General features: G+C 59.9%; 51 protein-coding genes, 1 tRNA gene and 1 rRNA gene (2 of these 53 only partly in view). 27 read left to right on the forward strand and 26 right to left on the reverse strand.

Annotated features, from left to right (window positions below):
• Together NVV94_RS24020 and tyrS are read right to left on the reverse strand one after the other, a co-directional pair.
• Positions 1-1,030: ribosomal RNA gene (locus tag NVV94_RS24020) — 16S ribosomal RNA — on the reverse strand; it reaches 509 nt to the left of the window's first position.
• 494 nt (positions 1,031-1,524) lie between these two features.
• On the reverse strand, positions 1,525-2,724 hold the full coding sequence (tyrS, locus tag NVV94_RS24025; RefSeq protein ID WP_258444784.1) for a tyrosine--tRNA ligase: 1,200 nt from the start codon (positions 2,722-2,724) through the stop codon (positions 1,525-1,527).
• A 210-nt stretch (positions 2,725-2,934) separates the two neighbouring features.
• On the opposite strand from tyrS, the gene NVV94_RS24030 reads away from it, so the two are divergent.
• Together NVV94_RS24030 and NVV94_RS24035 are read left to right on the forward strand one after the other, a co-directional pair.
• Complete coding sequence (locus tag NVV94_RS24030; protein ID WP_258444785.1) at positions 2,935-4,380, forward strand: peptidoglycan DD-metalloendopeptidase family protein; 1,446 nt, start codon at positions 2,935-2,937, stop codon at positions 4,378-4,380.
• 3 nt (positions 4,381-4,383) lie between these two features.
• Entirely contained in the window at positions 4,384-5,475 is a 1,092-nt protein-coding gene (locus NVV94_RS24035) for an anhydro-N-acetylmuramic acid kinase (protein ID WP_258444786.1), read from the forward strand.
• A gap of 56 nt (positions 5,476-5,531) precedes the next feature.
• Here NVV94_RS24035 and erpA read toward each other — a convergent pair whose 3' ends face one another.
• Together erpA and argC are read right to left on the reverse strand one after the other, a co-directional pair.
• Positions 5,532-5,882: an iron-sulfur cluster insertion protein ErpA gene (gene erpA / locus NVV94_RS24040; protein ID WP_166365937.1), complete on the reverse strand. Its 351-nt coding sequence runs from the start codon at positions 5,880-5,882 to the stop codon at positions 5,532-5,534.
• A 172-nt stretch (positions 5,883-6,054) separates the two neighbouring features.
• Positions 6,055-7,089, reverse strand: a complete 1,035-nt coding sequence (argC, locus tag NVV94_RS24045) for an N-acetyl-gamma-glutamyl-phosphate reductase (protein ID WP_258444787.1) — start codon at positions 7,087-7,089, stop codon at positions 6,055-6,057.
• Between the two features lie 139 nt (positions 7,090-7,228).
• On the opposite strand from argC, the gene hemJ reads away from it, so the two are divergent.
• The 6 genes from hemJ to coq7 all read left to right on the forward strand — a co-directional run bounded on the left by hemJ (position 7,229) and on the right by coq7 (position 11,589).
• On the forward strand, positions 7,229-7,657 hold the full coding sequence (gene hemJ, locus NVV94_RS24050; RefSeq protein ID WP_258444788.1) for a protoporphyrinogen oxidase HemJ: 429 nt from the start codon (positions 7,229-7,231) through the stop codon (positions 7,655-7,657).
• 34 nt (positions 7,658-7,691) lie between these two features.
• Positions 7,692-8,660: a nitronate monooxygenase family protein gene (locus NVV94_RS24055; RefSeq protein WP_258444789.1), complete on the forward strand. Its 969-nt coding sequence runs from the start codon at positions 7,692-7,694 to the stop codon at positions 8,658-8,660.
• 41 nt (positions 8,661-8,701) lie between these two features.
• Positions 8,702-9,514: a DUF805 domain-containing protein gene (locus tag NVV94_RS24060; protein WP_258444790.1), complete on the forward strand. Its 813-nt coding sequence runs from the start codon at positions 8,702-8,704 to the stop codon at positions 9,512-9,514.
• Between the two features lie 122 nt (positions 9,515-9,636).
• Positions 9,637-10,410: an SDR family oxidoreductase gene (locus NVV94_RS24065; protein WP_258444791.1), complete on the forward strand. Its 774-nt coding sequence runs from the start codon at positions 9,637-9,639 to the stop codon at positions 10,408-10,410.
• A gap of 69 nt (positions 10,411-10,479) precedes the next feature.
• Entirely contained in the window at positions 10,480-10,818 is a 339-nt protein-coding gene (locus NVV94_RS24070) for a histidine triad nucleotide-binding protein (RefSeq protein ID WP_258444792.1), read from the forward strand.
• A gap of 123 nt (positions 10,819-10,941) precedes the next feature.
• On the forward strand, positions 10,942-11,589 hold the full coding sequence (coq7, locus tag NVV94_RS24075; protein ID WP_258444793.1) for a 2-polyprenyl-3-methyl-6-methoxy-1,4-benzoquinone monooxygenase: 648 nt from the start codon (positions 10,942-10,944) through the stop codon (positions 11,587-11,589).
• 50 nt (positions 11,590-11,639) lie between these two features.
• Here the strand turns inward: coq7 and speD are convergent, their stop codons facing one another.
• Together speD and NVV94_RS24085 are read right to left on the reverse strand one after the other, a co-directional pair.
• Entirely contained in the window at positions 11,640-12,434 is a 795-nt protein-coding gene (speD, locus tag NVV94_RS24080) for an adenosylmethionine decarboxylase (protein ID WP_258444794.1), read from the reverse strand.
• 232 nt (positions 12,435-12,666) lie between these two features.
• On the reverse strand, positions 12,667-13,089 hold the full coding sequence (locus NVV94_RS24085) for an OsmC family protein (RefSeq protein ID WP_258444795.1): 423 nt from the start codon (positions 13,087-13,089) through the stop codon (positions 12,667-12,669).
• Between the two features lie 220 nt (positions 13,090-13,309).
• Between NVV94_RS24085 and crp the strand changes: the two genes are divergently transcribed.
• Positions 13,310-13,954: a cAMP-activated global transcriptional regulator CRP gene (gene crp / locus NVV94_RS24090; protein ID WP_258444796.1), complete on the forward strand. Its 645-nt coding sequence runs from the start codon at positions 13,310-13,312 to the stop codon at positions 13,952-13,954.
• Here the strand turns inward: crp and NVV94_RS24095 are convergent.
• The 13 genes from NVV94_RS24095 to NVV94_RS24155 all read right to left on the reverse strand — a co-directional run bounded on the left by NVV94_RS24095 (position 13,951) and on the right by NVV94_RS24155 (position 28,071).
• On the reverse strand, positions 13,951-14,658 hold the full coding sequence (locus tag NVV94_RS24095) for a lipoyl protein ligase domain-containing protein (RefSeq protein ID WP_258444797.1): 708 nt from the start codon (positions 14,656-14,658) through the stop codon (positions 13,951-13,953). The genes crp and NVV94_RS24095 overlap by 4 nt on opposite strands.
• A 59-nt stretch (positions 14,659-14,717) precedes the next feature.
• Positions 14,718-15,551, reverse strand: a complete 834-nt coding sequence (trpC, locus tag NVV94_RS24100) for an indole-3-glycerol phosphate synthase TrpC (RefSeq protein WP_258444798.1) — start codon at positions 15,549-15,551, stop codon at positions 14,718-14,720.
• A complete protein-coding gene (gene trpD / locus NVV94_RS24105; protein ID WP_258444799.1) occupies positions 15,548-16,597 on the reverse strand; it encodes an anthranilate phosphoribosyltransferase in 1,050 nt (349 codons plus the stop codon). The genes trpC and trpD overlap by 4 nt, the downstream gene beginning before the upstream one ends.
• 9 nt (positions 16,598-16,606) lie before the next feature.
• Positions 16,607-17,200 carry an aminodeoxychorismate/anthranilate synthase component II gene (locus NVV94_RS24110; RefSeq protein ID WP_258444800.1) on the reverse strand — a complete coding sequence of 198 codons (594 nt, stop codon included), beginning with the start codon at positions 17,198-17,200 and terminating at the stop codon, positions 16,607-16,609.
• Between the two features lie 11 nt (positions 17,201-17,211).
• Positions 17,212-18,699 (reverse strand): anthranilate synthase component I, encoded by a 1,488-nt coding sequence (gene trpE / locus NVV94_RS24115; protein ID WP_258444801.1) that lies wholly within the window; start codon positions 18,697-18,699, stop codon positions 17,212-17,214.
• A gap of 71 nt (positions 18,700-18,770) precedes the next feature.
• The gene (locus tag NVV94_RS24120) at positions 18,771-19,589 is read right to left on the reverse strand and encodes a phosphoglycolate phosphatase (RefSeq protein ID WP_258444802.1); all 819 of its coding nucleotides are present in this window, start codon (positions 19,587-19,589) and stop codon (positions 18,771-18,773) included.
• Complete coding sequence (gene rpe, locus NVV94_RS24125; RefSeq protein WP_258444803.1) at positions 19,586-20,260, reverse strand: ribulose-phosphate 3-epimerase; 675 nt, start codon at positions 20,258-20,260, stop codon at positions 19,586-19,588. The genes NVV94_RS24120 and rpe overlap by 4 nt, the downstream gene beginning before the upstream one ends.
• 148 nt (positions 20,261-20,408) lie before the next feature.
• Positions 20,409-21,233 carry an ABC transporter permease gene (locus NVV94_RS24130; protein WP_258444804.1) on the reverse strand — a complete coding sequence of 275 codons (825 nt, stop codon included), beginning with the start codon at positions 21,231-21,233 and terminating at the stop codon, positions 20,409-20,411.
• A gap of 11 nt (positions 21,234-21,244) precedes the next feature.
• On the reverse strand, positions 21,245-22,492 hold the full coding sequence (locus tag NVV94_RS24135) for an ABC transporter permease (protein WP_258444805.1): 1,248 nt from the start codon (positions 22,490-22,492) through the stop codon (positions 21,245-21,247).
• 64 nt (positions 22,493-22,556) lie between these two features.
• Entirely contained in the window at positions 22,557-23,597 is a 1,041-nt protein-coding gene (locus NVV94_RS24140; RefSeq protein ID WP_258444806.1) for an ABC transporter substrate-binding protein, read from the reverse strand.
• Between the two features lie 41 nt (positions 23,598-23,638).
• Entirely contained in the window at positions 23,639-24,760 is a 1,122-nt protein-coding gene (locus tag NVV94_RS24145; RefSeq protein WP_258444807.1) for an ABC transporter ATP-binding protein, read from the reverse strand.
• Between the two features lie 280 nt (positions 24,761-25,040).
• Positions 25,041-25,670 carry a response regulator transcription factor gene (locus NVV94_RS24150; protein ID WP_258444808.1) on the reverse strand — a complete coding sequence of 210 codons (630 nt, stop codon included), beginning with the start codon at positions 25,668-25,670 and terminating at the stop codon, positions 25,041-25,043.
• A 10-nt stretch (positions 25,671-25,680) separates the two neighbouring features.
• Positions 25,681-28,071, reverse strand: a complete 2,391-nt coding sequence (locus tag NVV94_RS24155) for a PAS domain S-box protein (RefSeq protein WP_258444809.1) — start codon at positions 28,069-28,071, stop codon at positions 25,681-25,683.
• Positions 28,072-28,168: 97 nt separating this feature from the next.
• Here NVV94_RS24155 and NVV94_RS24160 point away from each other — a divergent pair, with 97 nt between their 5' ends.
• Positions 28,169-29,176 carry an alpha/beta hydrolase family protein gene (locus tag NVV94_RS24160; RefSeq protein ID WP_258444810.1) on the forward strand — a complete coding sequence of 336 codons (1,008 nt, stop codon included), beginning with the start codon at positions 28,169-28,171 and terminating at the stop codon, positions 29,174-29,176.
• Here NVV94_RS24160 and NVV94_RS24165 read toward each other — a convergent pair.
• From NVV94_RS24165 to NVV94_RS24175, 3 genes are read right to left on the reverse strand one after another with little or no spacing between them, the layout of a single operon-like run.
• Entirely contained in the window at positions 29,173-29,937 is a 765-nt protein-coding gene (locus tag NVV94_RS24165) for a DnaJ domain-containing protein (RefSeq protein WP_258444811.1), read from the reverse strand. The genes NVV94_RS24160 and NVV94_RS24165 overlap by 4 nt on opposite strands.
• Before the next feature lies 1 nt (position 29,938).
• A complete protein-coding gene (gene murU / locus NVV94_RS24170) occupies positions 29,939-30,610 on the reverse strand; it encodes an N-acetylmuramate alpha-1-phosphate uridylyltransferase MurU (RefSeq protein ID WP_258444812.1) in 672 nt (223 codons plus the stop codon).
• On the reverse strand, positions 30,607-31,632 hold the full coding sequence (locus tag NVV94_RS24175; protein WP_258444813.1) for an aminoglycoside phosphotransferase family protein: 1,026 nt from the start codon (positions 31,630-31,632) through the stop codon (positions 30,607-30,609). Before NVV94_RS24175 ends, murU begins: the two co-directional genes overlap by 4 nt.
• Before the next feature lie 129 nt (positions 31,633-31,761).
• On the opposite strand from NVV94_RS24175, the gene NVV94_RS24180 reads away from it, so the two are divergent.
• The 11 genes from NVV94_RS24180 to NVV94_RS24230 all read left to right on the forward strand — a co-directional run bounded on the left by NVV94_RS24180 (position 31,762) and on the right by NVV94_RS24230 (position 45,888).
• Complete coding sequence (locus NVV94_RS24180) at positions 31,762-34,539, forward strand: LPS-assembly protein LptD (protein ID WP_258444814.1); 2,778 nt, start codon at positions 31,762-31,764, stop codon at positions 34,537-34,539.
• Complete coding sequence (gene surA / locus NVV94_RS24185; protein WP_258444815.1) at positions 34,520-35,836, forward strand: peptidylprolyl isomerase SurA; 1,317 nt, start codon at positions 34,520-34,522, stop codon at positions 35,834-35,836. The genes NVV94_RS24180 and surA overlap by 20 nt, the downstream gene beginning before the upstream one ends.
• Positions 35,833-36,822, forward strand: coding sequence for a 4-hydroxythreonine-4-phosphate dehydrogenase PdxA (gene pdxA / locus NVV94_RS24190; RefSeq protein ID WP_258444816.1), 990 nt, complete (start codon positions 35,833-35,835; stop codon positions 36,820-36,822). Before surA ends, pdxA begins: the two co-directional genes overlap by 4 nt.
• Positions 36,819-37,625: a 16S rRNA (adenine(1518)-N(6)/adenine(1519)-N(6))-dimethyltransferase RsmA gene (gene rsmA, locus NVV94_RS24195; RefSeq protein ID WP_258444817.1), complete on the forward strand. Its 807-nt coding sequence runs from the start codon at positions 36,819-36,821 to the stop codon at positions 37,623-37,625. Before pdxA ends, rsmA begins: the two co-directional genes overlap by 4 nt.
• Before the next feature lie 115 nt (positions 37,626-37,740).
• Positions 37,741-38,121 (forward strand): Co2+/Mg2+ efflux protein ApaG, encoded by a 381-nt coding sequence (gene apaG / locus NVV94_RS24200; protein ID WP_258444818.1) that lies wholly within the window; start codon positions 37,741-37,743, stop codon positions 38,119-38,121.
• Positions 38,121-39,002 carry a symmetrical bis(5'-nucleosyl)-tetraphosphatase gene (locus NVV94_RS24205; RefSeq protein WP_258444819.1) on the forward strand — a complete coding sequence of 294 codons (882 nt, stop codon included), beginning with the start codon at positions 38,121-38,123 and terminating at the stop codon, positions 39,000-39,002. Before apaG ends, NVV94_RS24205 begins: the two co-directional genes overlap by 1 nt.
• 31 nt (positions 39,003-39,033) lie before the next feature.
• Positions 39,034-39,363, forward strand: coding sequence for a thiosulfate sulfurtransferase GlpE (gene glpE, locus NVV94_RS24210; protein WP_258444820.1), 330 nt, complete (start codon positions 39,034-39,036; stop codon positions 39,361-39,363).
• A gap of 282 nt (positions 39,364-39,645) precedes the next feature.
• Positions 39,646-41,568: a PrkA family serine protein kinase gene (locus NVV94_RS24215; protein ID WP_258444821.1), complete on the forward strand. Its 1,923-nt coding sequence runs from the start codon at positions 39,646-39,648 to the stop codon at positions 41,566-41,568.
• Between the two features lie 205 nt (positions 41,569-41,773).
• Positions 41,774-43,045: a YeaH/YhbH family protein gene (locus tag NVV94_RS24220; protein WP_258444822.1), complete on the forward strand. Its 1,272-nt coding sequence runs from the start codon at positions 41,774-41,776 to the stop codon at positions 43,043-43,045.
• Entirely contained in the window at positions 43,042-44,604 is a 1,563-nt protein-coding gene (locus NVV94_RS24225; protein WP_258444823.1) for a SpoVR family protein, read from the forward strand. Before NVV94_RS24220 ends, NVV94_RS24225 begins: the two co-directional genes overlap by 4 nt.
• Positions 44,605-44,667: 63 nt before the next feature.
• The gene (locus NVV94_RS24230) at positions 44,668-45,888 is read left to right on the forward strand and encodes a multifunctional CCA addition/repair protein (RefSeq protein ID WP_258444824.1); all 1,221 of its coding nucleotides are present in this window, start codon (positions 44,668-44,670) and stop codon (positions 45,886-45,888) included.
• Between the two features lie 42 nt (positions 45,889-45,930).
• Here NVV94_RS24230 and folK read toward each other — a convergent pair whose 3' ends face one another.
• Together folK and folB are read right to left on the reverse strand one after the other, a co-directional pair.
• On the reverse strand, positions 45,931-46,446 hold the full coding sequence (folK, locus tag NVV94_RS24235; RefSeq protein WP_258444825.1) for a 2-amino-4-hydroxy-6-hydroxymethyldihydropteridine diphosphokinase: 516 nt from the start codon (positions 46,444-46,446) through the stop codon (positions 45,931-45,933).
• The gene (gene folB / locus NVV94_RS24240; protein WP_258444826.1) at positions 46,437-46,790 is read right to left on the reverse strand and encodes a dihydroneopterin aldolase; all 354 of its coding nucleotides are present in this window, start codon (positions 46,788-46,790) and stop codon (positions 46,437-46,439) included. Before folB ends, folK begins: the two co-directional genes overlap by 10 nt.
• 75 nt (positions 46,791-46,865) lie before the next feature.
• Here folB and plsY point away from each other — a divergent pair, with 75 nt between their 5' ends.
• The gene (gene plsY / locus NVV94_RS24245; RefSeq protein WP_258444827.1) at positions 46,866-47,435 is read left to right on the forward strand and encodes a glycerol-3-phosphate 1-O-acyltransferase PlsY; all 570 of its coding nucleotides are present in this window, start codon (positions 46,866-46,868) and stop codon (positions 47,433-47,435) included.
• A gap of 26 nt (positions 47,436-47,461) precedes the next feature.
• Here plsY and tsaD read toward each other — a convergent pair whose 3' ends face one another.
• A complete protein-coding gene (tsaD, locus tag NVV94_RS24250; protein ID WP_258444828.1) occupies positions 47,462-48,487 on the reverse strand; it encodes a tRNA (adenosine(37)-N6)-threonylcarbamoyltransferase complex transferase subunit TsaD in 1,026 nt (341 codons plus the stop codon).
• Positions 48,488-48,688: 201 nt separating this feature from the next.
• On the opposite strand from tsaD, the gene rpsU reads away from it, so the two are divergent.
• From rpsU to NVV94_RS24275, 5 genes are all read left to right on the forward strand, one after another.
• Positions 48,689-48,904 (forward strand): 30S ribosomal protein S21, encoded by a 216-nt coding sequence (rpsU, locus tag NVV94_RS24255; RefSeq protein ID WP_002551877.1) that lies wholly within the window; start codon positions 48,689-48,691, stop codon positions 48,902-48,904.
• A 397-nt stretch (positions 48,905-49,301) separates the two neighbouring features.
• Complete coding sequence (gene dnaG, locus NVV94_RS24260) at positions 49,302-51,287, forward strand: DNA primase (protein WP_258444830.1); 1,986 nt, start codon at positions 49,302-49,304, stop codon at positions 51,285-51,287.
• Positions 51,288-51,354: 67 nt separating this feature from the next.
• The gene (gene rpoD / locus NVV94_RS24265) at positions 51,355-53,199 is read left to right on the forward strand and encodes an RNA polymerase sigma factor RpoD (protein WP_258444831.1); all 1,845 of its coding nucleotides are present in this window, start codon (positions 51,355-51,357) and stop codon (positions 53,197-53,199) included.
• A gap of 118 nt (positions 53,200-53,317) precedes the next feature.
• A complete protein-coding gene (locus NVV94_RS24270; protein ID WP_258444832.1) occupies positions 53,318-57,070 on the forward strand; it encodes a bifunctional diguanylate cyclase/phosphodiesterase in 3,753 nt (1,250 codons plus the stop codon).
• A gap of 14 nt (positions 57,071-57,084) precedes the next feature.
• A tRNA-Ile gene (locus tag NVV94_RS24275) sits at positions 57,085-57,161 on the forward strand.
• Between the two features lie 406 nt (positions 57,162-57,567).
• On the opposite strand, the gene NVV94_RS24280 is transcribed toward NVV94_RS24275, so the two are convergent.
• Positions 57,568-57,671 carry the 3' portion of a hypothetical protein gene (locus NVV94_RS24280; RefSeq protein ID WP_258444833.1) on the reverse strand. Its footprint extends 97 nt past the window's final position, so 104 of the gene's 201 nt are visible here — the last part of the coding sequence; the start codon falls outside the window, past its right edge; its stop codon occupies positions 57,568-57,570.

The following is a 57,671-nucleotide window of genomic DNA, read 5'->3' on the forward strand; positions in this document are numbered from 1 at the left end:
CCCGAAGGCACCAATCCATCTCTGGAAAGTTCATTGGATGTCAAGGCCTGGTAAGGTTCTTCGCGTTGCTTCGAATTAAACCACATGCTCCACCGCTTGTGCGGGCCCCCGTCAATTCATTTGAGTTTTAACCTTGCGGCCGTACTCCCCAGGCGGTCAACTTAATGCGTTAGCTGCGCCACTAAAATCTCAAGGATTCCAACGGCTAGTTGACATCGTTTACGGCGTGGACTACCAGGGTATCTAATCCTGTTTGCTCCCCACGCTTTCGCACCTCAGTGTCAGTATGAGCCCAGGTGGTCGCCTTCGCCACTGGTGTTCCTTCCTATATCTACGCATTTCACCGCTACACAGGAAATTCCACCACCCTCTGCCCTACTCTAGCTCGCCAGTTTTGGATGCAGTTCCCAGGTTGAGCCCGGGGATTTCACATCCAACTTAACGAACCACCTACGCGCGCTTTACGCCCAGTAATTCCGATTAACGCTTGCACCCTCTGTATTACCGCGGCTGCTGGCACAGAGTTAGCCGGTGCTTATTCTGTCGGTAACGTCAAAACATCAACGTATTAGGTTAATGCCCTTCCTCCCAACTTAAAGTGCTTTACAATCCGAAGACCTTCTTCACACACGCGGCATGGCTGGATCAGGCTTTCGCCCATTGTCCAATATTCCCCACTGCTGCCTCCCGTAGGAGTCTGGACCGTGTCTCAGTTCCAGTGTGACTGATCATCCTCTCAGACCAGTTACGGATCGTCGCCTTGGTGAGCCTTTACCCCACCAACTAGCTAATCCGACCTAGGCTCATCTGATAGCGTGAGGTCCGAAGATCCCCCACTTTCTCCCGTAGGACGTATGCGGTATTAGCGTCCGTTTCCGAACGTTATCCCCCACTATCAGGCAGATTCCTAGGCATTACTCACCCGTCCGCCGCTCGCCACCAGGTACAAGTACCCGTGCTGCCGCTCGACTTGCATGTGTTAGGCCTGCCGCCAGCGTTCAATCTGAGCCATGATCAAACTCTTCAGTTCAATACTGCTTGGGTTTTGAGAAAACCCTAAACTTGGCTCAGCAATCTCAAAATGAACTATATGATTGCTCATGTAGCCACTTGTGATGCTGATAATCTTTCTGACTATCAGTCTGAGCTCACAAGCACCCACACGAATTGCTTGATTCAGTTGTTAAAGAGCGGTTGGTTGATTCTTTCGTCTCAACCGAGGCGCGAATTCTACGCTTTCCTCTGTCTCTGTCAAGCGTTTATTTTCAGAAGTTTTCGATTTTCTCGTTCAACTTCAAGCACTTGACTCGCTTCGATCACTCGTCAGCGGGAGGCGAATTCTACAGCGTTTCAAACCGCTGTCAACCACCTTTTTCACCGCTTCCGATCGGAAGATCGAAGCTGCTTCTTCGCTGCTTACTTCGGTTAACTCTTTGATTCTCAAGGAGTTTTCCGTTTCGTCTGCGCCGGAAGTGGGGCGAATTATATAGAGATACAATTCGCCGTCAAGCACTATCTGCAAACCTATTCAGCTTTCAGCGTAATACGGGCAAAAGCCTTCTTGCCGGCCTGACATACATGCGTAGCCCCCAGCGCGAAGACGAATGCACGATCAACCACTTCGCCATCGACCCGCACACCACCAGCAGCCAGCAAGTCGCGCGCCGCCGCCGAGTTCTTCACCAGGCCCGCCTTATTAAGGACAGCCGCGATCGGCATCTCTTCAACCGCCGACAATTCCACCTCCGGCAGATCATCGGGCAACTCGCCTTCCTTCATGCGGTTACCAGCAGCGCGATGCGCATTGGCCGCAGCCTCTTCACCATGGAAGCGCGCCACAATCTCTTCGGCCAGCTTGATCTTGATGTCACGCGGATTGGCGCCCGCCTCGCAATCGGCCCTGAAGCCATTGATTTCCTCCATGGAGCGGAAGCTCAATAGTTCGAAGTAGCGCCACATCAACTCATCAGGGATCGACACCAGCTTGCTGTACATCACGCCCGGCGCTTCCTGGATACCGACATAGTTGCCCAGGGATTTGGACATCTTCTTCACACCATCCAGACCTTCGAGCAGCGGCATGGTCAGAATGCACTGCGCCTCCTGGCCATAGGCGCGCTGAAGCTCGCGCCCCATCAGCAGGTTGAACTTCTGGTCGGTACCGCCGAGCTCGACATCCGCACGCAACGCCACCGAGTCGTAGCCCTGAACCAGCGGGTAGAGGAATTCATGAATCGCGATCGACTGGTTGTTGGTGTAACGCTTGTCGAAGTCATCACGCTCGAGCATCCGCGCCACCGTGTACTGCGACGCCAGGCGAATGAAGTCGGCAGGGCTCAGCGCGTCCATCCAGGTAGAGTTGAACGCAACCTCGGTTTTTGCCGGGTCGAGGATTTTGAACACCTGAGCCTTGTAGGTCTCGGCATTCTCCAGCACCTGCTCGCGAGTCAGCGGCGGGCGCGTGGCACTCTTGCCGCTCGGGTCGCCGATCAGGCCGGTAAAGTCACCTATAAGGAAGATGACGTGATGCCCCAGCTCCTGGAACTGACGCAGCTTATTAATAAGCACCGTATGACCCAGGTGCAGATCGGGGGCAGTAGGGTCGAAGCCGGCCTTAATACGCAGCGGCTGGCCACGCTTGAGCTTTTCGACCAGTTCGGATTCGACCAGTACCTCTTCCGCACCACGTTTGATCAGCGCTAGCTGCTCTTCAACCGACTTCATAACAGACCCGCAAGGCTCAGATTCAAAGGGCCCCAACCATACAAGATCAGCCGCCAAATACAAGTTCTTGCCCCTCATGTGACCTCAATCCCGACTGATGACGTCTGCAGACTTGCTTTGGAGCGGATTTGGTTATATTTTATACAGTTATTTCGTCTTCATCATGTCAGTTCATCTTTTCCATTTCATTTTTTCAAAGTCAAAACACCTATGACCAACGCACCGCCTAAAGCGCCCCCGCTTTATCCGAAGAGCCACCTGTTGGCCGCGAGCGGCATCGCCGCCCTTCTAAGCCTTGCATTGCTGGTCTTTCCATCCAGCGAAGTAGAAGCCAAGAAAACCACCCTGAATCTCGAGCTTGAGCTTGAGACTCCGGCCGAGCAACTGAAACAGGAACAGGACAACGCGCCGGCCATTCAAGCCACCGAAGAAGTCGTGCCGCCCCCGTTCGCACAGATCGACAACAGCGCCGAACAGCCGCAGGACACCGCCAAGGTTGAACCGGCATTGGCTCCCGCTCCCGTCGTAGCAGTCGAGCCGCTCAAGAAGGAGCCTAGCCATCGGGAAGTCACCGTCGGCCGCGGCGATACCCTGTCGACCCTGTTCAAAAAGGTTGGCTTGCCGGCCGGGACCGCTCAGCAAGTGCTGGCCAGCAGCAAGCAGGCCAAGCAGTTCACCCGGCTCAAGCACGGCCAGGTGTTGGAGATCGAGCTCGATGCAAACGGCCAGTTGACCAGTCTGCACAGCAAGGTCAGCGACCTGGAAACCATTCGCCTGAACCGCAGCGCCAAGGGCTTTGCCTTCAACCGCGAAATCAGCAAGCCCGTGGTACGTTCGGCTTATGTCCACGGCGTCATCAAGAGCTCGCTGGCGAGCTCGGCCCAACGCGCCGGCCTGTCGCACACCCAGACCATGGATATGGCCAGCATCTTTCGCTACGACATCGACTTCGCAAAGGAGATCCGCCAAGGCGACGAATTCGATGTGGTCTACGAACAGAAAGTGGTCAACGGCAAGGTCGTTGGAACCGGCAGCATCCTTTCCGCTCGCTTCACCAATCGCGGCAAGCGCTACACCGCGGTGCGCTACACCAACAAACAAGGCAATACCAGCTACTACACCGCAGACGGCAGCAGCATGCGCAAGGCATTCATCCGCACACCCGTGGACTTTGCCCGTATCAGCTCGCGCTTCTCCATGGGCCGCAAGCACCCGATCCTGAACAAGATCCGCGCACACAAGGGCGTGGACTACGCAGCCCCACGCGGCACACCGATCAAGGCGGCCGGTGACGGCAAGGTCCTGCTGGCGGGTCGTCGCGGCGGTTACGGCAATACCGTGATCATCCAACACGGCAACTCTTACAAGACCCTTTACGGCCACATGCAAGGCTTCGCCAAAGGCATCAAGACCGGCGGCAACGTCAAGCAGGGCCAGGTCATCGGCTATATTGGCACTACCGGGCTATCCACCGGTCCACACCTGCACTACGAGTTCCAGGTCAACGGTGTGCATGTCGACCCACTGGGCCAAAAAGTGGCCATGGCCGATCCGATTTCCAAGGCCGAGCGCCAGCGCTTCCAGCAGCAGAGCCAACCGTTGATGGCACGCATGGACCAAGAGAAGGCCACCATGCTTGCGTCGAGCAAGCGTTAAGCCATGACGCTCTATATCGGTGTAATGTCCGGGACCAGCCTCGATGGTCTGGACATTGCCCTGGCTGAACAAGGGCAGCCACTGAAGCTGCTCGCCACGCTCTATATCCCCATGCCGGACGACTTGCGCAGCGAACTGCTCAGCCTGTGCGCCAGTGGCCCGGACGAAATTGCCCGGGGTGCCATGGCCGAGCAACGCTGGGCCAGCCTGGCGGCAAAGGGTGTCAACCAGCTGCTGGAGCAGGAGCGGCTCGCCCCTTCGGCCATCCGCGCCATCGGTAGCCACGGCCAGACCATCCGCCACGAACCGGCACGCGGTTTCACTGTGCAGATCGGCAACCCCGCCCTGCTCGCCGAGCTGACCGGCATCACGGTCGTCAGCGATTTTCGCCGCCGCGACGTGGCCGCCGGAGGCCAGGGCGCACCCTTGGTCCCGGCCTTTCATGAAGCCCTCTTCGAAAACCGGGGTGAACGCCTGGCCGTATTGAACGTGGGCGGCTTCAGTAACCTGAGCCTGATCGAGACCGGCCGCCCCGTCAGCGGCTTCGACTGCGGCCCGGGCAATGTGCTGCTCGATGCCTGGATCAACGCCTGCCAGGGCCTGAGCTACGACCGCGACGGCGCCTGGGCGGCCAGCGGCACCATTGTCCCGGAGCTGCTGCAAGCCTTGCTCAGCGACCCTTTCTTTGCCGGTACCGGCCCAAAGAGCACGGGGCGCGAAGTGTTCAATTTGACGTGGCTACAACAGCATCTGGCCCGTTTGCCTGCCAGCGCCGAACGAGATGTTCAAGCAACCCTGCTCGAACTGACCGCCGTGACGATCGTCGACTCGCTGCAAGCCGCTCAGCGCGATACCCAGGCCTTGATGGTCTGTGGTGGTGGCGCCCATAACTCAGCGCTAATGCGGCGCCTGGCCAGCCTCCTGCCCAATGCCCGCGTCAGTAGCACTGCCGCCTGCGGTATCGACCCGGACTGGGTTGAGGCCATGGCCTTTGCCTGGCTAGCGCATTGCTGCCTCGAAGGCATTCCAACCAACCGCCCCAGCGTCACTGGCGCGCGCGGCCTGCGGGTATTGGGCGCGATTTACCCAGCCTGAGTCGCAGAACGCAAAACGCCGCGCATGAGCGCGGCGTTGCTTGATACTGCAGCCGATCAGATCGAAAAGGACGATCCGCAACCGCAAGTCGTGGTGGCATTGGGGTTGTTGATGACGAAGCGCGAGCCTTCCAACCCTTCCTGATAGTCCACTTCGGCTCCGGCCAGGTACTGGAAGCTCATCGGATCGACCACCAGGGATACGCCCTCACGCTCGACGATCGTATCGTCATCGGCAACGTCTTCATCGAAGGTGAAGCCGTACTGAAAACCCGAACAGCCGCCGCCCGTCACGAATACTCGCAACTTCAGACGATCATTACCCTCTTCATCGACCAGGCTCTTCACCTTGTGCGCTGCACCCTGCGTGAATTGCAAAGCCGTGGGGGTGAAGGATTCGACGCTCATGCTGACTATCTCCCGGCGCTATGCCGCCATAATGCGTGATGACGCGCATTATCCGCTTGTCCGAGAAAATTGGTCAACAATAGAAGCAGCTGCAAGCCACAAGCTTCAAGCTGCAAGTGACAGATGGCGTACGGCAAGCTTGAAGCTTCAAGCTTGCCGCTCGCAGCTGCTCTTATGGCATCAAGCCCGCGTGGGAAAGCCCCATGCGCTCATCCAGGCCGAAGAGAATATTGAGGTTCTGCACGGCCTGGCCGGATGCGCCCTTGACCAGGTTGTCGATCACCGACAGGACCACCACCAGATCGCCACCCTGCGGACGGTGCACCGCGATGCGGCAAACGTTGGCACCACGCACGCTACGGGTTTCCGGATGACTGCCGGCCGGCATGACGTCCACGAACGGCTCGTCGGCATAACGTTTCTCGAATAGCGCCTGCAGGTCTACCGACCGATCCACGACCGTTGCGTACAGGGTCGAATGGATGCCACGGATCATCGGTGTCAGGTGTGGCACGAACGTCAGACCGACATCGCCGCCGGCAGCGCGGCGCAGACCCTGGGTGATTTCCGGCAAATGCCGGTGCCCATTGACCGCATAAGCCTTCATGCTTTCGCCGGCTTCGCAGAACAGCGAGCCTACGCTGGCCCCACGACCGGCGCCGCTGACACCCGACTTGCAGTCGGCGATCAGGCGCGTGTTGTCGGCCAGACCCGCTTCAAGCAGCGGCAGGAAACCCAGCTGGGTGGCGGTCGGGTAGCAACCGGGCACGGCAATCAGGCGAGCCTGGCGAATCTGCTCGCGATTGACCTCAGGCAAGCCATAGACGGCGTCCTTGAGCAGCTCCGGTGCACCATGAGGCTGGCCGTACCACTTGGCCCATTCCTCGGCGTCCTGCAGACGGAAGTCTGCCGACAGGTCGATGACCTTGGTACCGGCCGCCAGCAGTTCGCCTGCCAGCGAATGGGCAACACCGTGGGGGGTCGCGAAGAACACCACATCGCACGCTGCGAGGGTCTTGGTGTCCGGCACGCTGAACGCCAGGCCGTCGTAGTGGCCTCGCAGGTTCGGGTACATATCGGCGACCGGCAACCCCGCTTCGGAACGCGAGGTGATTGCTGCCACCTGCGCCTGTGGATGTTGTGCCAACAGACGCAGCAGCTCGACTCCGGTGTAACCCGTGCCGCCGACGATACCGACCTTGACCATAACCTGCCCCTTTCAACGAACCAACTGGAAAGCTTCCGATAATATGGGCCTGAGGCGCTCGGAACAACCGTTGAGATGACGTGCGGGCGTCCGAGCCTCTACTATCTCGCTACCGTGAACCTTGGGGAATAACCAGAAAATGCTTTATCTATGGCTCAAAGCCTTCCATATCATCAGCATCGTGTGCTGGTTTGCCGGCCTGTTCTACCTGCCGCGCCTGTTCGTCTACCACGCCATGAGCGAAGACGCGATCAGCCGCGAACGCTTCGCCACCATGGAGCGCAAGCTGTACCGCGGCATCATGGGACCGGCGATGATTGCCACCTTGATCTTCGGGGTCTGGCTGCTCAGCCTCAACCCGAGCGGTTACTTCAGCCAGGGCTGGATGCATGCCAAGCTGACCTTGATCGTCCTCCTGATCGGCTACCATCACATGTGTGGCGCCCAGGTCAAACGCTTCGCCCGTGGCGAAAACACCCGCAGCCACGTCTTCTACCGCTGGTTCAATGAAGTGCCGGTAGTGATTTTGATAGTTATCGTCATTCTTGTGATAGTGAAGCCGTTCTAATCTCAACCGATGGCCAACGAACGAGATCAATCCCATGTCCCTGCCCGCCGAGCTCGAAAAGCGTTTGCGCCTGCCTATCGTGGCAGCACCGATGTTTTTGATTTCCAATCCGCAATTGGTCCTGGCCTGTTGCCGAAATGGCGTGGTGGGCAGCTTCCCGGCACTCAACCAGCGCGAAAGCAGCGGGTTCAAGGCCTGGCTGGAGGAAATCGAAGCGGGCCTGGAGAAGATCGACAATCCGGCACCCTATGCGGTGAACCTGATCGTGCATAACAGCAATCCACGCCTGCAGGCTGACCTGGCGATCTGTATCGAGCACAAGGTGCCGATCGTCATCACCAGCCTGGGAGCGGTCAAGGAGTTGGTTGACGCCGTGCATGCCTATGGCGGCCTGGTATTTCATGACGTCACTACGCGTCGACATGCCGAAAAGGCCGCCGAAGCCGGCGTCGACGGGCTGATCGCCGTTGCCGCCGGCGCCGGTGGTCATGCCGGTACCTGGAGCCCTTTTGCCCTGATTGGCGAGATCCGGCAGTTCTTCGACAAGACCCTGCTGCTGGCCGGCTGCCTGAACAAGGGCCATGAAATTCTCGCCGCGCAGCTGCTGGGGGCCGACCTTGCCTACCTGGGCACGCGTTTTATCGCCAGTCGCGAAAGCCTGGCACCGGACGCCTACAAGGAAATGTTACTCGCGGCCAAGGCTGTCGACATTGTGCATACCGCTGCGGTTTCCGGGGTCCCGGCCAGCTTCATGCGCCAGAGCCTGGAGCAAGCCGGCTTCGACCTTGCAGCATTGCAGGGCAAGGGTGAGTTGAATTTCGGCTCCAAACTCAAGCCCATCAGCGACGAAGCCAAGGCATGGAAAACCGTCTGGTCCGCGGGCCAGGGCGTCGGCGCCATCGACGACCTGCCATCGGTAGACGAATTGATCGCCCGCCTGGACGACGAATATCGTCAGGCGCAGAGGGCGAGCTCAGCCCTCGCGGGACACTGGCCTCGCTGAAGTAGCCCGGTACTCACGCCTATCTGACAAGGACGCTCGGCATGACAGAACCCCGCTTCAACATCGTCTTCGATGGCCGCCTCCTGCCCGGCGTCGACCTGATGACCGCCAAGAGCAACCTGGCCGCACTGTTCAAGAGCGATCTTGCCGGTATCGAAAAGCTCTTCAACGGCCGCAAGCTCATCCTTAAACGCAACCTGCCCTCCCCAGAAGCGCAACGCTACCTCAATGCCTTGCACAAGGCCGGCGTCGATGCGCGGCTCGAAGAAGAACTCAGGCCTGAGGACACAATCCAGTCAGCCCCATCCTCATCGACCGGCGAACAAGTTACGCCTGCAGCACAGCCATCCTCCCCTTACGCGCCACCCCAGTCACAGGTCGATCAGCCACAGGCCCAGTACGCCGAACCCAAAGTGTTTTCCATCGAGGGGCGGATCGGACGGCTGCGTTATCTGGCCTGGACACTGGTCTTGCTGCTGGCGGTTGTGGCGGTCATGGGTGCATGCCGCCTGCTGCTTTACGAATCACCGGTGCTCGTGGGCGTGCTGATGACGATTGCCGGCGTCGGTTTTCTGGTTGTCAGCATTCAAATCGGCGTGCAACGCCTGCACGATCTGGGCTGGTCCGGCTGGCTCTGGCTGCTGAATCTCATCCCCCTGGCCAGCAGCGTGTTTGCACTGGTGTTACTGGTGCTGCCCGGAAATCCCGGGCATAACCCGTACGGCCCTCCTCCGCCCCCCAACAGCACCATGGTCAAAGTCCTGGCCTGTATGTGGGTCGTAGTGTTGGCAATAGGTATCGCCATGGGCTTGCTCGGTTGGCTGGCGGCACTGCTCAATGAGTACAGCCAGTAACCCCGGCTTATAACTGAAGCAGAAAAGCCCCGTGCCGGGCTGTAGACTATCCAGATGAATAAGCACGTCCCACCCCTGCATCACCATTGCTGCAGAGCGCAAGCGTGCGCTTGGAGAATTGCATGACCCGTTACGCCATGATCACCGGCGCCTCCAGCGGTATCGGCCTGGCAATGGCCGAAGCCCTCGCCCGCAGGGGGCGCAGCCTTATCCTGGTGGCCCGGCAACGTGACCAGCTGGAAAGCATCGCTATCGAACTGACTCAACGATTTGGCGTGGAGGTGCTGTTTCGCGCCTGCGACCTGGGCGAACCGCTGCGCCTGTCCGGCTTTCTGCTGGAACTTGAAGAAGGCGAGCGCCAGATCGATCTGCTGGTCAATTGCGCCGGGATTCGCTCATATGGCCCCTTCCTCGCCCAGGACTGGGGCCAGGAGCAGGACCTGATCGAGGTGAACATCCTGGCGCTCACCCGCCTGTGCCATGCCCTTGGCAATGCAATGGCCGTGCAGGGCGGCGGGCAGATCCTCAACGTCGCTTCGATCGCCGCGTTCCAGCCCGGCCCCTGGATGGCCAGTTACGCCGCGAGCAAGGCCTATGTGCTGCACTTTTCCGAAGGTTTACGCGAAGAACTGAAAAAATGCGGGGTCAAGGTTTCGGTACTCTGCCCAGGCCCGACGCGTTCGCCACAACGTATCGTTCCCCGGCTGGACAACAGCAAGCGCTGCCTGAGCCCCGAAGAGGTCGCCCTGTTCACCGTTCGCGCCCTGGACAACAATCATGCGGTGATCATTCCCGGGCGCCGCAATCGCTGGCTGACTTTCAGCCCACGCCTGGGCTCGCGCTGGCTGGTGCGCAAAATAGCGGGCGCCATCAATCAGGCCTACTGCCCACGTTGATACGGGGGCTGGGCGAAGTGCGGCGCGCTGAGTACACTCAGGCCCGACTACCACCATGGAGAAACAGCTGTGGAAACTCTGTTCACCAAGATCATTAACAGAGAAATACCCGCGAAGATCATTTACGAGGACGACCAGATCCTGGCCTTCCACGATATCGCCCCGAAGGCGCCGATTCATTTCCTGGTCATCCCGAAGAAGCCGATTCGCACCCTCAATGACCTGACCGAAGAAGACAAGCCCCTCGCTGGGCATCTTCTCTTCACGGCCCAGCGTCTGGCCAGGGAGTTGGGCTGCGAGGACGGTTTTCGCATTGTGATGAACTGCAACGAACTGGGTGGCCAGACGGTCTACCACATTCACATGCATGTGCTTGGCCAGCGTCAGATGCACTGGCCGCCGGGCTGATACAGCCTCTGTTGCTGCACAGCACATCAGAAAGGTTCTAAAACACTGGTGTGCTGATCCACCGCAAGCCCTTCCAGGCCGATTGGGTTAAACTGGCCGCCGTGAATCCTTGCGGAGGTGCCCATGGCTACCGAACGTCACTACTCGCCCATTGACCGCTTGTTGCTGCAGGCCGACTCCGCCATGCGCACCTTGTTACCCTTCAGCAGCCACCCCTCTCGCCCGTCGCCGGCGATTGTCCAGCCCGATGCGTCCCTGAGCGAAGACGATAGCCGTCATGTCGCCGGGCTCATGCGCATCAACCATACCGGCGAAGTCTGTGCCCAGGCGCTTTATCAGGGCCAGGCCCTGACTGCCAGGCTACCGCAGGTGCGCAAGGCCATGGAGCTGGCTGCCGAAGAAGAGATCGATCACCTGGTCTGGTGCGAGCAGCGTATCCGTCAACTGGGCAGCCATACCAGCGTACTCAACCCGCTGTTCTACGGGATGTCCTTCGGGATTGGTGCTGTTGCCGGCCTGATCAGTGACAAGATCAGCCTGGGCTTTGTCGCTGCGACCGAGCATCAGGTTTGCAAACACCTGGACGAACACCTGGAGCAGATACCGGCCGAGGACGAGAAATCCCGGGCGATTCTCGAACAGATGCGCGTCGACGAAAGCCAGCACGCGCAATCCGCGCTCGAGGCTGGGGGCTTGCGCTTTCCGGCGCCGGTGAAGTTCGGCATGAGCCTGATGGCCAAGGTCATGACCAAGAGCACTTACCGCATTTAAATGCATATATGAAAAAAGGGGCCGAGGCCCCTTTCTCATATGCGTCGATCTCACGCGGGCATGTTGCGTCCGGAGAAGATTTCAAGCATTTCATGTTTCACACGCTCGGTGACCTGCTCGCGCTGTTCGGCGGACAGGTTGCTGGTGGCGTCGCCGAACAGATAGTTGTCCAGTTCGAAGTCCTTGAGCAGCATCTTGGTGTGGAACAGGTTTTCCTGGTACACGTTCACGTCGGTCATTTGATAGCCGGCGCGGGTGTCTTCGGAAAGGTAGTTCTGGATCGAATTGATCTCGTGGTCGATGAAGTGCTTCCTGCCTTCGACGTCACGGGTAAAGCCACGCACACGATAATCAACCGTCACAATGTCCGAATCGAACTGGTGGATCAGGTAGTTGAGCGCTTTAAGCGGTGAAATCACCCCGCAGGTCGACACATCGATATCCACGCGGAACGTCGCGATGCCATCCACCGGATGGATCTCCGGGTAGGTGTGGACGGTGATGTGGCTCTTGTCGAGGTGGGCCAGGATAGTCTCGGGCAACGGGCCCGGCGACTCTTCGATCTGGCTTTCGGTAGGCGTGACGGGCTGTTCCGAAATCAGAATGGTCACGCTGGCGCCCTGGGGGTCGTAATCCTGACGCGCGATGTTCAGGATATTGGCACCAATGATATCGACAACATCCGTGAGGATCTGCGTGAGGCGCTCGGCGTCGTACTCCTGGTTGATGTACTCGACGTAGGCCTGTTGGTCTTGCGGGGTTTCCGCGTAGCAGATGTCATAGATGTTGAAGCTCAAGGTCTTTGTCAGGTTATTGAACCCGTGGAGCTTGAGTTTGCTTTTCACCGTTAAACGCTCTCTATATATGTGCGGCCCGGCCGCGTGATCAAGCATGCCCGTCAGATGCGGACGACGCATCTGCGTAGGACGGTTAACACCTCTTCGCGTTGGCGATTTTGGTTGTCTGGTCGGAGCGAGTCCGAAGCAGGGCACCAGCCCTGAAAAAGTGGCGCATTATGCAGACCTCAGCTGCGGTCTGCCAGAGTTTGCGCCGCTTTTATGATGATTGAGTGTCGATTCAGCCCAGTTCCACGATTTCATAATCGTGAGTAATGTCGACGCCGGCCCGCCCCAGCATGATCGACGCCGAACAGTACTTCTCTGCCGACAGTTCAACCGCTCTTTTGACCTGCGCTTCCTTCAGGCCACGACCCTTGACCACGAAGTGTAGATGGATCCTGGTAAACACTTTCGGGTCTTCGTCGGCGCGCTCGGCTTCCAGGAATGCTTCGCAGCTCTCCACGGCCTGCCGGGACTTCTTCAGGATGCTGACAACGTCGAAGTTGCTGCAGCCACCCAAGCCCAGAAGCAGCATTTCCATGGGGCGTACGCCCAGGTTGCGTCCGCCACTTTCCGGCGGGCCGTCCATCACTACGACATGGCCACTGCCCGACTCGCCGAGAAACATGGCTTCGCCTGCCCACTGGATACGTGCCTTCATCACCAGGACTCCACTGTAAAAAAGGTCGCCAGCTTAGCACAGGGCCTGATGCCCCCTGTTATAGCTGGAACGCGAGAATGCAGGTCACTACATGTAATTTTGAAGATACAAAAGAACGTGTCTGATAAGCTGACGCCAAATCACTGGCGCTATCACTTGGCGCACTTGTAACTCACAAGTCTGTTATCGCGCGTCGCTCCTCTATCCCCGGGATTCAGCCATGGTTGTTACAGCCCTCACACCCAAGATCAAAAACATCGAAAAACTGCTGACCCACTGCCAACGTCGTCGCTATCCCGCCAAGCGCAATATCATCTGTGCGGGTGATCGGGCCGAGACACTGTCGTTCATCATCAAGGGCTCGGTCACTATTCTGATCGAGGACGACGACGGCCGCGAAATGATCATTGCCTACCTCAATGCCGGCGACTTCTTCGGTGAGCTGGGGTTGTTCGAAACGCCGGGGATAGAACAGGAGCGCAGCGCCTGGGTACGCGCCAAGACCGAATGCGAAGTGGCTGAGATCAGCTACGGAAAATTTCGCGAACTGGCCACGCAGGATCCCGAGATCCTCTACGCACTGGGCAGCCAGATGGCCCAGCGCCTGCGCAACACCACGCGCAAGGTCGGTGACCTGGCCTTTTTCGACGTGACCGGGCGAGTCGCCCGCTGCCTGCTCGAATTGTGCAAGCAACCCGATGCCATGACGCATCCCGATGGCATGCAGATCAAAATCACCCGCCAGGAAATCGGCCGTATCGTCGGTTGCTCACGGGAAATGGTCGGCCGCGTCCTCAAGGACCTGGAGGAACGCAGCCTGGTAAACGTCAAAGGCAAGACCATGGTGGTATTCGGTACCCGCTAGGCTTTTGCCAGGATACCTTCGATAACTTCGGCATAGGCCTGGCCGAGGCGTTCGAGCAACGGTGCCTCGGGAACCACTTCGTGCAAGGCGATATGGCTCTGGGCAAGACAGCGCTGTTCCAGGCCGCAACGTTCATTGAAACGGTTGACCGCTGCCACCATCGATTCGCGCTCGTTGTCCAGCAACAACGCGCCGTGCACCAGAACGACCGGACGTTTGCCTCCCTGCCTCTGGCGCCAGCGCTGGGCAGTGCCGACCAGCTTGCGACCATTGAGGTTGACGTTGTAACGGCCATCGCAGAAAGCCCCCTGGATTTCGCCCACCGAGGCAACCCCGCCCCACTCGCGCAACACACTGCACAGCGGCTGGCAAAGGCGCTCGTAGGCCGCTTCGATCCGGCCATGATCGCCCTCGCTACGAGGCGCGGCATAAATCAGTGCGATGTTGATGACCGCCGATGACTGCGGCACTGGCTCACCACCGGTCTCACGCAACAATACTGGCCAGCCGCTGGCGGCCAACTCGACACAGGCGACCTCGAAACCTTCCAGACGGCTCATCCGCCGGGGCATTACCAGGGCCCGGTCGGTCGGGCGCCAGAAAAGCAGGCCGTGATCGCGTTCACCCCTGCACACGGCAGCCAGCAGATCCTGCTCGGCTTGCAGGCCAGCTTCAACGGTCAAATCTGTTTGCTCAATCGTCATCAAGGAAACCTTCTGCCTACAAAAAAGCCGGCATCGCCGGCTTTTTTTTTGTGTGTGTATCAATCCAGAGGCGCAGTGATCATCGGTACTCGTTCAGGGAAGAACAAGCGCTGCAATTCGTTGCCCGGGCTCTCGGCACGCATGAACGCCTCGCCAACCAGGAAGGAATAGACTTCGCTGATTTCCATCAGCTCGACATCGGCACGGTTGAGGATACCGCTCTCGGTAATCACCAGGCGATCACGCGGGATGCGCGGCAGCAAGTCGAGGGTGGTTTCCAGATTGACTTCGAAGGTGTGCAGGTTCCGGTTGTTGATACCCACCAGCGGTGTGTCCAACGTCTTTAGTGCCCGCTCGAGTTCGTCGCCATCATGAACCTCGACCAGCACATCGAGACCCACACTCTTGGCCACGGCGGCCAGTTCGGCCATTTTCATATCATCCAGCGCCGCAACGATCAGCAGCACACAGTCGGCACCGAGGGCACGGGCTTCGATGATCTGATAAGGATCGATCATGAAATCCTTGCGGATCACCGGCAACTGACAGGCCGCGCGCGCCTGCTGCAGGTAGATGTCGGCACCCTGGAAGTAATCCACATCGGTAAGCACCGAAAGACAAGTCGCCCCGCCCTTCTCGTAGCTACGAGCGATCTCTTCAGGCACGAAATTCTCCCGAATCACCCCTTTGCTCGGCGAAGCCTTCTTGATTTCCGCGATTACCGCCGGCTGCTTGCGCCCTGCCTGGTCGATCAAAGCCTTGGCAAAACCACGCGGGGCATCGGCCGCTTTCGCCAACGTTTCCAACTCCGCCAGGCTGACCCGCGCCAGCCGCTCAGCAACTTCTTCAACCTTGCGCGCCAGAATACTTTCCAGAACCGTCGGCACACTCATCCTTCATTCTCCTGCTTGAATACCGCGGTAAAGGCGCCGAGCTCCTCGAGCTTTTCCCGGGCAAGGCCGGTGTGCAGCGCATCGTGCGCCAGGGCCACGCCTTCTCTAAGGGTCGAGGCAAGGTCGGCGGCATACAGCGCCGCACCGGCATTGAGCACAATCATCTCGGCAGCCTTTTGACCGTGTTCGGTCTTGCGCCGCCCGAGAGCGTCGCGAATCAGCTCCAGGGAAGCCGCCGGGCTCTCGACCACCAGGCCATACAGGCTCTGGCTCTTCAGGCCGAGGTCTTCGGGCTGTACCCAATACTCGCTTATCTCACCGTCTTTGAGTTCGGCCACGAAGGTCGGCGACGCAAGGCTGAACTCATCCAGGCCGTCCTGCGAATGCACGACCAGTACATGCTTGCTGCCTAAACGAAACAACACCTCGGCCAACGGGCGGCACAGTGCCTGATTGAACACGCCCACCACCTGATGGCGAACGCCAGCCGGATTCGTAAGCGGGCCGAGCATATTGAACAGGGTGCGCAGCCCCAGATCCCGGCGGGGCCCGGCAGCATGCTTCATCGCACTGTGGTGAGTCTGGGCGAACATGAAACCGATGCCGACGTTGTCGATGCAACGAGCGACTTGTACCGGGGTCAGGTTCAGGTAGATACCGGCAGCCTCGAGCAGATCGGCGCTTCCGCTTTTGCCCGACACGGCGCGGTTGCCATGCTTGGCCACGGTGCAACCGGCTGCGGCGACGACAAAAGCCGAAGCCGTCGAGACGTTGAAGATACTCGCACCGTCGCCGCCGGTGCCCACCACGTCGACGACGCCGTCGAGGGTCTTGAGTTCGACCTTGTCTGCCAGCTCGCGCATGACCGAAACCGCACCGACGATCTCATCGATGCTTTCGCTTTTCATGCGCATGCCCATCAAGAAGGCGCCGATCTGCGCTTCGGTGCATTGACCGGTCATGATCTCGCGCATGACATCGCGCATTTCTTCGGTACTCAGGTCCAACTGGCTGACGATACGGTTCAGCGCACTCTTGATATCCATGCTCAATCCTTATCGGCGGCCGCCGGTCTGCTTGAGGAAATTGGCGAACAGCTCGTGCCCCTGCTCGGTCAGGATCGATTCGGGGTGGAACTGCACCCCCTCGATGTTAAGCGTTTTGTGGCGCAAGCCCATGATTTCGTCGAACGTGCCATCTTCCAGCGTAGTCCAGGCGGTCAGTTCCAGGCACTCAGGCAAGGTTTCGCGCTTGACCACCAGCGAGTGATAGCGGGTTACGGTCAAGGGGTGGTTGAGACCTTCGAACACGCCCTTGTCTTCATGGGTGACCGGGCTGGTCTTGCCATGCATCACCTGGCGGGCACGGACCACATCACCACCAAAGGCCTGGCCGATCGACTGATGTCCCAGGCAGACGCCCAGGATAGGCAGTTTGCCGGCAAAGTGCTTGATCACTTCCAGAGAGACGCCGGCTTCGGTCGGCGTGCACGGGCCTGGCGAAACCACGATGCGTTCGGGGTTCAGGGCTTGGATCTCGGCGACAGTCATTTCGTCGTTGCGGATCACTTTGACGTCCGCACCCAATTCACCGAGGTACTGAACGACGTTGTAGGTAAAGGAGTCGTAGTTATCAATCATCAGCAACATGTTCGGTTTCCTCAGGCGTCGGATGCAGGCGTTTGGTCGGCAAGCGCTACGGCACGGAACATCGCCCGACGCTTGTTCAAGGTTTCTTCCCACTCCAGCGCCGGTACCGAATCGGCAACGATGCCGCCACCGGCCTGCACATGCAGCTCACCGTTCTTGATCACCGCCGTGCGGATCGCGATAGCCGTGTCCATGTTGCCGTTCCAGGCCAGGTAGCCGACCGCGCCGCCATAAACGCCGCGCTTGACTGGCTCCAGCTCGTCGATGATCTCCATCGCACGAATCTTCGGCGCACCCGACAGCGTCCCCGCGGGCAGAATCGCGCGCAGGGCATCCATGGCGCTCAGGCCTTTCTTCAGTTCGCCGGTGACGTTGGAAACGATGTGCATCACGTTGGAATAACGCTCGATCACCATCTTCTCGGTGACCTTGACCGAACCGGTCTCGGAGACTCGGCCAGTATCGTTACGGCCCAGGTCGATCAGCATCAGGTGCTCGGCGATTTCCTTGTCGTCGGACAGCAGGTCTTCTTCCAGGGCCAGGTCCGCCTCTTCGTTGGCGCCACGCGGACGGGTGCCGGCGATCGGGCGCACGGTGACCAGGTTGTCTTCGACCCGCACCAGCACTTCCGGCGAACTGCCGACGACATGGAAGTCACCGAAGTTGAAGAAGTACATGTAAGGCGTCGGGTTGAAGCAGCGCAGCGCCCGGTACAGATCGATGGGCGCGGCCTTGAAGTCGATCGACATGCGCTGGGACGGCACGACCTGCATGCAATCGCCCGCCAGGATGTATTCCTTGATGGTATCGACGGCACGCTCGTAATCATTCTGGGTAAAGCTGGAACGGAACACCGGGTCGGCAGCCTGCTGACGCGAGAAGTCCAGGCCACGCCGCGGTGTGATCGGCTGACGCAACTTCTCCATGAGCTGCTCCAGCTGTGCCAGGCCATTTTCGTAGGCGTTTTCCTGGGCGGGATCGGCCAGCACGATGGCGTGCATCTTGCCCGCGAGGTTGTCGAATACCACGACGGCGTCCGACACCATCAGCAAGATATCCGGCACTCCCAGCGGATCCGGGTTCGGGCACTTGCCCAGACGCTTTTCAACATAGCGCACGCAGTCGTAGCCGAAGTAGCCGACCAGCCCACCGTTGAAGCGGGGCAGCCCGGCAATGCTCGGTACCTTGTAGCGATCCTTGAACGCTTCGACGAAGGCCAGTGGATCTTCGACCTGGTGGCGCTCGACCTCCTGACCGTCATGGGTCACCACGACCTGGTAATCATGCACGCGCATGACGGTGCGGCACGGCAGGCCGATGATGGAGTAACGGCCCCACTTCTCGCCGCCCTGCACCGACTCCAGCAGATAGGAGTTGGGTTGGTCGGCCAGCTTCAGGTAGATCGACAGCGGGGTGTCGAAGTCGGCAAGGGTTTCGCGGGCAAGCGGGATGCGGTTGTAGCCGGCAGCGGCCAAACGCAGGAATTCTTCGCGGGTCATGATCAGCCTCGTGGTGTGAGGGTGTAACGGTCAGGTAGGCAAACACGCCGGGTAGCCCGGCCAGGGAAAAGTCAGGCGCGCCAACGCCAACGGGCCAGGGCCTTGATGACTTTCATCCAGAGTTTGCGAGTGACCACCACGATGGAATCTCTACGAGGGGGGGATTGATCGTGCGCCAACGTTATCCCAGTGGCCGGTTCTAAGCAACCGGGTAGCAAGGCGCGCAGGTTATCGATCACCAGCGAAGGCGACTCTTCGCTGATCGGTCGACCGTGGTTATAGCCGTACGTCAACGCCACACTGGCCACACCGGCAGCCTTGGCCGCCAGAATATCGTTGCGCGAGTCGCCAACGAACACAGCCTGGCTGGGCTCTACACCGGCCATTTTCATGACGAATAAAAGCGCGGCGGGGTCAGGCTTCTGTTGGGGCAATGTATCGCCGCCAATGATCCAGCGGAAATAACGCCCCAATTTCAAATCATCCAGCAGTGGCGCGACAAAGCGCTCCGGCTTGTTGGTGATCAAGGCCATTTCGACACCCTGCTTGTGCAGCCACTTCAGGGTATCGCGCACACCAGGGTAGACCGCTGTCTGCGTGTGGCTGCCGGCGTAGGCGTCCATGAAGATTTCCAGGGCCTGCTCGGCTTCGCTTTCATCGACCTGATCGTGATCGATGTCGCCGGCCAGGGCACGCCGCACCAACACCCGCGCGCCATTGCCGATCCAGACCCGCACCGCGTCGATACCGACCGGTGCACGGCCCAGCTTGAGCAGCATTTTCTCCACTGCCGCCGCCAGGTCTGGAACAGAATCGATCAAGGTACCGTCAAGATCGAACATCACCAGCCTTGGCAAGCGTCCCGGGAACAGCTGCTCAAAGCCACTCATGAGCGAGCCAGCGCCAGTTCGGCACGCATTTTTTCGATGACCTGCCGGTAGTCCGGCGCATTGAAGATCGCGGAGCCGGCCACGAAGGTATCGGCACCGGCAGCGGCGATCTCGCGAATGTTGTTCACATTCACCCCACCATCGATCTCCAGGCGAATATCGCGCCCGCTGGCATCGATCAAGGCGCGCGCTTCGCGCAGCTTGTCCAGCGTGCCGGGAATGAATTTCTGCCCGCCGAAACCTGGGTTGACGCTCATCAGCAAGACCATGTCAACCTTGTCCATTACGTGTTTGAGTACGTCCAGCGGAGTCGCCGGGTTGAATACCAGACCGGCTTTGCACCCGCCGTCCCGGATCAACTGTAGCGAACGGTCCACATGATGCGTGGCTTCCGGATGGAAGGTAATGTAGGTGGCCCCGGCGTCGATGAAGTCACCGATGATACGGTCGACCGGGCTGACCATCAGGTGAGCGTCGATCGGCGCGGTGATGCCGTACTTGCGCAGGGCAGAACAAACCATCGGGCCAATCGTCAGGTTGGGAACGTAGTGATTGTCCATGACATCGAAGTGCACGATATCGGCACCGGCGGCGAGGACGTTGTCGACTTCTTCGCCCAGGCGAGCGAAATCCGCGGAGAGAATGGACGGAGCAATAGCGAAGGGCTGCATGGCGCACCTGTTGGGCAGAATCACGGTGGCGCGCATTGTACCTCAGCAGGCACCCGGCGGGCGCTGACCTCGGTCAATCCAGACAAAAGCCCTGCTGGGCGAACCATGCAGGGCTTTGATGGCTGGACCTGTATGCGTTGTCAGGCGATCAAACTTGCTGGGTACGCAGTTTCTCGCTGCGACCGCGCAGCCATTCCAGGGTCAGCAGCAGGATCACCGAGAAGGCAATCAGCAAGGTAGCCGCTGCCGCAATGGTCGGGCTGAGGTTTTCACGAATACCGCTGAACATTTGCCGTGGCAGGGTCGCCTGCTCCGGGCCGGCCAGGAACAAGGTCACGACCACTTCATCGAACGATGTGGCAAAGGCGAACAGCGCACCGCTGATCACCCCCGGCGCGATCAACGGCAGGGTCACCCGCCGGAACGTGGTCAAGGGCGAGGCACCCAGGCTGGCCGCCGCACGCACCAGGTTTTGGTTGAAGCCCTGCAGGGTCGCCGACACCGTGATGATCACGAAGGGTACGCCCAGCACTGCGTGCACCAGGATCAGCGAGATGTAGCTGTTGCCCATGCCCAGCGGCGCGAAGAACAGATAGGCCGCGACACCGATGATCACGACCGGCACCACCATCGGTGAAATCACCAGGGCCATCACCAGCGCCTTGCCAGGGAAATCGCCACGGGTCAGGCCGATCGCAGCCAGGGTACCGAAAATCATCGCGATCACCGTGGCAGCCGGGGCGACGATGATGCTGTTTTTCAGGGCCCGCATCCATTCGGCGGAGTTGAAGAAGTCCTGGTACCAGTGCAGGGAGAAACCCTGCAGCGGGTAGACCAGAAAACTGCCCGAGTTGAAGGACAGCGGGATGATCACCAGCACCGGCAGGATCAGGAACAACAGGATCAGCCCGCAAAGGATACGCAAACTGTAGAACCAGACCCGCTCGACGGGCGACATGTAAGGGCTCAGCATGTTGACTCTCCTCAGCTCAGGCGCAGGCGGCTGGCGCCGACCAGCCAGCTATAGATCAGGTACAGAATCACGGTCGCCAGCAGCAACAGGCCGCCCAGCGCCGTCGCCATGCCCCAGTTGATGCTGGTATTGGTGTAGAAGGCGACGAAGTAACTGACCATCTGATCGTTCGGGCTACCCAGCAACGCCGGAGTGATGTAGTAGCCGATGGCCAGGATGAACACCAGCAGGCAACCTGCGCCGACACCGGCATAGGTCTGCGGGAAGTACACCCGCCAGAAGCTGGCGAACGGGTGGCAACCGAGCGAAATCGCTGCACGCATGTAGGTCGGCGAAATACCTTTCATCACGCTGTAGATCGGCAGGATCATGAACGGCAGCAGAATGTGCACCATCGAGATATAGACACCGGTGCGGTTGAACACCAACTCCAGCGGTTTGTCGATCATGCCCATGCTCATCAGGGCACTGTTGATCAGGCCTCCGGACTGCAACAAGACAATCCAGGCGGCGACCCGCACCAGGATCGAGGTCCAGAACGGCAGCAACACCAGAATCATCAACAGGTTGCTCTGCCGGGCCGGCAGGTTGGCCAGCAGGTACGCCAGCGGATAGGCCAGGACCAGGCAGATCGCGGTAATCACCAGACCCATCCAGAAGGTCCGGGCAAAGATATCCAGGTAGATCGACTGATCAGGCGTGGCCGGGGCCAACTCGCCGAGGTCATCGATGCGATGGTCGACCGCCGCCAGCAGGTAGAACGGCGTGACGTTGCTGGTGTTTCGGCGAATCGCCTGCCAGTAGGCCGGGTCGCCCCAACGCTCATCGAGTTCCTGCATCGCTTCTTTATAAGAAGCAGGCTCGGCCTTGAAGGGCAAGGCACGGGCAGTTTTCGCCAGCAGGCTGCGATAGCCCGCCAGCTCCATGTTCAGGCGCTTGGACAAGTCGCCCAGGGTCTGATTCTTGCGCGATTCGGCCAGGTCTTCGCTCAGGGCCTTGTACACGGGCTCGCCCGGCAGGCTCTTGCCATCCCAGCTGGCCACTGCGGCGACGGTACGCGGCAGGCCGCCCACCACTTCAGGGTTGCCGACGCTCTTGTAGAGCAGCGCAACAATAGGCACCAGGAAAACCAGCAGCAGGAACAGCACCAGCGGTGCAATCAATGCCTGCGCCTTCCAGCGGTTGACCCGCTCGGCACGGGCCAGACGCTGCTTCAGGCTTGGGCCGGCTTCCTCTTTCAGGGGCACTGCGATGGCCATAGCGAACTCCGAAAACTTATACAAAGGGGAGCGTCACCCGCAGGTGACGCTCCGACGGCACGGGTTACTTGGCAGCCCAAGCGTTGAAGCGTTGTTCCAGTTGCTCACTGTTGTCGGCCCAGAAGGCCACATCGATCTGCACCTGGTTGGCGATGTTTTCCGGCGTGGTCGGCATGTCTTTCAGGATCGCCTTGTCCAGCAGCGGGACGGCCTTGGAGTTGGCCGGACCGTAAGCGATGTTTTCCGAGTAGGCCTTTTGCTGCTCAGGTGCGACCGAGAAAGCGATGAACTTCTTGGCGTAATCGGCATTTTTCGCGCCCTTCGGGATAGCCCAGGCGTCGAAGTCGTAGATACCGCCGTTCCAGACGACTTTCAGATTGCTTTCTTTCTGTACGGAAGCGATCCGGCCGTTGTAGGCCGAGCTCATGACCACGTCACCGGAGGCCAGGTATTGCGGAGGCTGAGCGCCAGCTTCCCACCATTGAATGCTTGGCTTGAGCTCGTCGAGCTTCTTGAAGGCGCGATCCTGGCCTTCTTTGGTGCCCAGCACCCTGTAGACTTCCTTGGGCGCAACGCCATCGGCCATCAGGGCGAATTCCAGGGTGTACTTGGCGCCCTTGCGCAAGCCACGCTTGCCCGGGAACTGCTTGGTATCCCAGAAATCAGCCCAGCTGGTCGGTGCCGTTTTCAGCTTGTCGGCGTTGTAGGCCAGAACAGTCGACCACACGAAGAAGCCAACACCACAAGGCTGGATAGCGCCTGGGACGTAGTCGCTTTCATCGCCGAACAGGGCCGGATCGAGCTCTTCGAACATGCCTTCGTCGCAGCCGCGCGCCAGTTCCGGCGATTCGACTTCGACCAGGTTCCAGGACACGCTCTTGGTGTCGACCATGGCTTTGACCTTGGCCATCTCGCCGTTGTACTCGCCGGCGACAATCTTGCCACTGCCAGCCTTTTCCCAAGGGGCGTAGAAGGCCTTTTCCTGAGCCGCCTTGTTCGCGCCGCCGAAGGAAATAACGGTCAAGTCAGGCCCTGGCGCTGCCATGGCCTGGGCCGCGCACATCATGCCCAGTGTCAGGGCGGTGAACTTCAAGTGTTTGAGCATTTATTATTATCTCCGCAGTACAGGATTGGTGAAGCAAACCTTCAAACAGCCTCTAACGGATCAAGCGCACGAGCGTGCTCGACCTGCCAGCCAAGCGGGACCACATCGCCCACGGCCAGGGCCGGATCGAGCTCGGCGATTGGCTGTTTCACGAAAAAGTCGGACTTGCCGCACACTTCCATGCGCACACGTACGTGGTCGCCCAGGTAGATGAACTCTTCAACACGTCCCGAGAATCGGTTGATGCAGCTTTCGCTGTGGCCATTGAGGCGCACGCGCTCAGGGCGAATCGACAGGGTCACCGCCTCACCCGGTGCGCCGACATTGACCGCCAACGCTTCGACTTTTTCGCCACGGGCAAGGCCCACGACGCAACGCTCACCGTCCTGACTGAGCAGGCGGCCACTGATGCGGTTGTTCTCACCGATGAAGTTGGCAACGAAGGTGTTCTTCGGCTCTTCGTACAAGGAGCGCGGGTCGGCGATCTGCTGGATCTCGCCCTGGTGGAATACGGCTACCCGGTCGGACATGGTCAAGGCTTCGCCCTGGTCGTGCGTCACGTAGACCACGGTCAAGCCCAGGCGCTGGTGCAGGTGTTTGATTTCCATCTGCATGTGTTCACGCAGTTGTTTGTCCAGCGCGCCCAGCGGCTCATCCATCAGCACCAGTTGCGGTTCGAACACCAATGCACGGGCCAGGGCCACGCGCTGTTGCTGACCACCGGAGAGTTGGCCCGGATAGCGCTGGGCAAAAGCGTCGAGCTGGACCATGTTCAGGACGCGCTTGACCCGCTCGCTGACGTCGGTCTTGCTCAGGCCACGTACCGTCAACGGAAAGGCCAGGTTCTCGGACACCGTCATGTGCGGGAACAATGCATAGTTCTGAAACACCATGCCGATGTCGCGCTTGTGCGGCGGCACATTATTGATGGCCTTGCCGGCCAACAGAATTTCGCCGGCGGTGGGGGTCTCGAAACCTGCCAACATCATCAGGCTGGTGGTCTTGCCCGAACCCGAAGGCCCCAGCAAGGTGAGAAACTCGCCTTTGCGAATGTCCAGGTTGAGGTCTTTGACGATCAGATTTTCACCGTCGTAGCTCTTTTGCACGCCACGAAAGCTGACCAGTACCTCGCCTGCCCCAGCGCTCGAATTCACCTCGCTCATACCCACACCTTTTTGTTTGATGACTGCCGTGGATTAAGCCTAGTGAAGGCTGGGCGTCGCGCAAATCGGGGGGTATGAGAGATTGATATCAGCGGTTTGGAAGAGTCGGGGTAGGGATTGCCCTACACGCGCGGCGTATTTGGATATGTCGCAGGCCTGACCGGCCCCATCGCTGGCAAGCCAGCTCCCACAGGGTTTCGCGCAATCCCTGTGGGAGCTGGCTTGCCAGCGATGGGGCCACCACAAAAAACCATCTGTCGCTTTCAGACAAGCCAGCCAGTCATACGAGCTTGTGCTCCATCGCATACTTGATCAGCTCGGCCAGCGAATTGACATTGAGCTTCTGCATCAGGCGCGCCTTGTGGGTGCTGATGGTCTTGTTGCTCAGCGCCAGTTGTTGGGCGATGTCATTGACGTTCGCGCCTTGAGCCAGGCGCTCGAACACCGAAAACTCACGCTCGGAAAGCAGCGAATGCAGAGGGCGCGAGTCGGTCAGGCCCACCTCGAACACCATCCTGTCGGCCAGGTCCGGGTCAATATAGCGCCCACCGCCCGCGACCCGACGAATGGCTGTCAGCAACAGGGCCGGGTCACTGTCTTTGGTTGCGTAACCGGCCGCGCCGACTTTCAATGCGCGAGCGGCCATTTGCGCCTCATCGTGCATCGACAACACCAGAATCGCCGGCGGATTGTTCATCGCCCGAATACGCGGAATCGCCTCCAGGCCATTGACCCCGGGCATGGAAATATCCAGCAGGACCACTTCGCATTCGGTATGGCGCAGGGTATCGAGCAGTTGTTCGCCATTGCAGGCCTCCCCCGCCACGATCAGGTCCTTGGCCAGACCGATCAACTGTTTGATGCCTTCTCGAACAATGGTGTGGTCTTCGGCCACGAGTACACGGATCACTGCCACCCTCCTAATTCAACGGGATACATACACAAAGGCTGGTGCCTTCACCCGGCTCGCTGTCCAGCTCCAGGGTACCGCCGAGCATCAATACCCGCTCGCGCATGCCAACCAGGCCGAAGGATGCGACCCGATTGGCTTGCACGACAAAACCGCAACCGTCATCAATGATCGTCATACACAGCATCTGCTCGCTGAGGGTCAGGCTGATCTGCACAGTATGCGCCCGGGCGTGGCGCATGACATTGGTCAGTGCCTCCTGCAGGATCCGGAACAAGCCAATGGCCTTGGCATCGCTCAATGGTGGCAGGTTATCCGGCACTTCCACCAGGCAAGGAATCTGCGTGCGCGCCTCGAAGCGCCGCGCCTGCCATTCAATGGCCGAGGCGATGCCAGCATCCAGGATCGGCGGGCGCAAGGCCGTGGCCACATCGCGTACCAGCTGGAACAATTGAGCGATCAGGCGCTTCATGCTGCCGAGGCGGTCATTGAGCCCCGGATCGAGATCGGCATAGGCCAGTTCGCACATCGAGGTTTCCAGCTTGAGCACGGTCAGCATCTGCCCCAACTCATCATGAACCTCGCGGGCGATGCGGGCCTTTTCCTCTTCGCGCACGCTCTCGAGATGCGCCGACAGTTCGCGCAATTGCTCCTGGGAGCTGGCCAGCTTCAGTTCGATGCGTTTGCTCTCGGTGATGTCCCAGACGATACCGTCCCAGACCACCCGACCATCGCCCAGGCCACGGGTGATCGCCTTGATCTCGGCCCAGCGCTCTTCTCCCTGCCGGGTCAGGATTCGCCCTTGCCATGACCAGTCACGGTCGGTATCAAGCGCCTGATCCTGAGTACGGTGATAGCTGGCCCGGTCGTCCGGGTGAACCAGGCTGCGCAGGCCCATGTCCGGGTGTCGCAACATCGCTGGCGAGTAACCCACCAGGCTCTCGCTGCCTTCACTGATATAGGCAAATTCAAGCAGCCCGCCCGCCTGGGCCCGCTCCAGGCGAAACACCAGCCCTGGCACGTTGGCCGCAATCCCCTGGAGACGAGCCTCGCTTTCCTGCAGTGCCGCCAATGCCCGACGGCGCTCGGTGACATCGGTCAAAAACACCACCAGGTACTCGGCGTCGCGAAAACGCAGAAAGCTCAGCGAGACGTCGGCTGGCAGGATGCTGCCATCGGCGCGGACACACTGGGTCTCGAAACTCTGCGGCCCCTCCTCGCTGGAGCGGGCGCGCTTCCACAAGTTGAGCCAGCGATCCATATGCAGGCCGGGCTCGAAATCGATCAACGGCCGGTCCACCACCGCGCCCGGCGCATACCCCAGCATCGTCTCGGCAGCATGGTTGGCATAGCGCACATGGCTGTCCCAGTTGACCCAAAGAATGCCGACAGTGCTTTGATCAATGGAAAACTGGGTCAACCGCAGCGCTTCTTCGCTGGCCAGGCGCTGGGCGATATCTTCGCGGGCCGCGAGTAACGAATGCTCCAATACCCGCTGCTGACGACGCTGCCAGGTCACGATGGCGATACAGGCCAACAGCAGCACCACGAGCAGCAGGCAAAGGTTTTGCCAGAACCCCGGCGATTCGGTCAGCCGCGGGTATTTGGGCTGCAGCCAGCGCCCGTGCAACTGCTCCAGATCCTTGGCCGGGATCGCATGCAAGGCCGCCCCCAGTATTTGCGCAAGTTCCGGCCAATCGGCCCGCGAGGCCACCCGCAACAGTTGCGGCAAGCCAATATCGCCGACCACCACCAGATCGGCGAACTCGGGCTCGCGCGACAACCGGCTCAGCTGCGCCTCATCCACGACCGCATAGCGGGCCTGGTCGCTCAGGAGCAATTGCAGCGCCTGACGTTCAAGCGGAACCCCTTGCAGATTAAGCTTCGGGTAAGTGCTGCGCAGGTAGTCTGCCACGGCGCTGGGCATGCGCACTGCTACCCGTTCTTCGCTGCCGAGCTGCTCCAGGTCAATCGTTATCGCGCCGTTGCGCATGCCGACCACCAGTTGCGGAACACGCATGTACGGGTCGGAAAACAACCAGATCCGCAGCCCCGCCGGGGTTTGTGTCAAACCGGGAGCAAGATCGATCTCTCCCGCCCGCAAGGCGCGCTCAAGGGCTGCCTGATCGGGAAAGTTGCGCCAGAACAGCTCAACCTGCAGCAGCCGGGCCAGCCAATTCATCAGCTCCACGTTGACCCCTGACAGCCGCTGCAGGCGCTGGTCAAACTGCGCATAGGGCGCCTGCAACACCAGCCCCACCCGCAGGCTGCGGTGCTGATCGAGCCACTGACGCTGGCCGGCGTCGAGTTGTACCGCCGGCGCAGAGGGCACTGGCGCCGCCAATGCGATCAAGGGAAGGCACAGACAGCCGATAACCATCAGGCAACGCAATCGCTTCATGCACAATCTCATCAATGAAGAAACGGCCATTGCAGGCGATGGCTGTCCCTGACAAATACAATTAGGCTGCCGGTATATTTCTGGCCTGGATTATCCGATGTTTCCAATCTACCGCACGACGCTTTCCGCGTTTTGCCTGGCGCTGATACTACCCTGCTCCCAGCCAGTGGTGGCCGAAGACGCCGCCCAAACGCCCACAAGTGAAGAGGCTACCCAAGCCGCAGCGGTGCGGCGTCATCCATTGCCCGAACGCAGCCAGGAGGATGCCCTGGCCCTGGAGCGGCAACTGCCGTCGCAGGAACAGCAAACATTGAGCGCTGGAAACGACAACTTTCTGGCCCTGTGGAAGCCGGCCAACAGCCGCGACCCCGTGGGCGCCGTGGTGATCGTACCCGGTGCCGGCGAAACGGCCGACTGGCCGCAGGCCGTTGGCCCGCTGCGTCGCAAGTTGCCGGACGCACGCTGGCACAGCCTGAGCCTGACCCTTCCGGACCTGCTCGGCGATGCACCGCAACCGCGAGCCGTGCCCCCCGAACCTGCCCCACCACCCACGACAGCATCAACCAGCCAGGCAACCCCACCGGACGCCGCGGCCAGCGTCGAACAGGCCACCGCCCCCGACACCGAGCCCTTCGACAACGCCATCTCAGCAGAGCAAGCGCAAAACGCGGCTGACGCCGAGCGGATCTTCGCACGAATCGAAGCGGGTATTGCCTACGCCCAGCAGCAAAAGGCTCGAACCATTGTCTTGCTCGGGCACGGCAGCGGTGCCTATTGGGCCGCGCGCTACCTGAACGAACGCCAGCCTCCCCAAGTGCAAAAACTGGTGATGGTTGCCGCCCGGACACCCGTGAATGCCAGCCAGGGGCTGGACACGTTGACCCCCACTTTGAAACTACCGACGGCGGACTTTTTCTACAGCGATCGCCCGCAGGTCCGTCAGGCCGCCCTGCAGCGCCTGCAAGCCAGCAAGCGGGCCAAGGACAGTGGTTACAGCCAGGTTTCCCTCAAGGCATTACCCGGCAACAAGGCTGCCGAACAGGAGCAATTGTTCCGGCGCATCCGTGGCTGGCTCGGCCCTGAACCCGATAAAACGGCCTTTTAGAAATCCCTGCGCTGGCGAACGACCGCGTAGGCCTGGTGCAACTCCCGGGTCCGCTCGGTCGCTTCGCAAACCTGGGAGGGGCTAGCGCCGCTGCCCAGCAGCTTGTCCGGGTGGTGACGGCTGATCAGGCGTCGATAGGCCCGCTTGATTTGCGCAGGCTCGGTGTTGGCGGCCACACCGAGAAGTCGCATGGCCTCCTGGTAGGTGCCGCTACTACTGGCCAGCGGTTTTCGCTTGGGGTCGTAGTCAGTGCCCAGGGCCTGCACCTTGGCCGGCGTCCAACCCAGCCACTTCCCCCAAAGCAGGACCAGCTCCCGCTCCTGGCGCGTCGCTTTGCCATCGGCCCAGATCATCCGCCAGCAGGCCCGCAACACACCTTCGGCGGCATGGGGCTGACGCTTGAGGCGTTGCAGGTTGCCCCGCAGGTGGTCCTGGCCCGCCTTGCCGCGATTGAACGCGGCAATCGCCCTCTGCTGTGCAGGCTCGCTCAAGTCCAGACGGCGCATTTCCTGCTGCGCCTGCTGGATATGCCCGTCGACCACCCGGCCGTCGCTTTTGGCCAGGCGCCCGAGCATCACGAACAGCAGCTCGTCGTCGCGCAGGACCGGTTTGCCCCCCAGCCGCTCCCGCACGTGAGCCCAGCTGTGCAACTGCAGGCGCCGGTCCATGACCTGACCGATCAGCGCACCGAGCAGTGCGCCGGGAATACTGGCGATGGCAAAACCTGCGCCGGCACCGATCAGGGTACTAGGCCAGAGCATTTCAATGGCGCCCGCAAAGCAGGTGCTCGACTTCAGCCAAACGCTCGTGGGTTCCGACATCGACCCACTGCCCCGCGAAATGCTCGCCGCTGACCTGGCCTTTGCCCATCGCCTCACGCAACAGTGGCGCCAACTTGAAAGCGCCCGGTTCGCAGTCAGTGAACAATTTCGGGCTCAGCAAGGCAAGCCCGCTGTAGGTGAGCGTTTGCGAGGAAGACGGATCATCGCGAACCTGACCATCGACCAGCGAAAAGTCGCCGCGACCGTTGTGATCCGGATTATCCACCAGCACCAGGTGGGCCAGGCCGGACAGGGGTTTGCGCAGGGTCGAGAAGTCGTAATCGGTCCAGATGTCGCCGTTGACCAGCAAAAAAGGCTCCTCGCCCAACAGCGGGAGCGCCTTGAAGATGCCGCCGCCGGTTTCCAGCGGCTCTCCCTCCGGGGAAAAGCTGATCTGCAGCCCGTAGCGAGCACCGTCGCCCAGATAGTCTTCGATCTGCTGGCCAAGCCAGGCGTGATTGATCACGACCTCCTTGAAACCCGCGCTCTGCAGCGCTCGCAGGTGATACTCGATCAAAGGCACCCCGGCGACGCGAACCAATGGCTTGGGCGTATGCAAGGTCAAGGGACGCATACGCTCGCCTTTGCCTGCGGCCAGAATCATCGCTTTCATGCAGTAGCTCCCGCCTTCGCTTGCAGCGAAGCGATCAGCTCGCCCAATTCCGCCAGCTCCGGCCGACGCGCAACGACCGCCTCTATATAAGCGAAGAAGCGCGGTACATCGCCGAGATAGCGCGGCTTGCCGTCACGGTGGCAGATGCGTGCGAAGATACCGATCACTTTCAGGTGGCGCTGTACGCCCATCAGGTCGCTGGCCTGCTCAAACGCTTCGAACTGCGGGTGTACCGGGATGCCCGCCTGGCGTGCCTGGTGCCAGTAATCCTGCAGCCAGGCCAGCACGCGCTCCTGCGGCCAACTGAGGAAGGCATCCTTGAACAGGCAGGTGATGTCGTAGGTGACGGGCCCATAGACCGCATCCTGGAAATCCAGCACGCCAGGGTTCGACTCGCTGAGCATCAGGTTGCGTGGCATATAGTCGCGATGCACCAGCACTTTCGGTTGTGCCAGGGCGCTGTCGATCAGCAGGGCACTGACCCGATCCCAGGCCGTCTGTTGCTTCTCGTCAAACTCGATGTCCAGGTGGCGACGCACATACCACTCGGGAAACAGCTCGAGCTCGCGTCGCAGCAAGGCCACGTCATAGCTGGGCAGCGGGGCGTCCATCGGCAACTGTTGAAATGCCAGCAAGGCTGCGATTGCATCCTTGAACAGCACGTCGGCGTTATTGGCGTCGATCACATCCAGGTAGGTTTTGTTGCCCAGATCGTTAAGCAGCAGAAAGCCGCGCTCCAGATCCTCGGCATGTATGACCGGTACATTTATCCCGGACGTTGCGAGCAAACGGGCAATGTCCACGAAAGGCTTGCAGTTTTCCTGCGGGGGCGGCGCATCCATGACGATGAAACTGCGGCCCTGGCCTTCCCAGCGAAAATACCGGCGAAAGCTCGCATCGCTGCTGGCTGCGGTCAACGTGGCCGGGGGAACGGCACCCCAGCCTTCGGTCAGAAAGAGCTTTGCCAGCTGTTCGTCGAGCCATACTTTCAAGTGTTGCAGGCGTACATCGTGTTCAGGCATTACAAGGGTCTCCGACGGCGCTAGCCGTCAAGCGGGTCATGCTTTATTATCCAGCATCTTTTTCAGACCATCGAGAGGCGTGCGGCTCCCCCGCGGGCAGATGGCACGCAGGAAGCCCGGACTAATAAGATGGCATTGAAATCCCCCGCGTTTCGTAAAAAATTTCCGCTGCTGGTCACTGGTGGCTTGCTGGCTATGCAGCCTCTGGCCGCACCTTACCTGGTAGCCGCAGAACAGTTTGACTGCCAAGTCTCTGCTGCGGGAGGCTGGGACTGCAAGCCCAAAACCAATGTAGCCCCGTTGCCGCCACGTCCCGTGCATGAAACGCCGACAGTGAGCGAGAGCGCTGAAGGCACCGCCCCAAGCGCCCCTGGCAGCGACGATAAGGCCGCCGACACCATGCTGGTTACCGAGAGCAAGGGCCGTGCCCTGAAGTCTCGCAGTGCCGACTATAGCCATCTCGACTGGGTACCGCGGGAGAATCTTACCCCTGCCCAGCTCGCCGAAACCGGGCCTTATTGCGCCGGCGCCTATGTCGAGCCTATTCGTCCCGGCATGGACGACACCACGCCAAAGAGCGAAGCGCCGACCTTTATCGGTGCCAAGGCTTCGCGCTATCAGTCCGAAGAACAGATCGCGACCCTCGCCGGTGATGTCGTCATGCGCCAGGGCAGCATGCAGGTCGAGGCCGACGAGGCCAGCCTGTACCAGGCCGAGAACCGTGGCGAGCTCAATGGCAACGTCAAACTGCGCGATAACGGCGCGCTGGTCGTCGGCGATCACGCCCAGGTCCAGCTCGATACCGGCGAAGCCCGGGTCGACAACGCCGAATACGTGATGCACAAGTCGCACATCCGCGGCAACGCGCTGTACGCCAAGCGTTCCGAGAGCGCCATCATCCGCCTCAAGGATGGTACCTATACCACCTGTGAACCGAACAACAACGCGTGGCACCTCAAGGGCAACAACATCACCTTGAACCCGGCGACCGGCTTCGGTACCGCAACCAACGTGACGCTGCGGGTCAAGAATGTGCCGGTGTTCTACACCCCGTACATCTACTTCCCGATAGACGACCGTCGCCAGTCCGGCTTCCTGCCGCCGAGCCTCGGCACCAGCAGCGACACCGGCTTTTTCTTCGTCACGCCGTACTACTTCAACCTGGCGCCTAACTATGACGCCACGTTGTACCCGCGCTACATGTCCAAGCGCGGCCTGTTGATGGAAGGCGAGTTCCGCTACCTGACCGAAACCAGCGAAGGTCAGTTCGGTGGCGCCTACCTCAATGACAAGGAAGACGAGCGCAAGCTGCAGTCCGACTACCAGGAAGATCGCTGGATGGTCAACTGGCAGCACAAGGGTGGCCTGGACTCGCGCCTGTTGAGCGAAGTCGACTACACCGATATCAGCGATCCGTATTACTTTCAGGATCTGGAATCCGATCAGATCGGTGTGGAAAGCAAGGACTACATCGATCAGAAAGGCGCCTTGACCTATCGCGGCGACAGCTATGCTGCTCGCCTGAACTTGCATGCGTACAAGCTGGCGACTATTTCCAACATCACGCCGTATGATCGTTTGCCGCAAATTACCTTCAATGGTGCCTTGCCGTACCATCCAGGAGGGCTCGACTTCGGCTACGAAACCGAGTTTGTGCGGTTTGATCGGGATCTGCGCAAAGGTAATTTCGTTGACGAGAACGGCGTCGGCACCCCTTGGTACGACACCTTCGTTGCCGGCCTCGCCCGCGCCAACGGTAACCGGGTCAACGTAAAGCCGGGCGTCAGCCTGCCACTTGAATGGACTTACGGCTTCCTGAAGCCCTCGGTCAAGCATGTCTATACCCGGTACGATCTGGATCTGGATCAGCAGGGAAAGAACACACTACTGGCTGACGAAGAGTTCAATAGTTCGCAGGACCGCAACGTCCCGATTTTCAGCGTCGACAGCGGTCTGTACTTCGACCGCAGCACGCAATGGTTCGGGAAGGATTACCGCCAGACATTGGAGCCACGTCTGTTCTATCTGTATGTTCCTGAAGAGGACCAGACTGACATTCCCGTATTTGACACAAGTGAAAGCACTTTCAACTACGCGTCTCTCTTCCGCGAGAATCGTTTCTACGGCTCCGACCGCATCGGCGACGAAAACAAATTGTCGCTGGGGGTGACCAACCGCTGGATCGAAGACAACGGTTTCGAGCGTCAGCGCTTGAGCGTCGGTCAGGCCGTGTACTTCAAGGATCGCAAGGTGCAATTGCCCGGCATCGATGGGAGCACCCGCGAAGACGCGCAAGCCAATGTCTCGCCGTACGCACTGGAATACGAGTATCGCTACAACCGCGACTGGCGCTTCAACTCCGATTTCAACTGGGACCCGGACAGCCGCAAAACCCGCTCGGGTAGCGCGATGTTCCACTACCAGCCTGAAGACAACGTGAACAAGGTCGTCAACCTGGGCTACCGCTACCGCAACGACCTGGTCCGCTATGACCAGACCACCGGTAAGTGGTCTGTGGGCGGCGGCGATTATGGCACCCCAGGCACCCCCGGTTACGTGAAGGACTACTACAAGATCCAGCAACACGACTTCTCGGTCATGTGGCCGATCGTGCCGCAATGGACCGCCATCAGCCGCTGGCAGTACGACTACAACCGCAATCGCACCCTGGAAGCCTTCGGTGGTTTCGAGTACGACAACTGCTGCTGGAAACTGCGTCTGATCAACCGTTACTGGATCGACTACGACGAGTTCAGCCAGGATGCGCCGTCGAACGAAAAAGGCGACCATGGGATCTTCCTGCAAATCGTGCTGAAAGGCCTCGGTGGCGTGGTAGGTAGTAAGGTCGAGAGCTTCCTGGACAAAGGCATTCAAGGTTATCGTCAACGTGAAGATCAAGCTTACTGATTGTCTGCGCCCGCTGATGCTGGGCGCAGTATTACTGGGTACCGCGGCGCAGGCCCAGGTACAGACCCTGGACAAAGTCGTGGCCATCGTCGACAACGACGTGGTGATGCAGAGCCAACTGGACCAGCGCGTCCATGAAGTTCAACAAACCATCGCCAAGCGCGGTGCCGGTGTGCCGCCTGCCGGCGTGCTGGAACAGCAGGTGCTGGAGCGCCTGATCGTCGAGAACCTGCAATTGCAGATTGGTGATCGCTCCGGCATTCGCATCACCGACGAAGAGCTGAACCAGGCCATCGGCACCATTGCCCAGCGCAACAACATGAGTGTCGAGCAGTTCCGTGCCGCCCTTGCCCGCGACGGCCTCTCCTACGACGACGCCCGCGAGCAGGTGCGTCGCGAGATGATCATCAGCCGTGTGCGCCAACGCCGCGTGGCCGAGCGCATTCAGGTTACCGAGCAGGAAGTGAAGAACTTCCTCGCCTCGGACATGGGCAAAATGCAGCTGTCCGAAGAGTTCCACCTGGCCAACATCCTGATCCCGACACCGGAAAGCGCCAGCTCGGACGCCATCCAGAGCGCGGCCCGTCAAGCCCAGGATGTCTACCAGCAACTCAAGCAAGGCGCTGACTTCGGCCAACTGGCCATCGCCCGATCGGCCAGCGAAACCGCACTGGAAGGTGGCGACATGGGCTGGCGTAAAGCTGCGCAACTGCCTCCACCATTCGACCGTCAACTCAGCCTGATGTCGCCCGGTGACTTCACCGAGCCGATGCGCACCCCCGGCGGCTTCATCATCGTCAAGCTGCTGGAAAAGCGCGGCGGTGGCACCCAGGTCCGTGACGAAGTCCATGTTCGCCACATCCTGATCAAGCCCAGCGAAATCCGCAGCGAAGCCGAGACACAGCGCTTGGCCGAACGCCTGTACGACCGGATCACCTCCGGCGAAGACTTCGCCGAGCTGGCAAAAAGCTTCTCCGAAGACCCGGGTTCCGCGCTCAACGGTGGCGACCTGAACTGGATCGACCCGAACGCTCTGGTCCCCGAATTCCGCCAGGTAATGGCCGAAACCCCACAGGGCCAGCTGTCGAAACCGTTCAAGAGCCCGTATGGCTGGCACGTCCTGGAAGTCCTGGGTCGCCGCGCCACCGACAGCACCAGCCAAGCCCGCGAACAGCAGGCCATGACTGTCCTGCGTAACCGCAAGTACGACGAAGAGCTGCAAACCTGGCTGCGTCAGATCCGTGATGAAGCGTACGTCGAGATCAAGCTCCCTGGCGTCGACCAGGCGCAACAGTGAAGCTCAAGCGTTTCGCGCTGACACCCGGCGAGCCGGCCGGCATAGGTCCTGACCTGTGCCTGCTGCTCGCCTCGCACCCCCAGCCATATCCCCTGATCGCCATTACCAGCCGTGACCTGCTCGCCGAGCGGGCCGCGCAGCTGGGTGTGGCTGTCAACCTGCTGCCAGTGACCCCGGATGCGTTCCCGACCCAACCGGCCCAAGCCGGCAGCCTGTATGTCTGGGATACACCGTTGGGCGCGCCGGTTACCGCCGGGCAACTGGACAAGGCCAATGCCGCCTTCGTGCTGGAAACCCTCACCCGCGCAGGCCAGGGCTGCCTGGATGGGCACTTTGCCGGCATGATCACTGCCCCCGTGCACAAAGGCGTGATCAACGAAAGCGGCATCGCCTTCTCCGGCCATACCGAATTTCTTGCCGACCTCACGAATACCGAGCAAGTGGTGATGATGCTTGCCACCCGCGGCCTGCGCGTGGCCCTGGTCACCACCCATCTGCCGTTGCGCGACATAGCCGATGCCATCACCGACGAACGGCTGGAGCGGGTCACCCGCATCCTCCACGCCGACCTGAAGCAGAAATTCGGCATTGCCCAACCACGCATCCTGGTCTGCGGCCTCAACCCGCACGCCGGCGAAGGTGGTCACCTGGGGCGCGAAGAAATCGACATCATCGAACCTACATTGGAGCGCCTGCGCAGCGAAGGCATGGATCTTCGCGGCCCGCTGCCTGCCGACACTCTGTTTACCCCCAAATATCTGGAGCACTGCGACGCAGTGCTGGCGATGTACCACGACCAGGGCCTGCCCGTACTGAAGTACAAAGGCTTCGGCGCCGCCGTCAACGTGACGCTCGGCCTGCCGATCATCCGCACCTCGGTCGACCACGGCACAGCCCTGGATCTGGCCGGCAGCGGCAGGATCGACACCGGCAGCCTGCAGGTCGCCCTGGAAACCGCCTACCAGATGGCCGAGACCCGACTATGAGCGAGCAATACCAACACCGGGCGCGCAAGCGCTTCGGTCAGAACTTCCTGCATGACGCTGGCGTGATCGACCGCATTCTGCGGGCTATTCACGCCCGCCAGGGCGATCGCATGCTGGAAATCGGCCCGGGCCAGGGCGCCCTCACCGAAGGCCTGCTGAGCAGCGGTGCGCAACTGGATGTGGTCGAGCTGGACAAGGACCTGGTCCCCATTCTCAACCGGCAATTTGCCGGCAACGACAATTTCCGCCTGCACCAGGGCGATGCCCTGAAGTTCGACTTCAATACCCTTGGCGCGGCACCGAACAGCCTGCGGGTGGTCGGCAACCTGCCGTACAACATCTCTACTCCGCTGATTTTTCACCTCTTGCACAATGCCAGCCTGATCCGCGACATGCACTTCATGCTGCAGAAGGAAGTGGTCGAACGCCTGGCAGCAGGCCCGGGTGGTGGCGATTGGGGTCGGCTTTCGATCATGGTCCAGTACCACTGCCGGGTAGAACACCTGTTCAATGTCGGCCCGGGCGCGTTCAACCCGCCGCCCAAGGTCGACTCGGCGATCGTACGCCTGGTGCCCCATGAAGTCCTGCCGCACCCGGCCAAGGACCACCGCCTGCTTGAGCGCGTCGTCCGCGAAGCCTTCAACCAGCGCCGCAAGACCCTGCGCAACACCCTCAAGGCCCTGCTCAGCAGCGAAGCCATTTCCGCCGCCGGCGTCGACGGCAGCCTGCGCCCGGAACAACTGGACCTGGCGGCATTCGTACGCCTGGCTGACAAACTGGCCGAGCAGAACACCGCCAGCTGAATATCCGCTCACCCGCGAGGCCGGTGAACGCTGGCCTCACGGGCATGAGATGGCCTAGACTGATCGAACCGGTAAACATCCGGTTTTATTCGCGTTCGCTTTTAAGGCCTCTTGCATGTCCGATCCTCGCTATCAGGTCGACGTCAGCGTCGTCACTCGCTTTCTGGCAGAACAGTCACAACCCGAGCAAGACCGTTACGCCTTCGCCTACACCATCACCGTGCAGAACAATGGCCTGCTTCCCGCCAGGCTTCTCTCGCGACACTGGGTAATCACCGATGGCGACGGCCACGTCGAAGAGGTTCGCGGCGAGGGCGTGGTCGGGCAACAACCGTTGATCCAGGCCGGCCAAAGCCACACCTACAGCAGCGGCACCGTGATGACGACCAAGGTCGGCAACATGCAAGGCAGCTACCAGATGATGGCTGAAGACGGTAAACGTTTTGACGCTGTGATTGCCCCGTTTCGGCTGGCCGTGCCCGGAGCTCTGCACTGATGGCAGTGTATGCGGTCGGTGACCTGCAGGGCTGCCTGCAACCACTGAAGTGCCTGCTCGAGCGTGTCGCCTTCGACCCGGCAAAGGACCAGCTCTGGCTGGCTGGCGACCTGGTCAACCGCGGCCCGGAATCACTTGCGACCCTGCGTTTCCTCTACGCCATGCGCGACTCCCTGGTGTGCGTGCTGGGCAACCACGACCTGCACCTGCTCGCCGCCGGGAACAACATCGAGCGCTTGAAAAAGGCCGATACCCTGCGCGAGATCATCGAAGCACCAGACGCCAAGGAACTCCTGGACTGGTTGCGCCAGCAGAAGCTGCTGCATTTCGATGAGCGGCGCGAAGTCGCCCTGGTCCATGCCGGAGTCCCGCCGCAATGGAGCATGAGCAAAGCGTTGCGCTACGCCGCCGAGGTCGAAGAGGTTTTGCGTGACGACAACCGCTTCAAACCCTATCTCGATGGCATGTATGGCAACGACCCGAACAGATGGGACAGGAACCTCAAAGGCATCGATCGCCTGCGACTGATCACCAACTACTTTACCCGCATGCGCTTCTGCACCCCCGACGGCAAGCTCGACCTCAAGGGCAAGGAAGGCGCCGATACCGCACCACCAGGCTATGCGCCCTGGTTCGCGCACAAGGCCCGCAGAACCCGCGCCCTGAAGATAATCTTCGGCCACTGGGCAGCACTGGAAGGGCGCGTCAAACAACCCGGCATCTTCGCCCTGGACACCGGTTGCGTCTGGGGCGGCGCCTTGACACTGCTCAACGTCGACTCCGGTGAACGCCATCTCTGCAAATGCGATGAGCATGGCAAGCCACGCCAATCGGCGCCGCCAGTCACACCGCCCTACGCCGCGATCGCTACAAAAGTCTAGAATGCACGATCAGCCAAGAAGGACCCAGCCCATGAGCGAATTCAAACGTATCCCTCCCGAGCAGGCCCAGGCCCTGCGTGAACAGAGTGCGGTGGTGGTCGATATCCGCGACCTGCAAACCTACGCCCTGAACCACATCAGCGGCTCGAAACATCTGGACAACCACTCCCTGCACGACTTCATTGCCAAGGCTGACCTTGATGCGCCGCTGGTGGTGGTCTGCTATCACGGTAATTCCAGCCAGAGCGCCGCGGCTTACCTGGTCAGCCAGGGCTTCTCGGATGTCTATAGCCTCGACGGCGGCTTTGAGCTCTGGCGGGCGACCTTTCCCCAGGAAACCGCCCAAAACTCGCAAGAATAATTTTTTTCAATTCGTGTACCCCGCGTAATACACGGGCTTGCACCCTGGCTGACGAACGGTCAGCCAGAACTTATTGCTTATCGCGCCTTGACCTCTCGGATTCCGAACTATCCTTAAGCCGAGGCCATCCAAAAAAGGGGAGAGCCGGTACACCGGCGTGCGGGTCATCGGTAGCGACTTTACAGGTGTTCTGGGGGGTATACAGCATCCGGTTTTCCGGTTGCATGCCAGCATCAACTGACTGATCCGACGTCGGCTCCACGTATCGAGCGAGGTGACGTCATGAGTATTTTTAGCCACTTCCAACAACGTTTCGAATCCACACGCCAGGAAGAACTCTCGCTTCAGGAGTATCTTGAGCTCTGCAAAAAGGATCGCAGTGCTTACGCTTCGGCAGCCGAACGTCTTCTATTGGCAATTGGAGAACCAGAACTGCTCGATACCTCGAGCAATTCCCGACTGTCACGGATTTTCTCGAACAAGGTGATCCGTCGCTATCCAGCCTTTGAAGACTTCCATGGCATGGAGGAGTGCATCGATCAGATCGTCTCCTACTTCCGCCATGCTGCCCAGGGTCTGGAGGAGAAGAAGCAGATTCTCTACCTGCTGGGCCCGGTCGGCGGCGGTAAATCCTCCCTGGCCGAAAAACTCAAGCAGCTGATCGAGAAGGTGCCCTTCTACGCCATCAAGGGCTCACCGGTCTTCGAATCACCATTGGGCCTGTTCAACGCCACGGAAGATGGCGCCATTCTCGAAGAAGACTTCGGCATTCCGCGGCGCTATCTCAATACCATCATGTCGCCTTGGGCCACCAAGCGTCTGGCTGAATTCGGCGGCGACATCAGTCAGTTCCGCGTGGTCAAGCTCTACCCGTCGATCCTGAACCAGATCGCCGTGGCCAAGACCGAACCGGGTGATGAGAACAACCAGGACATTTCCGCACTGGTGGGCAAGGTCGATATCCGCAAACTCGAAGAGTTTCCGCAGAACGACGCCGATGCCTACAGCTACTCCGGCGCCCTCTGCCGTTCCAACCAGGGCCTGATGGAGTTCGTGGAGATGTTCAAGGCGCCGATCAAGGTGCTGCACCCACTGCTCACGGCAACCCAGGAAGGCAACTACAACAGTACCGAAGGGCTGGGCGCGATCCCGTTCTCGGGGATTTTGTTGGCTCACTCCAACGAATCGGAATGGCACAGCTTCCGCAACAACAAGAACAACGAGGCCTTCATCGACCGGATCTACATCGTCAAGGTGCCGTACTGCCTGCGCGTAACCGACGAAGTGAAGATCTACGACAAGCTGCTGTTCAACAGCTCCCTGTCCAAGGCGCATTGCGCACCCGACACACTGAAGATGCTCGCCCAGTTCACCGTGCTCTCGCGCCTCAAGGAGCCGGAGAACTCGAACATCTACTCGAAGATGCGCGTGTACGACGGCGAAAACCTCAAGGACACCGATCCGAAGGCCAAGTCGATCCAGGAATACCGCGACGCGGCGGGGGTCGACGAGGGCATGAACGGTCTCTCCACCCGGTTTGCCTTCAAGATCCTGTCGAAAGTCTTCAACTTCGACCCGCATGAAATCGCCGCCAACCCGGTACACCTGCTGTACGTACTGGAACAACAGATCGAGCAGGAACAATTCCAGGCCGAAGTGCGTGAACGCTACCTGCGCTACCTGAAAGAGTACCTGGCACCGCGTTACATCGAATTCATCGGCAAGGAAATACAGACCGCTTACCTGGAGTCCTACAGCGAATACGGGCAAAACATCTTCGACCGTTATGTGCTGTACGCGGACTTCTGGATTCAGGATCAGGAATACCGTGATCCGGAAACCGGCGAGATCCTCAACCGGGTCGCGCTCAACGAAGAGCTGGAAAAAATCGAAAAACCGGCAGGCATCAGCAACCCGAAAGATTTCCGCAACGAAATCGTCAACTTCGTCTTGCGTGCACGAGCCAACAATAACGGCAAGAATCCGACCTGGCTCAGCTACGAGAAACTGCGCGTAGTGATCGAGAAGAAGATGTTCTCCAACACGGAGGATCTGCTGCCTGTTATCAGCTTCAACGCCAAGGCCAGCAAAGAGGACCAACAAAAACACAACGACTTCGTCACACGGATGGTGGAGCGCGGTTACACAGACAAGCAAGTCCGGTTGCTCTCGGAATGGTACCTGCGGGTTAGAAAATCCCAATAATCCGCGACCGGAAGCACCGGTTGTCGTTAGCCCAGAGCCTGTGTCGGCATTTTCTGTTACACAGGTTTTAAGAAGGTGTTGTAGAAACCGGCGGCGAGCTGACACGCAAACCTGGTTCAGGGCATCCTTGTCTGGATGCCCCGCAATCATCTTGCTCAGCCTCAGCCCGTTCGACCCGTTTCAAGACAGCTTCTAAGGAGCAGTCATGAGCTATGTGATCGACCGACGTCTCAATGGCAAGAACAAGAGCACGGTAAACCGCCAACGCTTTCTGCGGCGCTACCGTGATCACATCAAGAAAGCTGTTGAAGAAGCAGTAAGCCGCCGTTCCATTACCGATATGGAACATGGCGAACAGATCAGCATTCCCGGTCGCGATATCGACGAACCGGTGCTGCACCATGGCCGCGGCGGCAAACAAACCGTTGTTCACCCCGGCAACAAGGAATTCACCGCGGGCGAACACATTGCTCGACCACCGGGGGGCGGTGGCGGCAGAGGGCCGGGCAAGGCCGGTAACTCCGGCGAGGGCATGGACGAGTTCGTCTTCCAGATTACCCAGGAAGAGTTCCTCGAATTCATGTTCGAAGACCTGGAACTGCCTAACCTGATCAAGCGCCACCTGAGCGGCAGCGACACCTTCAAGACGGTGCGCGCCGGCATCAGCAACGAAGGCAACCCCTCGCGCATCAACATCATTCGCACCCTGCGCTCGGCCCATGCCCGGCGAATCGCACTGTCCGGAAGCAGCCGCGGCAAGCTTCGCGTGGCGCAGGAGGAACTGGCGCGTCTCAAGCAGGAAGAGCCGGACAATTTCGGCGATATTCAGGAAATAGAGGCCGAAATCGAACGGTTGCGCGCACGAATTTATCGGATCCCCTACCTTGATACGTTCGATCTCAAGTACAACCTGCTGATCAAGCAGCCCAATCCAAGCTCCAAGGCTGTCATGTTCTGCCTGATGGACGTTTCCGGGTCCATGACCCAAGCGACCAAGGACATCGCCAAGCGCTTTTTCATCCTGTTGTACCTATTCCTCAAGCGTAACTACGACAAGATTGACGTGGTGTTCATTCGCCATCACACCAGCGCCCGCGAAGTCGACGAGGAAGAGTTTTTCTATTCACGCGAAACCGGTGGCACCATCGTTTCCAGCGCTCTGAAACTGATGCAGGAAATCATGGCCGAACGCTACCCAACCAACGAGTGGAACATCTACGCAGCGCAAGCTTCCGACGGTGACAACTGGAACGATGACTCACCCATCTGCCGCGATATCCTGGCCAAGCAGATCATGCCATTCGTGCAGTACTACACTTACGTGGAGATTACCCCGCGCGAACACCAGGCCCTATGGTTTGAATACGAGCGCATCGGCGACGCTTTCGTCGACACGTTCGCCCAACAGCAGCTGGTATCGGCCGGCGATATCTATCCGGTCTTCCGTGAACTCTTTCAGCGCAGGTTAGTGACATGACTGCTAGAGAGCAGAAGCGCCAACCCATTTCCACGGGTTCAGAATGGACCTTTGAACTTATCCAGGCCTACGACCGGGAGATCAGTCGTATTGCCGAACGTTATGCCCTGGATACTTACCCCAATCAGATCGAGGTCATCACCGCCGAACAGATGATGGATGCCTACGCCTCGGTGGGTATGCCACTGGGCTATCACCACTGGTCTTACGGTAAACACTTCCTTAGCACCGAGAAGTCCTACAGTCGCGGCCAAATGGGGCTGGCCTACGAGATCGTGATCAACTCCGACCCCTGCATCGCCTACCTGATGGAGGAAAACACCATCTGCATGCAGGCGCTGGTGGTTGCGCATGCCTGCTATGGCCACAACAGTTTCTTCAAGGGCAACTACCTGTTCCGCACCTGGACCGACGCCAGTTCGATCATCGACTATCTGGTATTCGCCAAGCAGTACATCATGCAGTGCGAAGAGCGCCATGGCATCGACGCGGTGGAGGACCTGCTCGACTCCTGCCACGCCCTGATGAACTACGGTGTCGACCGTTACAAGCGGCCCTACCCGATTTCCGCCGAAGAAGAACGGCGGCGCCAGAAGGACCGCGAAGAGCATCTGCAGAAGCAAATCAACGACCTGTGGCGGACAATTCCCAAGGGCACCGGTAAACACAGTGACCGGGATAACGCCCGTTTTCCCGCCGAGCCCCAGGAAAACATTCTTTACTTCATCGAGAAACACGCGCCGTTGCTCGAACCCTGGCAGCGGGAAGTCGTGCGGATCGTGCGCAAGATCGCTCAATACTTCTACCCACAACGCCAGACACAGGTGATGAACGAGGGCTGGGCAACATTCTGGCATTACACCCTGATGAACGATTTGTATGACGAAGGCCTGGTCACGGACGGCTTCATGATCGAGTTTCTCCAGTCCCACACCAGCGTGATCTTCCAGCCCGGCTTCGACAGCCCCTACTACAACGGCATCAACCCCTACACCCTGGGTTTTTCCATGTACAGGGACATCCGCCGCATCTGCGAGGCCCCCACCGAAGAGGATCGTCGCTGGTTCCCGGACATCGCCGGCAGCGACTGGCTATCGACCATCAAGTTCGCCATGAGCAGCTTCAAGGACGAGAGTTTCATCCTGCAGTACCTCTCGCCAAAGGTCATCCGCGACCTGAAACTGTTCAGCATCCTCGATGACGACCAACGCGATGACCTGCTGGTCCCGGCCATCCATGACGAAGAAGGTTACCGGATCATTCGCGAAACCCTCGCCGCGCAGTACAACCTGGGCAACCGAGAGCCCAACGTGCAGATCTGGAGCATTGACCGCCGCGGCGACCGCTCGCTGACCCTGCGTCACCAGCAGCATGACCGCAAACCCCTGGGTGATTCGACTGAGGAGGTTCTCAAGCATTTGCATCGCCTGTGGGGCTTCGACATCCATCTGGAAACCCTTCAGGGCGACCAGATCGTGAAGACCCATCACGTGCCCCCCAGAAGCGAGCATGGCGATGGTGAGTACGGTCGACTGGACCTGGCCGTCGTTCATCTGTGACCCACGCTGCACCTCCGCTGGCCCGAGACAACAGGTATCCTGTCGGGTCAACGGAGGTTTTTTATGCAGATTTATAAAGTCGGCGGCGCTGTGCGCGATCGACTGCTTGGCAGGCCGGTCACCGATGTCGACTGGGTTGTGGTCGGTGCCACCACCGATCAGATGCAAGCCCTGGGCTATCGACCGGTAGGCGCAGACTTTCCGGTGTTCCTGCACCCCAAAAGCGGTGAGGAATACGCGCTGGCGCGCACCGAGCGAAAAAGCGGCCGGGGCTATGGTGGCTTTGTCTTTCATGCCAGCCCCGACGTTACCCTTGAAGAAGACCTGATTCGGCGAGACCTGACCATCAACGCCATGGCCGAGGATGAACAGGGTAATTTGACCGATCCTTACCATGGTAAGGACGACCTTGAAGCTCGAATCTTGCGCCATGTTTCTCCCGCATTCGCCGAAGATCCCCTAAGAGTCTTGCGTGTTGCACGCTTTGCAGCGCGTTATGCCGGGCTGGGTTTTACCGTCGCACCGGAAACCCTGGAGCTGATGCGTCAACTTAGCGACTCAGGCGAATTGCTGGCCCTGACACCAGAGCGCACGTGGAAGGAAATCGCCCGCGCACTGATGGAAGATCAGCCCCAGGTGTTTGTGCAAGTCCTGCGCGACTGCGGCGCCCTCAAAGAGCTGCTTCCCGAGGTCGACGAACTGTTTGGCGTTCCGCAACCGGCGGCCCATCACCCGGAAATCGACACGGGCACGCACACCCTCAGCGTGCTGGAACAGGCCGCCAGGTTCCAGCAACCGCTGAGCGTGCGCTGGGCCTGTCTGCTGCACGATCTGGGTAAGGGGCGAACACCGCCGCAGCTGTGGCCACGGCATATTGCCCACGAACAGCGGGGCCTCGAGCTGATCAAAACAGTGAACGAGCGCTTCAAGGTACCTCGAGATTGCCAGGAACTGGCCATGCTGGTCGGGGAGTATTACACCCACGGCCACCGGGCGCTGGAGCTCAAGGCGTCGACCTTGCTCGAACTCCTGCAAAGCTTCGACGTGTATCGCCGCCCGCATCGCTTCGAGGAGTTTATCGCCGCCTGCGAGATGGATGCGCGCGGGCGCCTGGGGCTGGAAGAGCGGAGTTATCCACAGGCTGATTATCTGCGCGGCGCAGCCCAGGCCGCCCGTGCGGTCTCTGTGCAGCCGCTGATCGAACAGGGGATCAAGGGCAAGGCGCTGGGTGAAGCGCTCAAGGGTGAGCGGCTCAGGGCGTTACAGGCCTACAAAGGGAGCTGATCCGAGATCCTGCGACCGGTTCCCGGTCGCAAAATACTGTGATCAACTGAAAGTTTGCGTCAGCTGCCGCCCATTCCACTCAAACGGAACCGGAGCCAGCACCTGATCGATACTCGATTCAGCCCACAACGCCCGGAAACTTTTACCCACCACTGGATGTTCAAGATCCGGCGCAATCAACGAAAGCGGCCACAACACAAAGGCATTCTTGAGAATCTCGGCGCGAGGCAGGATCAAACCATCGAAATTGCCGACCAGATCGCCATACAGCAAGACGTCGATATCCAACGGCAAGCCTTTGCGGTCCGGGGCATAGCGGCCGTTGTCCGCCTCGATGAACTTCAAGCGGCGGTCCAGCTCCATCAGCGGAAGATCGGTCATGGCCGACACCACCAGATTGAAAAACGGCCCGCTCTTGATACCTACGGGCTGGCTTTCGAAAACCGCAGAACAGCGCATGCCCTGGAGAAATCCAGCCAAGGCATCGAGCCCCGCGTGCAAGTGGACTTCACGCTCGATGTTGCTACCGAGCCCTAGGTAAACCGGGGTCAGAGACATCCGCGCTCGATCTCCACGCCTACCCCTTTGGCGGCTGGCACAGCACCTGGCTTGGTCAACCGCAGGTGCAGCCAGGGAATCTGGAACTCACTCATCAGCACTTCGGCCAGACGCTCGGCGAAGGTCTCGACCAACTGAAATTGCGACTGCTCGGCAAACCCCTGGATGCGCGTGCAGACACTGGCATAGTCGAGGGCCAGCGTCAGGTCGTCACCCGCAGCGGCCGGGCGGTTGTCCCAGGCGAGACTCAGGTCCAGACGCAGGCACTGACGAATGCCCCGCTCCCAGTCATAGGCACCGATAACGGTGTCGACTTCCAGACCTTCGATAAACACTCTGTCCAAGCACTTCTCTCCGCAGCACGACAAGGGCGCAATGCGCCGTTAGAATCTGGGGCGTCCTCGCCCGGAATAGTTAGCATGTTTTGGTTACTGGCGTTACTTGCCTACCTGCTTGGCTCTCTGTCCTTCGCCATCATCCTCAGTCGCCTGACCGGCAGCCCAGACCCGCGAATGAGCGGTTCCGGCAACGCCGGCGCCACCAATATGCTGCGCCTGGCAGGTAAAAAGCTCGCCGTCATCACACTGCTTGGCGACCTCTGCAAGGGTTTGCTTCCCGTGCTGATCGCCAGCCTGGCCGGCCTGTCACTGCAACAGCAGGCCTGGGTCGGCCTCTGCGCAGTTCTTGGCCACCTGTTCCCGCTGTACTTCCGCTTTCGCGGCGGCAAAGGTGTTGCCACTTCCGCCGGCATGCTGCTGGGCCTTTACCCGCCCGCCGCGATGCTGGCCATTGCTGCCTGGGCGCTCATTTTCTACCTGACCCGCACCAGCTCGCTCGCCGCCCTGATCGCAACACCGCTGATCCTGCCCCTCCTGGCTTGGCGCGAGCCCGAGGCACTGCTGCCGATGAGCGTACTGACCCTGCTCATCGTCTGGCGCCACCGCGGCAATCTACGCGACCTGTTTGCCGGACGCGAACGGCATTTCTGAATCTACAAAATGAGCACCGCTCAGGCTCACAACGCCGATAACTGCTCCATCGGCCAACGCGCCTGCACACTGATTGCCAGGCTTTCCTGCTGACCGGCCTGCAAACGCTGGCAGCCGGCAAATGCGATCATCGCGCCATTATCGGTGCAGAACTCAGGACGAGCGTAGTAGACGTTGCCCTTGAGCTCACCGAGCATTGTTTCCAAAGATGCCCGCAGAGCCTTGTTGGCGCTGACGCCACCGGCAATGACCAGACGCTTCATACCCGTCTGTTTCAAGGCCCGACGGCATTTGATCGTCAAAGTCTCCACCACCGCCTGCTGGAAGGCCAGCGAGATGTCGCAACGGGTTTGCTCGCCGTCGTCCCCGGCGCTCCGGCACTGCTGCCAGGTGTTGAGCGCAAAGGTTTTCAAGCCACTGAAACTGAAATCCAGCCCTGGACGGTCGGTCATGGGGCGCGGAAAAACAAAGCGGCCGGCAACCCCCTGGGCTGCCAGGCGGGCGATCTCCGGGCCGCCGGGATAATTGAGACCGATCATTTTCGCGGTCTTGTCGAAGGCCTCACCGGCAGCGTCGTCCAGGGTTTCACCCAACAACTCGTAACGACCGATTCCATCGACCCGAACCAGCTGGGTATGACCGCCGGATACCAACAAAGCGACGAACGGGAATTCCGGCGGCTGCTCCTCCAGCATCGGGGCCAGCAGATGGCCTTCCATATGGTGCACGCCCAGGGCCGGAATGCCCCAGGCAAACGCCAGCGCCTGCGCGCAGGAGGCCCCGACCAGCAAGGCGCCGACCAGGCCAGGACCCGCGGTGTAGGCGATCGCGTCGATCTCGGTGGGTACGCAGTCGGCTTCGGCCAGCACCTGACGGATCAACGGCAGCATGCGCTTGACGTGATCACGCGAGGCCAGCTCCGGCACCACGCCGCCATAGGCTCGGTGCAGGTCGATCTGACTGAACAGTGCGTCGGCCAGAAGGCCCCGTTCACTGTCGTATAATGCGACGCCGGTTTCGTCGCAGGATGTTTCCAATCCCAGTACTAGCATGGGTCTGCGCCTTGTTGAGGCTGAATTCGAAGGCGCGCATGATAGTCGCCGCTTTCGGCCCCGACCAGCGGTTTTCGATCAGAGGCTTTGCATTCCGAGCGCCTTAGGGTTAACATCCGCAACCCTTAAAAACCGACGTCCTCCAGCGCGTTTTTCCGCCATGAGTACGTTGACCCCGGTAATGAATGAAGGTAGCTCTGGATGCCAGCCGTCAAAGTTAAAGAGAACGAACCCTTCGACGTAGCTCTGCGTCGTTTCAAGCGCTCCTGCGAAAAAGCCGGTGTTCTGGCTGAAGTTCGTAGCCGCGAATTTTACGAGAAGCCGACTTCTGAGCGTAAGCGTAAAGCAGCAGCTGCTGTCAAGCGTCACGCCAAGAAAGTACAGCGCGAACAGCGCCGCGCCGTTCGCCTGTATTAATTTACAGACGTCCGTCGCAAGCTTCTGCCTCGCCCGGCCCTAAAGCCGGGCTGCCGGCAGATGCAGCGCCAACCTCAAGCTTTCGAGCGAGAGGCCGCCACGACCGCTCATGCGGCCGAAGGCGAACCTGCCCCAAACGTCAGAGCTGGCCTCAACGCCAGATGTGCACGTCGACACTGACGAGCCTTTACCGGCTGCAGACGAGCACGCCCTTTCCGCATCTTCCTGCAAGATTCTGGCAAGGCACCAACTCCAGTATTGTTTCACGCCATTCGACTTCGGCCCAGGCTGTTCTCGGATGCGTAGCCGTTGCCGCCGCATTAGCGATTACACTTGAGTCCAACGAGCAGCCGGTCGCCCCAGCGCCGCCGCTTTGTCGCCTGATGATGAGAACGCCATGGCCGGGCTGATTCCCCAAAGTTTTATCGACGACCTCCTGAACCGCACCGATATCGTCGATGTCGTGAGCTCGCGCCTGCAAATGAAAAAAGCAGGCAAGAACTACACAGCCTGCTGCCCGTTCCACAAGGAAAAGACCCCCTCGTTCAGCGTCAGCCCAGACAAGCAGTTCTACTACTGCTTCGGCTGCGGCGCCGGTGGCAATGCCCTTGGTTTCATCATGGACCACGACAACCTGGATTTCCCCCAGGCCGTCGAAGACCTGGCCAAGGCAGCCGGCATGGAAGTCCCCCGCGAAGAAAGCGGGCGCGGGCACAAGCCTCGGCAACCCACCGACTCACCGCTTTACCCGCTGCTGACCGCGGCAGCCGAGTTCTACCGGCAGGCCCTGAAAAGCCACCCCACGCGCAAGGCCGCCGTCGACTACCTCAAGGGTCGCGGCCTGTCGGGTGAAATCGCCCGGGACTTTGGCCTGGGCTTCGCCCCGCCAGGCTGGGACAACCTGTTCAAGCACCTGAGCAGCGACACCCTGCAGCAAAAGGCCATGATCGACGCCGGCCTGCTGATCGAGAACGCCGAAACCGGCAAACGCTATGACCGCTTTCGCGATCGCGTCATGTTCCCGATTCGAGACAGCCGTGGCCGGGTGATCGCTTTTGGCGGACGGGTACTGGGCGATGACAAGCCCAAATACCTGAACTCCCCGGAAACTCCGGTGTTTCACAAGGGCCAGGAGCTCTACGGCCTGTTCGAGGCACGCAAGTTCAACCGCAACCTCGATGAAATCATTGTCGTCGAAGGCTACATGGACGTGATCGCGCTGGCCCAGCAAGGCCTGCGCAATGCCGTGGCCACCCTTGGCACGGCCACCAGCGAAGAACACCTCAAGCGCCTGTTCCGGGTCGTGCCCAGCGTCCTGTTCTGCTTCGACGGTGACCAGGCAGGCCGCAATGCAGCCTGGCGTGCCCTGGAGGCAACCCTGTCGAGCTTGCAGGACGGGCGCAAGGCACGCTTTTTGTTTCTGCCCGAAGGCGAAGACCCGGATACCCTGGTCCGTTCCGAAGGCACCGACGCCTTCCGCGCCCGCATCAATCAGCACGCCCAGCCGCTGGCCGACTATTTCTTCCAGCAACTGACCGAAGAAGCTGACCCGCGCTCGCTCGAAGGCAAGGCGCACATGGCGACCCTGGCTGCACCGCTCATCGAAAAAGTGCCCGGTGCCAACCTGCGCACATTGATGCGCAATCGCCTCAAGGAAATCACCGGGCTCAACATCGCCGAGGTCCAGCAACTCGTGCACAACGCACCGGCCGAACCTCCACCGAGCTACGATCCGTCGATCGACTATGATGCGATTCCCGATTACAGCCCGGATTACAGCGACTTCCATCACCAGGATGCCTTTGAGCCGCAACAGCAGGAATGGACGCCGAAACACAACGGCGGCCAGAAAAAGTGGGAAGGCAAGCCCTGGGACAAAAAAGGCAAGCCATGGGACAAGAACGGTAAGCGCCAGGATTTCCAGCCACGTGCCCCGCGCATGCCGGCGAGCGTCGAACCACCAACACTCAGTGCTTTGCGCACCCTCCTCCATCATCCGCAATTGGCGGAAAAGGTCGAGGACGCCAGCCACTTCGCTGCCGAAGACCATGTCTACGCCCAGCTGTTGGTGGCCCTGCTCGAAGCCCTGCAGAAGAATCCTAAGCTACGCTCATTACAACTGATTGCGCGTTGGCACGGCACCGAACAAGGACGCCTGCTACGCGCACTGGCCGAAAAGGAGTGGCTGATTGATGCCGACAACCTTGAACAACAGTTTTTCGACACTATAACTAGCTTGTCCGCTCGCCAACGCGAGCGCAGCCTGGAACATCTGCTCAGGAAAGCACGTCAAAGTGAATTGAGCGCAGAGGAAAAAAATCAGCTGCGCGATCTGTTAAGCCGGAATGTTCCCGCACAAACCCCGACCTCAACTGGCGCGTGAGGTCCATGCTCGGGTATAATCCTCGGCTTGTTTTTTGCCCGCCAAGACCTTCAGTGGATAGGGTGTTATGTCCGGAAAAGCGCAACAGCAGTCTCGCATCAAAGAGTTGATCACCCGCGGTCGTGAGCAGGGCTACCTGACTTACGCGGAGGTCAACGACCACCTGCCGGAGGATATTTCAGATCCGGAACAGGTGGAAGACATCATCCGCATGATCAACGACATGGGGATCAACGTATTCGAGAGTGCTCCGGATGCGGATGCCCTTTTGTTGGCCGAAGCCGACACCGACGAAGCAGCCGCAGAAGAAGCGGCCGCAGCGTTGGCGGCAGTGGAAACCGACATCGGCCGCACGACGGACCCGGTGCGCATGTATATGCGCGAAATGGGCACTGTCGAACTCCTGACCCGTGAAGGCGAGATCGAAATCGCCAAGCGTATCGAGGAAGGCATCCGTGAAGTGATGGGCGCTATCGCGCACTTCCCTGGCACGGTCGAGCACATCCTCAGCGAATATGAGCGTGTGACCACCGAAGGTGGCCGCCTGTCCGATGTCCTGAGCGGCTACATCGATCCGGACGACGGCATTGCGCCGCCGGCCGAGGTGCCGCCGCCTGTCGAAAAGTCCGACAAGGAAGCCAAGGACGAAGACGACGACGAAAGCGCCGAAGCGAGCGACGACGAGGAAGAGGCCGAAAGCGGTCCGGACCCAATCGTTGCGCAACAGCGTTTCGGTGCGGTTTCCGAGCAGCTGGATATCACCCTCAAGGCTCTGAAAAAGCACGGTCGCGACAGCAAGCAAGGCATTGCCGAGATGCTGGCACTGGCCGAGCTGTTCATGCCGATCAAGCTGGTGCCCAAGCAGTTCGAAGGCCTGGTGGAGCGCGTTCGTAGCGCCCTGGACCGCCTGCGTCAGCAAGAGCGCGCGATCATGCAGCTGTGCGTACGTGATGCACGCATGCCGCGTGCCGACTTCCTGCGTCTGTTCCCGAGCAACGAAGTCGACATGACCTGGAGCGGCGACCTCTCCAAGCGCAGCACCAAGTGGGCCGAAGCTCTGGGCCGCCTGGACGCCGACATTGTCCGTTGCCAGCAAAAGCTGGTAGACCTGCAGAACGAGACCGGCCTGACGATTGCCGAGATCAAGGACATCAACCGTCGCATGTCGATCGGTGAGGCCAAGGCCCGCCGCGCGAAGAAAGAGATGGTTGAAGCGAACCTGCGTCTGGTGATCTCGATCGCCAAGAAGTACACCAACCGTGGCCTGCAGTTCCTTGACCTGATCCAGGAAGGCAACATCGGCTTGATGAAAGCGGTGGACAAGTTCGAATACCGTCGCGGCTACAAGTTCTCGACCTACGCTACCTGGTGGATCCGTCAGGCCATCACCCGCTCGATCGCCGACCAGGCGCGCACCATTCGTATTCCGGTGCACATGATCGAGACGATCAACAAGCTCAACCGTATTTCCCGGCAGATGTTGCAGGAAATGGGTCGTGAACCGACCCCGGAAGAGCTGGGTGAGCGCATGGAGATGCCTGAGGACAAGATCCGCAAGGTATTGAAGATCGCCAAAGAGCCGATCTCCATGGAAACCCCGATCGGTGATGACGAAGATTCGCATCTGGGAGACTTCATCGAAGACTCGACCATGCAGTCGCCAATCGATGTCGCCACTGTCGAGAGCCTCAAGGAAGCCACGCGCGAAGTCCTGTCCGGGCTGACCGCGCGCGAAGCCAAAGTGCTGCGTATGCGTTTCGGTATCGACATGAATACCGACCACACCCTCGAAGAGGTCGGTAAACAGTTCGACGTGACCCGTGAACGGATCCGTCAGATCGAAGCCAAGGCGCTGCGCAAGCTGCGTCATCCGACGAGAAGCGAGCATCTACGCTCCTTCCTCGACGAGTGATACCAAAACCCCCGGCATGCCGGGGGTTTTGCTTTCTGCAATTTAAGACCAGCCACCCTCACTCTCCGCGAAATGCCCGTCTACACTCGACTCATTCCACCGATGTAACGAGGCCGCTATGCCCAGACTGCCGGCCCTCCTGTTGCTATCTGTGCTTGCATGGACCGCAGCGGCCGACGCCCTGACCCTGACAGACGAGGAACAAGCCTGGCTCAGCGCCCATCCGCAGCTGCGCCTGGGCGTCGATGCCTCCTGGCCACCCTTCGAATACAGGGACCAGGAAGGCCACTACCAGGGACTGGCCGCCGACTACATTGCCTTGATAAAGGATCGCCTGGGCGTCAGCGTTCAGCCGATCGAGCCCGTCAGCTGGACAGCGGTACTGGAGCAGGCCAAACAGGGCAAACTGGACTTGCTGCCAGGCATCATGTCGACGCCCGAGCGGCAGACCTACCTGGCATTCACTCGCCCCTACCTGGACTTCCCGATCGTCATCCTGGCCCACAAGGGTGGCCCCCAGCCGCGCAACCTCAAGGAGCTCTACGGGCTGAAGATCGCCGTGGTGGAAAATTATGCGCCTCATGAACTGCTGCGCACCCACCACCCCGACCTCAATCTGGTCGCCCTGCCGAACCTCAGCTCGGCCTTGCAGGACCTGGCCACGGATAAAGTCGATGCCGTAGTCGGCGATCTCGCCTCGAGCGTCTGGAGCCTGCGCCAGCTCAAGCTCGAAGGCTTGTACGTCAGCGGTGAAACGCCTTATCGCTATCAACTGGCGATGGCGGTACCGCAAAATCAAAAGATCCTGGTTGGCATTCTCGACAAGGTCCTTGGCGAAATAACACCCAGCGAAACCAGCAATATCCAGGAACGCTGGCTCGGCAAGGTGCTTGACCAGCGTACGCTCTGGTATGACGCACTGATCTATGGCCTGCCCGGCCTGTTCGTGCTGGTCGTCATATTGGCGGGGGTGATTCGCATCAACCGCCGCCTCAGCTCGGAAATCTCCCGGCGCATCGCCCTGGAGCAGGAACTGCGCAGTAGCGAGTACCACTACCGCAGCCTGATCGAGAGCCTGTCGGCCATCGCCTGGGAGGCCAACGCCAACGATTTCACCTACACGTACGTTTCACCCCATGCTGAAGACCTGCTGGGTTATCCGCTGAGCCAATGGCTCAGGCCGGGCTTCTGGGCCAGCATCCTGCACCCCGACGACGCCTATTGGGCCCAGGCCTTCTGCGATGCCGAAACGGCGGTTGGACGCGACCACAGCCTCGATTACCGAGTCATCACCGCCGAGGGACGCTGCCTCTGGGTGCGCGACATCGTCAGCCTGATCGAACCGGGCCATGCCCCGGTCATGCGTGGGCTGATGATCGATATCAGTGAAACCAAGAAAATCGAAGAAGCATTGCGCCTCTCCGAACAGAAGTTCGCCTCGGTCTTCAAGCAATGCCCGGACATCCTGGTGATTGCGCGCCTCAGCGACGGTTGCCTGCTGGAGGTCAACAAAGCCTTCGAGGAACAGATCGGCATGAGCGCCGCCGAGGTCATTGGCAAATCCGCCATCGATCTGGAAATCTGGGGCATCGAGGGCATCGAGGGCATCGGCCCTGGCCTGCTGCAGCGCCTGCAGGCCGGCAGCATCCGCAACCTGGAGATGCCCTTTCGCCGCAGTAACAGCCAGGTGTTCACTGGCCTCATCTCGGCCGAGCCCTTCAAGCTCGATACCACGCCGGCCGTGGTTGTGGTGGTGCGCGACATCAGCCAACTCAAGGAAACCCAGCAACAGCTACAGATCTCCGAAGAGAAGTTCGCCAAGGCCTTCCACGCCTCGCCCGACGGCCTCCTGCTGTCACGCCAGAGTGATGGCCTGCTGATCGAAGTGAACGAAGGCTTCAGTCGCCTGACCGGTTACAACAGCATCGTCTCGATCGACCACTCGACGCTCGACCTGGGCATCTGGGTCGATCTCAACGAGCGCAAGCGGCTGCTCGACATCCTTGAAAGAGACGGCTTCGTACGGGACTTCAGCTGCCACATCCGTCGCATCGATGGCGAGGTCCGCCTGTGCGAGCTCTCCGCCCGCCCTCTGCCGATCGGCGGCGTCAACTGCATGCTGACCATTGCCCGTGATATTACCGAACGTCATTTGATGCAGGAGAAGTTGCAACTGGCCGCCACCGTATTCGAAAGCACGGCCGAGGGCGTGTTGATTACCGATATCGAGCAACGCATCACTGCGGTCAATCGCGCCTTTACCGAGATCACCGGTTACAGCGAAATCGAAGCGCTGGGGCAAACCCCGCGCTTGCTCGCTTCAGGCCAGCACGACAGCGCGTTCTACATCGCCCTGTGGCATCAACTGACCGCAGAAGGTCACTGGCAGGGCGAAATCTACAACCGGCGCAAAAATGGCGAGCTGTACCCCAGCTGGTTGACGATCAGTGCCGTACGCAACAACGAGCGGAGCGTCACCCATTTCGTGGCCGTGTTCGCCGATATTTCCAGCCTCAAGCATGCACAGGCCAAGCTGGACTACCAGGCCCATCACGACCCGCTCACCGGGCTGCCCAACCGCACCCTGTTCGAAAGTCGCCTGCAATCGGCCCTCACCTGCCCGCAGGACTCCAGTAGCCAAGGCGCCGTGCTGTTTCTCGACCTGGACCGTTTCAAGCACATCAACGACAGCCTCGGTCATCCGGTCGGCGACCTGCTGCTAAAGGGCATCGCCCACAGACTCAAGGAACAGGTCCGCGACATCGACACCGTAGCGCGCCTGGGCGGCGATGAATTCATCATCCTGCTGCCCGGCCTGCAACAAGCCAGCGATGCCGAGAACATTGCCAACAAACTGCTGGCCTGCTTCAGCGCCCCCTTCCAGGCCGGCGAACACGAGTTCTTCACCAGCGCCAGCATCGGCACCAGTCTTTACCCACAGGACGGTACAGACGTTGCCAGCCTGATCAAAAATGCCGACGCAGCCATGTACTGCTCAAAAGCCAAAGGGCGCAACCGCGTCGAAAGCTATACCCGCGATCTCACCGCCCAGGCCAGCGAGCGGGTCGCCCTGGAACACGAACTGCGCCGGGCCATCGAGCGCAACGAACTGAGCCTGTGCTTCCAGCCAAAGTTCAGCCTCAAGAGCCAGAGCCTGGTCGGTGCCGAAGCGCTGATCCGCTGGAACAATCCCACTTTCGGCGACGTGCCCCGCGAGCACTTCATTTCCCTGGCCGAAGAAAACGGCATGATCCTGCAACTCGGCGACTGGGTGCTCGAACATGCCTGCCAGCAGATGCGCGAATGGAACAAGAGCTGCAAAATCTTCGGCCCGCTCTCGGTCAACCTGGCGGGCGCACAGTTGCGTCAACCGAACCTGGTCAAGCGCATCGACCAGTTGCTCAAGTTCTACCACCTCAAGCCCGGTTACCTGCAACTGGAGATCACTGAAAACTTCATCATGAGCCAGGCCGAAGAAGCCCTCGCCGTGCTCCATCAACTCAAACGCCTGGGCGTGCAACTGGCCATCGATGACTTCGGCACCGGCTACTCCTCGCTCAGCTATCTCAAGCGCCTGCCACTGGATATCCTCAAGATCGACCAATCCTTCGTCCGCGGCTTGCCCGACGACCCCCATGATGCCGCCATCGTGCGCGCCATCATCGCCCTGGGCCGCAGCATGCAATTGACCGTCATCGCCGAAGGCGTCGAGAACCAGGCCCAGCAAAAATTCCTCGCCGCCGAAGGCTGCGAACAGATCCAGGGCTACATCGTCAGCCTGCCCCTGACCCCCTCGGAATTCGCTGCAACCTTTCTTCGTGCGAGTCTTTCCGATCTTTCGGATAGCACTGTCGAGAAACCGTCGTTATAATCCGCGACCACTGGGGGCCTATAGCTCAGTTGGTTAGAGCAGGGGACTCATAATCCCTTGGTCGCAGGTTCGAGTCCTGCTGGGCCCACCAATAAAATCAAGGGGTTACGCTCGCAACCCCTTTCTGCCTGAATCTGCTGTCAATCACCGGTCAATCACCTCAGCTGAATTGTGATCGACCGAGCTTGGTATTCTGCAGTCATCAGCAACAGCTTTCGCTTTGTCGCACGACCCTCTCGCCGAGACGAAATCGCCCACATCAGCCAGGCTGACATCTCTTCATATCAGATTGACGGTCACCATCTGAAATAGCCCAAGATGAAGCTGTCGATCGAGTCCGCGCGCGTATTGGTTAAGAAACTCTGGATGGTGGTCGTGAATCGCTTGAAAATCAGAACGACTGAGCCCCCAGAACCTGCAACCGTGCGCCAAGACCGAGAGCTAGAAATAGGCAGAATGTAAATAGCGAACAATGGAAGCCGGAAGCGCCAACGACTTCAATCAGCGCTAGAAGGCTTAAACAAGCCTACGACATCAACGCCGAGCGTCTGCGTCAAGCGCTCAAACCTGCGTTCGATTTGACCAGTTATTGCATTTGACT

This window comes from Pseudomonas sp. LS1212 (genome assembly GCF_024741815.1).
Lineage (GTDB): Bacteria > Pseudomonadota > Gammaproteobacteria > Pseudomonadales > Pseudomonadaceae > Aquipseudomonas.

Bases quoted from the DNA above. Each gene is read 5' to 3' on its own strand.
- NVV94_RS24140 (WP_258444806.1), bottom strand. From the start codon at position 23,597: ATGCTCAAACACTTGAAGTTCACCGCCCTGACACTGGGCATGATGTGC.
- NVV94_RS24145 (WP_258444807.1), bottom strand. From the start codon at position 24,760: ATGAGCGAGGTGAATTCGAGCGCTGGGGCAGGCGAGGTACTGGTCAGC.
- NVV94_RS24225 (WP_258444823.1), top strand. From the start codon at position 43,042: ATGACTGCTAGAGAGCAGAAGCGCCAACCCATTTCCACGGGTTCAGAA.
- NVV94_RS24095 (WP_258444797.1), bottom strand. From the start codon at position 14,658: ATGACGATTGAGCAAACAGATTTGACCGTTGAAGCTGGCCTGCAAGCC.
- NVV94_RS24180 (WP_258444814.1), top strand. From the start codon at position 31,762: ATGGCATTGAAATCCCCCGCGTTTCGTAAAAAATTTCCGCTGCTGGTC.
- rpsU (WP_002551877.1), top strand. From the start codon at position 48,689: ATGCCAGCCGTCAAAGTTAAAGAGAACGAACCCTTCGACGTAGCTCTG.
- dnaG (WP_258444830.1), top strand. From the start codon at position 49,302: ATGGCCGGGCTGATTCCCCAAAGTTTTATCGACGACCTCCTGAACCGC.
- NVV94_RS24215 (WP_258444821.1), top strand. From the start codon at position 39,646: ATGAGTATTTTTAGCCACTTCCAACAACGTTTCGAATCCACACGCCAG.
- NVV94_RS24060 (WP_258444790.1), top strand. From the start codon at position 8,702: ATGACAGAACCCCGCTTCAACATCGTCTTCGATGGCCGCCTCCTGCCC.
- NVV94_RS24055 (WP_258444789.1), top strand. From the start codon at position 7,692: ATGTCCCTGCCCGCCGAGCTCGAAAAGCGTTTGCGCCTGCCTATCGTG.
- NVV94_RS24085 (WP_258444795.1), bottom strand. From the start codon at position 13,089: ATGAAGGCACGTATCCAGTGGGCAGGCGAAGCCATGTTTCTCGGCGAG.
- NVV94_RS24205 (WP_258444819.1), top strand. From the start codon at position 38,121: ATGGCAGTGTATGCGGTCGGTGACCTGCAGGGCTGCCTGCAACCACTG.
- erpA (WP_166365937.1), bottom strand. From the start codon at position 5,882: ATGAGCGTCGAATCCTTCACCCCCACGGCTTTGCAATTCACGCAGGGT.
- NVV94_RS24175 (WP_258444813.1), bottom strand. From the start codon at position 31,632: ATGCCTGAACACGATGTACGCCTGCAACACTTGAAAGTATGGCTCGAC.
- argC (WP_258444787.1), bottom strand. From the start codon at position 7,089: ATGGTCAAGGTCGGTATCGTCGGCGGCACGGGTTACACCGGAGTCGAG.
- trpC (WP_258444798.1), bottom strand. From the start codon at position 15,551: ATGAGTGTGCCGACGGTTCTGGAAAGTATTCTGGCGCGCAAGGTTGAA.
- NVV94_RS24165 (WP_258444811.1), bottom strand. From the start codon at position 29,937: ATGCTCTGGCCTAGTACCCTGATCGGTGCCGGCGCAGGTTTTGCCATC.
- rsmA (WP_258444817.1), top strand. From the start codon at position 36,819: ATGAGCGAGCAATACCAACACCGGGCGCGCAAGCGCTTCGGTCAGAAC.
- tsaD (WP_258444828.1), bottom strand. From the start codon at position 48,487: ATGCTAGTACTGGGATTGGAAACATCCTGCGACGAAACCGGCGTCGCA.
- NVV94_RS24270 (WP_258444832.1), top strand. From the start codon at position 53,318: ATGCCCAGACTGCCGGCCCTCCTGTTGCTATCTGTGCTTGCATGGACC.
- NVV94_RS24130 (WP_258444804.1), bottom strand. From the start codon at position 21,233: ATGCTGAGCCCTTACATGTCGCCCGTCGAGCGGGTCTGGTTCTACAGT.
- trpE (WP_258444801.1), bottom strand. From the start codon at position 18,699: ATGACCCGCGAAGAATTCCTGCGTTTGGCCGCTGCCGGCTACAACCGC.
- NVV94_RS24160 (WP_258444810.1), top strand. From the start codon at position 28,169: ATGTTTCCAATCTACCGCACGACGCTTTCCGCGTTTTGCCTGGCGCTG.
- glpE (WP_258444820.1), top strand. From the start codon at position 39,034: ATGAGCGAATTCAAACGTATCCCTCCCGAGCAGGCCCAGGCCCTGCGT.
- folK (WP_258444825.1), bottom strand. From the start codon at position 46,446: ATGTCTCTGACCCCGGTTTACCTAGGGCTCGGTAGCAACATCGAGCGT.
- NVV94_RS24155 (WP_258444809.1), bottom strand. From the start codon at position 28,071: ATGAAGCGATTGCGTTGCCTGATGGTTATCGGCTGTCTGTGCCTTCCC.
- rpe (WP_258444803.1), bottom strand. From the start codon at position 20,260: ATGCAGCCCTTCGCTATTGCTCCGTCCATTCTCTCCGCGGATTTCGCT.
- NVV94_RS24110 (WP_258444800.1), bottom strand. From the start codon at position 17,200: ATGTTGCTGATGATTGATAACTACGACTCCTTTACCTACAACGTCGTT.
- hemJ (WP_258444788.1), top strand. From the start codon at position 7,229: ATGCTTTATCTATGGCTCAAAGCCTTCCATATCATCAGCATCGTGTGC.
- apaG (WP_258444818.1), top strand. From the start codon at position 37,741: ATGTCCGATCCTCGCTATCAGGTCGACGTCAGCGTCGTCACTCGCTTT.
- rpoD (WP_258444831.1), top strand. From the start codon at position 51,355: ATGTCCGGAAAAGCGCAACAGCAGTCTCGCATCAAAGAGTTGATCACC.
- plsY (WP_258444827.1), top strand. From the start codon at position 46,866: ATGTTTTGGTTACTGGCGTTACTTGCCTACCTGCTTGGCTCTCTGTCC.
- trpD (WP_258444799.1), bottom strand. From the start codon at position 16,597: ATGGATATCAAGAGTGCGCTGAACCGTATCGTCAGCCAGTTGGACCTG.
- murU (WP_258444812.1), bottom strand. From the start codon at position 30,610: ATGAAAGCGATGATTCTGGCCGCAGGCAAAGGCGAGCGTATGCGTCCC.
- NVV94_RS24230 (WP_258444824.1), top strand. From the start codon at position 44,668: ATGCAGATTTATAAAGTCGGCGGCGCTGTGCGCGATCGACTGCTTGGC.
- NVV94_RS24220 (WP_258444822.1), top strand. From the start codon at position 41,774: ATGAGCTATGTGATCGACCGACGTCTCAATGGCAAGAACAAGAGCACG.
- NVV94_RS24065 (WP_258444791.1), top strand. From the start codon at position 9,637: ATGACCCGTTACGCCATGATCACCGGCGCCTCCAGCGGTATCGGCCTG.
- NVV94_RS24030 (WP_258444785.1), top strand. From the start codon at position 2,935: ATGACCAACGCACCGCCTAAAGCGCCCCCGCTTTATCCGAAGAGCCAC.
- NVV94_RS24035 (WP_258444786.1), top strand. From the start codon at position 4,384: ATGACGCTCTATATCGGTGTAATGTCCGGGACCAGCCTCGATGGTCTG.
- NVV94_RS24120 (WP_258444802.1), bottom strand. From the start codon at position 19,589: ATGAGTGGCTTTGAGCAGCTGTTCCCGGGACGCTTGCCAAGGCTGGTG.
- crp (WP_258444796.1), top strand. From the start codon at position 13,310: ATGGTTGTTACAGCCCTCACACCCAAGATCAAAAACATCGAAAAACTG.
- NVV94_RS24135 (WP_258444805.1), bottom strand. From the start codon at position 22,492: ATGGCCATCGCAGTGCCCCTGAAAGAGGAAGCCGGCCCAAGCCTGAAG.
- coq7 (WP_258444793.1), top strand. From the start codon at position 10,942: ATGGCTACCGAACGTCACTACTCGCCCATTGACCGCTTGTTGCTGCAG.
- tyrS (WP_258444784.1), bottom strand. From the start codon at position 2,724: ATGAAGTCGGTTGAAGAGCAGCTAGCGCTGATCAAACGTGGTGCGGAA.